This window comes from Hafnia psychrotolerans, assembly GCF_014639435.1.
GTDB lineage: Bacteria > Pseudomonadota > Gammaproteobacteria > Enterobacterales > Enterobacteriaceae > Ewingella > Ewingella psychrotolerans.
In genome coordinates, this window is the sequence record NZ_BMFZ01000013.1 from 97331 (window position 1) to 140519 (window position 43189).

General features: G+C 51.4%; 40 protein-coding genes (1 of these 40 only partly in view). 33 read left to right on the forward strand and 7 right to left on the reverse strand.

Annotated elements, in window-relative coordinates:
• The 10 genes from IEV89_RS19495 to IEV89_RS19540 all read left to right on the forward strand — a co-directional run.
• Positions 1 to 268: the end of a high-affinity branched-chain amino acid ABC transporter permease LivM gene (locus IEV89_RS19495; protein WP_188475176.1), read on the forward strand. It extends 1022 nt beyond the left edge of the window; the window shows 268 of its 1290 coding nt (coding positions 1023-1290); its start codon lies beyond the left edge, outside the window; the stop codon is at positions 266 to 268.
• Positions 265 to 1035, forward strand: a complete 771-nt coding sequence (gene livG, locus IEV89_RS19500) for a high-affinity branched-chain amino acid ABC transporter ATP-binding protein LivG (protein WP_188475177.1) — start codon at positions 265 to 267, stop codon at positions 1033 to 1035. The genes IEV89_RS19495 and livG overlap by 4 nt, the downstream gene beginning before the upstream one ends.
• A 13-nt stretch (positions 1036 to 1048) precedes the next feature.
• Entirely contained in the window at positions 1049 to 1750 is a 702-nt protein-coding gene (livF, locus tag IEV89_RS19505) for a high-affinity branched-chain amino acid ABC transporter ATP-binding protein LivF (protein WP_188475178.1), read from the forward strand.
• Between the two features lie 122 nt (positions 1751 to 1872).
• On the forward strand, positions 1873 to 3060 hold the full coding sequence (locus IEV89_RS19510) for an aminotransferase-like domain-containing protein (RefSeq protein ID WP_188475179.1): 1188 nt from the start codon (positions 1873 to 1875) through the stop codon (positions 3058 to 3060).
• Between the two features lie 204 nt (positions 3061 to 3264).
• On the forward strand, positions 3265 to 4581 hold the full coding sequence (ugpB, locus tag IEV89_RS19515) for a sn-glycerol-3-phosphate ABC transporter substrate-binding protein UgpB (RefSeq protein ID WP_188475180.1): 1317 nt from the start codon (positions 3265 to 3267) through the stop codon (positions 4579 to 4581).
• 226 nt (positions 4582 to 4807) lie between these two features.
• Positions 4808 to 5695, forward strand: coding sequence for a sn-glycerol-3-phosphate ABC transporter permease UgpA (gene ugpA / locus IEV89_RS19520; RefSeq protein WP_188475181.1), 888 nt, complete (start codon positions 4808 to 4810; stop codon positions 5693 to 5695).
• Positions 5692 to 6537 carry a sn-glycerol-3-phosphate ABC transporter permease UgpE gene (ugpE, locus tag IEV89_RS19525; RefSeq protein ID WP_188475182.1) on the forward strand — a complete coding sequence of 282 codons (846 nt, stop codon included), beginning with the start codon at positions 5692 to 5694 and terminating at the stop codon, positions 6535 to 6537. The genes ugpA and ugpE overlap by 4 nt, the downstream gene beginning before the upstream one ends.
• 6 nt (positions 6538 to 6543) lie before the next feature.
• Positions 6544 to 7617, forward strand: a complete 1074-nt coding sequence (locus IEV89_RS19530; RefSeq protein ID WP_188475183.1) for a sn-glycerol-3-phosphate import ATP-binding protein UgpC — start codon at positions 6544 to 6546, stop codon at positions 7615 to 7617.
• A gap of 3 nt (positions 7618 to 7620) precedes the next feature.
• On the forward strand, positions 7621 to 8361 hold the full coding sequence (ugpQ, locus tag IEV89_RS19535) for a glycerophosphodiester phosphodiesterase (protein WP_188475184.1): 741 nt from the start codon (positions 7621 to 7623) through the stop codon (positions 8359 to 8361).
• A gap of 144 nt (positions 8362 to 8505) precedes the next feature.
• A complete protein-coding gene (locus IEV89_RS19540; protein ID WP_188475185.1) occupies positions 8506 to 9504 on the forward strand; it encodes an aldo/keto reductase in 999 nt (332 codons plus the stop codon).
• A gap of 141 nt (positions 9505 to 9645) precedes the next feature.
• Here the strand turns inward: IEV89_RS19540 and IEV89_RS19545 are convergent, their stop codons facing one another.
• Complete coding sequence (locus tag IEV89_RS19545; RefSeq protein WP_188475186.1) at positions 9646 to 10860, reverse strand: MFS transporter; 1215 nt, start codon at positions 10858 to 10860, stop codon at positions 9646 to 9648.
• Between the two features lie 355 nt (positions 10861 to 11215).
• Between IEV89_RS19545 and IEV89_RS19550 the strand changes: the two genes are divergently transcribed.
• The gene (locus IEV89_RS19550) at positions 11216 to 12145 is read left to right on the forward strand and encodes a LysR family transcriptional regulator (protein ID WP_188475187.1); all 930 of its coding nucleotides are present in this window, start codon (positions 11216 to 11218) and stop codon (positions 12143 to 12145) included.
• Between the two features lie 34 nt (positions 12146 to 12179).
• Here the strand turns inward: IEV89_RS19550 and IEV89_RS19555 are convergent, their stop codons facing one another.
• On the reverse strand, positions 12180 to 12494 hold the full coding sequence (locus tag IEV89_RS19555) for a DUF2756 domain-containing protein (RefSeq protein WP_188475188.1): 315 nt from the start codon (positions 12492 to 12494) through the stop codon (positions 12180 to 12182).
• Between the two features lie 199 nt (positions 12495 to 12693).
• Here IEV89_RS19555 and IEV89_RS19560 point away from each other — a divergent pair, with 199 nt between their 5' ends.
• On the forward strand, positions 12694 to 13593 hold the full coding sequence (locus IEV89_RS19560) for a carboxylate/amino acid/amine transporter (protein ID WP_188475222.1): 900 nt from the start codon (positions 12694 to 12696) through the stop codon (positions 13591 to 13593).
• On the opposite strand, the gene metR is transcribed toward IEV89_RS19560, so the two are convergent.
• On the reverse strand, positions 13499 to 14434 hold the full coding sequence (metR, locus tag IEV89_RS19565) for an HTH-type transcriptional regulator MetR (protein WP_188475189.1): 936 nt from the start codon (positions 14432 to 14434) through the stop codon (positions 13499 to 13501). The two genes, IEV89_RS19560 and metR, sit on opposite strands and share 95 nt — an antisense overlap.
• Positions 14435 to 14538: 104 nt before the next feature.
• Here metR and metE point away from each other — a divergent pair, with 104 nt between their 5' ends.
• Together metE and budC are read left to right on the forward strand one after the other, a co-directional pair.
• Positions 14539 to 16815, forward strand: coding sequence for a 5-methyltetrahydropteroyltriglutamate--homocysteine S-methyltransferase (gene metE, locus IEV89_RS19570; protein ID WP_188475190.1), 2277 nt, complete (start codon positions 14539 to 14541; stop codon positions 16813 to 16815).
• A gap of 230 nt (positions 16816 to 17045) precedes the next feature.
• Positions 17046 to 17813, forward strand: a complete 768-nt coding sequence (gene budC, locus IEV89_RS19575) for a meso-2,3-butanediol dehydrogenase (protein WP_188475191.1) — start codon at positions 17046 to 17048, stop codon at positions 17811 to 17813.
• Positions 17814 to 17970: 157 nt separating this feature from the next.
• Here the strand turns inward: budC and IEV89_RS19580 are convergent, their stop codons facing one another.
• Positions 17971 to 18810 carry a dienelactone hydrolase family protein gene (locus tag IEV89_RS19580; protein WP_188475192.1) on the reverse strand — a complete coding sequence of 280 codons (840 nt, stop codon included), beginning with the start codon at positions 18808 to 18810 and terminating at the stop codon, positions 17971 to 17973.
• A gap of 184 nt (positions 18811 to 18994) precedes the next feature.
• Here IEV89_RS19580 and katE point away from each other — a divergent pair, with 184 nt between their 5' ends.
• The 12 genes from katE (at position 18995) to tatD (ending at position 31323) form a co-directional block, all read left to right on the forward strand.
• A complete protein-coding gene (gene katE, locus IEV89_RS19585; RefSeq protein WP_188475193.1) occupies positions 18995 to 21271 on the forward strand; it encodes a catalase HPII in 2277 nt (758 codons plus the stop codon).
• Between the two features lie 267 nt (positions 21272 to 21538).
• A complete protein-coding gene (udp, locus tag IEV89_RS19590; protein WP_188475194.1) occupies positions 21539 to 22294 on the forward strand; it encodes a uridine phosphorylase in 756 nt (251 codons plus the stop codon).
• A gap of 119 nt (positions 22295 to 22413) precedes the next feature.
• Positions 22414 to 23196: a tyrosine-protein phosphatase gene (locus IEV89_RS19595; protein ID WP_188475195.1), complete on the forward strand. Its 783-nt coding sequence runs from the start codon at positions 22414 to 22416 to the stop codon at positions 23194 to 23196.
• Positions 23197 to 23271: 75 nt separating this feature from the next.
• Positions 23272 to 23799, forward strand: coding sequence for a DedA family protein (locus IEV89_RS19600; protein WP_188475196.1), 528 nt, complete (start codon positions 23272 to 23274; stop codon positions 23797 to 23799).
• A gap of 157 nt (positions 23800 to 23956) precedes the next feature.
• Positions 23957 to 25510, forward strand: a complete 1554-nt coding sequence (gene rmuC / locus IEV89_RS19605; protein ID WP_188475197.1) for a DNA recombination protein RmuC — start codon at positions 23957 to 23959, stop codon at positions 25508 to 25510.
• Positions 25511 to 25649: 139 nt separating this feature from the next.
• On the forward strand, positions 25650 to 26405 hold the full coding sequence (gene ubiE, locus IEV89_RS19610; protein ID WP_188475198.1) for a bifunctional demethylmenaquinone methyltransferase/2-methoxy-6-polyprenyl-1,4-benzoquinol methylase UbiE: 756 nt from the start codon (positions 25650 to 25652) through the stop codon (positions 26403 to 26405).
• Positions 26406 to 26418: 13 nt separating this feature from the next.
• Positions 26419 to 27027: a ubiquinone biosynthesis protein UbiJ gene (ubiJ, locus tag IEV89_RS19615; RefSeq protein WP_188475199.1), complete on the forward strand. Its 609-nt coding sequence runs from the start codon at positions 26419 to 26421 to the stop codon at positions 27025 to 27027.
• Complete coding sequence (ubiB, locus tag IEV89_RS19620) at positions 27024 to 28655, forward strand: ubiquinone biosynthesis regulatory protein kinase UbiB (RefSeq protein WP_188475200.1); 1632 nt, start codon at positions 27024 to 27026, stop codon at positions 28653 to 28655. The genes ubiJ and ubiB overlap by 4 nt, the downstream gene beginning before the upstream one ends.
• Before the next feature lie 94 nt (positions 28656 to 28749).
• Positions 28750 to 29025, forward strand: a complete 276-nt coding sequence (gene tatE, locus IEV89_RS19625) for a twin-arginine translocase subunit TatE (RefSeq protein WP_188475201.1) — start codon at positions 28750 to 28752, stop codon at positions 29023 to 29025.
• A gap of 3 nt (positions 29026 to 29028) precedes the next feature.
• Positions 29029 to 29697 carry a Sec-independent protein translocase protein TatB gene (gene tatB / locus IEV89_RS19630; protein ID WP_188475202.1) on the forward strand — a complete coding sequence of 223 codons (669 nt, stop codon included), beginning with the start codon at positions 29029 to 29031 and terminating at the stop codon, positions 29695 to 29697.
• A gap of 3 nt (positions 29698 to 29700) precedes the next feature.
• Positions 29701 to 30471: a Sec-independent protein translocase subunit TatC gene (tatC, locus tag IEV89_RS19635; RefSeq protein WP_188475203.1), complete on the forward strand. Its 771-nt coding sequence runs from the start codon at positions 29701 to 29703 to the stop codon at positions 30469 to 30471.
• A 57-nt stretch (positions 30472 to 30528) separates the two neighbouring features.
• On the forward strand, positions 30529 to 31323 hold the full coding sequence (gene tatD, locus IEV89_RS19640; RefSeq protein WP_188475204.1) for a 3'-5' ssDNA/RNA exonuclease TatD: 795 nt from the start codon (positions 30529 to 30531) through the stop codon (positions 31321 to 31323).
• A 70-nt stretch (positions 31324 to 31393) separates the two neighbouring features.
• Here the strand turns inward: tatD and rfaH are convergent, their stop codons facing one another.
• Positions 31394 to 31882, reverse strand: a complete 489-nt coding sequence (gene rfaH / locus IEV89_RS19645; RefSeq protein WP_188475205.1) for a transcription/translation regulatory transformer protein RfaH — start codon at positions 31880 to 31882, stop codon at positions 31394 to 31396.
• 131 nt (positions 31883 to 32013) lie between these two features.
• Here rfaH and pepE point away from each other — a divergent pair, with 131 nt between their 5' ends.
• The 3 genes from pepE (at position 32014) to fre (ending at position 35184) form a co-directional block, all read left to right on the forward strand.
• Positions 32014 to 32739 carry a dipeptidase PepE gene (gene pepE, locus IEV89_RS19650; protein WP_188475206.1) on the forward strand — a complete coding sequence of 242 codons (726 nt, stop codon included), beginning with the start codon at positions 32014 to 32016 and terminating at the stop codon, positions 32737 to 32739.
• Between the two features lie 159 nt (positions 32740 to 32898).
• Entirely contained in the window at positions 32899 to 34434 is a 1536-nt protein-coding gene (ubiD, locus tag IEV89_RS19655) for a 4-hydroxy-3-polyprenylbenzoate decarboxylase (RefSeq protein WP_229746539.1), read from the forward strand.
• 48 nt (positions 34435 to 34482) lie between these two features.
• Positions 34483 to 35184 carry an NAD(P)H-flavin reductase gene (gene fre, locus IEV89_RS19660; RefSeq protein WP_188475207.1) on the forward strand — a complete coding sequence of 234 codons (702 nt, stop codon included), beginning with the start codon at positions 34483 to 34485 and terminating at the stop codon, positions 35182 to 35184.
• Positions 35185 to 35285: 101 nt separating this feature from the next.
• Here fre and fadA read toward each other — a convergent pair whose 3' ends face one another.
• Positions 35286 to 36449: an acetyl-CoA C-acyltransferase FadA gene (fadA, locus tag IEV89_RS19665; protein ID WP_188475208.1), complete on the reverse strand. Its 1164-nt coding sequence runs from the start codon at positions 36447 to 36449 to the stop codon at positions 35286 to 35288.
• A gap of 11 nt (positions 36450 to 36460) precedes the next feature.
• Positions 36461 to 38650, reverse strand: coding sequence for a fatty acid oxidation complex subunit alpha FadB (gene fadB / locus IEV89_RS19670; RefSeq protein ID WP_188475209.1), 2190 nt, complete (start codon positions 38648 to 38650; stop codon positions 36461 to 36463).
• Between the two features lie 185 nt (positions 38651 to 38835).
• Between fadB and pepQ the strand changes: the two genes are divergently transcribed.
• Genes pepQ through hemG form a run of 4 tightly spaced genes read left to right on the forward strand, consistent with a single transcriptional unit; the run spans position 38836 to position 42841 of the window.
• Positions 38836 to 40167, forward strand: coding sequence for a Xaa-Pro dipeptidase (gene pepQ / locus IEV89_RS19675; protein WP_188475210.1), 1332 nt, complete (start codon positions 38836 to 38838; stop codon positions 40165 to 40167).
• Positions 40167 to 40778, forward strand: a complete 612-nt coding sequence (locus IEV89_RS19680) for an IMPACT family protein (RefSeq protein ID WP_188475211.1) — start codon at positions 40167 to 40169, stop codon at positions 40776 to 40778. The genes pepQ and IEV89_RS19680 overlap by 1 nt, the downstream gene beginning before the upstream one ends.
• Before the next feature lie 40 nt (positions 40779 to 40818).
• Positions 40819 to 42270 carry a Trk system potassium transporter TrkH gene (trkH, locus tag IEV89_RS19685; protein WP_188475212.1) on the forward strand — a complete coding sequence of 484 codons (1452 nt, stop codon included), beginning with the start codon at positions 40819 to 40821 and terminating at the stop codon, positions 42268 to 42270.
• 31 nt (positions 42271 to 42301) lie between these two features.
• Positions 42302 to 42841, forward strand: a complete 540-nt coding sequence (gene hemG / locus IEV89_RS19690) for a menaquinone-dependent protoporphyrinogen IX dehydrogenase (protein ID WP_188475213.1) — start codon at positions 42302 to 42304, stop codon at positions 42839 to 42841.
• The last annotated feature ends 348 nt before the right edge of the window (positions 42842 to 43189 follow it).

Consider the following 43189-nt stretch of genomic DNA (forward strand, 5'->3'; position numbering starts at 1 on the left):
TTTCACCTTCGTTGAATCTGCTTTCGTACTGGCCATTGTGGTGCTCGGTGGGATGGGCTCGCAGTTTGCGGTCATTCTGGCGGCAATTCTGCTGGTGGTTTCCCGCGAGTTAATGCGTGATTTGAATGAATACAGCATGTTATTGCTCGGTGCATTGATGGTGCTGATGATGATCTGGCGTCCGCAAGGTTTGTTGCCGATGAAACGCCCACAATTAAAACTGAAGTTGTCGAAAAAACAGATTGCTGATCAGGGAGAGCAAGCATGAGTACGCAACCTCTGTTGTCAGTCGAAGGTCTGATGATGCGTTTCGGCGGTTTACTGGCAGTGAATAACGTCGCGTTGAATCTCAATCAGAGCGAAATCGTTTCGTTGATCGGCCCGAACGGCGCGGGCAAAACCACGGTGTTCAACTGCCTGACCGGTTTCTACAAACCCAGCAGCGGGACCATAAAACTGCGTGACCAGCATCTGGAAGGGCTGCCCGGGCAGAAAATTGCCCGTATGGGCGTAGTGCGAACCTTCCAGCATGTACGCCTGTTCCGTGAAATGACGGTGATTGAAAACCTGTTAGTGGCGCAACATCAGCATTTGAAAAGCGGCGTGCTGGCTGGCCTGCTAAAAACACCGGGTTTTCGTCGTGCTGAAGCCGATGCCTTGGATAGAGCCGCCGACTGGCTGGAACGTGTCGGTTTACTCGAACTGGCTAACCGCCAGGCCGGGAATCTGGCCTATGGCCAACAGCGACGGCTAGAGATCGTTCGCTGCATGGTGACGCGGCCGGAAATTCTGATGCTCGATGAACCTGCTGCCGGCCTGAACCCACGTGAAACCGAAGAGCTGAACCAGCTGATCGCCGAACTGCGTAACCAACACAACGTGTCGGTGCTGTTAATCGAACATGATATGAAACTGGTGATGGGCATCTCGGACCGTATCTACGTGGTCAATCAGGGCACGCCGCTGGCACAGGGCACGCCAGCAGAAATCCGTAACAATCCTGACGTGATCCGCGCGTATTTAGGCGAAGGGTAAGGGACAGAACACGATGTTGTCATTCAATCAGGTATCCGCCCATTACGGCAAAATTCAGGCGCTGCATGAAGTCAGCCTTAACATCAATAAGGGTGAAATCGTTACGTTGATCGGCGCGAACGGTGCAGGGAAAACCACGCTGCTCGGCAGTTTATGCGGCGAACCCCGAGCCTCTCAGGGTTCGATTATGTTCGAAGGTCAGGATATCACTCAGTGGCCGACGGCAAAAATTATGCGTGGTGATATCGCCATTGTTCCGGAAGGCCGAAGGGTATTTTCGCGCATGACGGTGGAAGAGAATCTGGCGATGGGCGGCTTCTTCGCTACCCGTGATCAGTATCAGTCGCGGCTTGTTAAAGTTTTCGAGCTTTTCCCTCGGCTGAAAGAGCGCCGTGCTCAGCGCTCTGGCACGATGTCCGGCGGCGAACAACAAATGCTGGCGATTGGCCGTGCACTGATGAGCCAGCCACGTCTGTTGCTGCTCGATGAGCCTTCGCTCGGCCTGGCACCGATCATCATTCAGCAAATTTTTGACACCATACAGCAACTGCGTGAAGAGGGCATGACCATCTTCCTGGTAGAGCAAAACGCCAATCAGGCGCTGAAGCTCGCCGATCGTGGTTACGTATTGGAGAATGGCCACGTCGTGCTGGAAGACAGCGGCGCGGCGCTGTTGGCCAACGAAGCGGTGCGGTCGGCCTATCTCGGCGGCTGATTTCGCCAAAATTTACTGTAATATCTCCAAACCGCACGGCTGGCGCTTTGCGGTTTTTATTTTGTGGGTAAATTTACCGCGCTTACATTCTTATCAACTTCGCAAATCATCAGGAACATTTCATGAACACAGAAGGTTTTCTCGCCGCTCGTATGGCCAGGCTCAAAAGTTCAGCCATCCGGGAACTGCTGAAACAAAGCAAAATGGAAGGTGTTATTTCACTGGCCGGTGGCATTCCTTCTTCAGCGTTGTTCGATTTCGACGGCCTGCGTGAAGCAACACAACTGGCGATCACCGAATATCCTGAGCATGCATTCCAGTACGGCCTAACCGAAGGCAGTCACACGCTGCGTGAGCGTATTGCTGAGCTTTGCGAAGGCCGTGGCGTGGTGGCGAGTGCGGACGATATCGTGGTTACCGCCGGTTCCCAACAGGCGCTGGATCTGGTTATGCGTGCGGTCGTGGATCCGGGTGACATTTTCGTGGTGGAACGGCCAACGTATCTGGCCGCGTTGCAGACGCTGGAACTGGCTGAAGCGCAGATCCTGTCCGTCGGTTCAGACAGTGACGGCATGATTGTCGATGAACTGGCTGAATTGCTGAAAACCCGCAAAATCAAAGGGGTATATGTGGTGCCGACGTTCGGCAACCCGAGTGGTGTGACCCTGAGCCGCGCCCGCCGCGAGCAACTGGTGCAACTGGCGGTAAAGCATGAATTTCTGATTTTGGAAGATGATCCGTACGGCGAGTTACGTTTCACCGACGAACGCCAGCCGACGCTTTTCGAATTGTCCCAATCGTTGTTCGGGAACACGGAAAACATCATCTATACCTCGACGTTCTCCAAAATTTTGGCTCCGGGCTTGCGTCTGGGCTGGGTGATCATGCCGCAATGGCTGCTGCACAACGTCGCGATCATCAAACAGGCGGCTGATTTACATGCCAGTGCGCTGTCTCAGTCCGTTGCCGAATGTTATCTCGGCCTGAACCGCATGACGGCACAGGTCGAAAAAATCCGCGCAACCTATAAGAAAAAATGCGCGGTACTGGCACAACTATTGGAAAGTGAACTCGGTGATGTGCTGACGTTTGAATACCCGAAAGGCGGTATGTTCTTGTGGGTGCGTTTCCGCGAACCGCGTAACTGCACCGAGTGGATGAAAAAGGCGCTGGAACAAGGCGTGGTATTTGTTCCCGGTGAGTATTTCTTTGCCGAAAATCCCGATCATTCGACCTTCCGCTTGTCATTCGCCACGGCCACTGAAGAACAAATGCAGGAAGCTGTTGCCCGTCTGAAACGCGCTTTATAATCCCCAAGGCGTATTGCGCCCGCAATACGCCTTATTCTGGCCCCGTAAAAATTGCCATCTCTCCGTCACCTGCACTTCACGTTTTTGTCACATCAATGTCACTTGATGGTTATTTTTCTGTCATTTGTGCATGTCATGTTAGCTGCCGAAGCAGAAGTTCCTTTGCACCACTGACATCACACCAGCCCTCTTCAGGAGACAAGCATGCTTAAGCACGCTGTTACAAAAACGACACTTTGCATCGCACTGGCATTCGCGTTCAGCACCCAGGCGATGGCGGTTACGGACATTTCTTTCTGGCACTCAATGGATGGCGGATTGGGTAAAGAGGTGAATTCCCTGGCCGATCGTTTTAACCAGACTCATCCAGACTTCAAAATTGTGCCTGTTTACAAAGGCAAATATGACGAAAGCCTGGCTGCAGGCATCGCTGCGTATCGTACTGGCAACGCCCCGGATATTTTACAGGTTTACGAAGTGGGTACCGCCACCATGATGGCGAGTAAAGCCATCAAACCCGTTTACGAAGTATTCGCGGATGCGGGCCTCAAGCAAGACGCTTCCCAGTTCGTGCCGACGGTCTCCGGCTACTACTCAGATTCAAAAGGCCGCCTGCTTTCGCAGCCGTTCAACAGTTCCACGCCGGTACTGTACTACAACAAAGATGCCTTCAAAAAAGCTGGCCTGAACCCAGACCAGCCGCCAAGAACCTGGCAGGAGCTGGCAACCGATGCTGCAAAACTGCGTCAATCGGGTGTGACCTGTGGTTACGCCAGCGGATGGCAGGGCTGGATCCAGATTGAGAACTTCAGCGCCTGGAATGGTCTACCAGTTGCGACAAAAAACAACGGTTTTGATGGTACTGACGCCGTTCTGGAATTCAATAAACCAGAGCAAATCAAACACATTCAAATGCTCGAAGATATGAACAAAAAAGGTGACTTCACCTATTTTGGTCGTAAAGACGAGTCCACCGCGAAGTTCTATAACGGCGATTGTGCGATGACCACTGCGTCGTCCGGTTCACTGGCCGATATCCGCCAGTACGCCAAATTCAACTATGGCGTAGGTATGATGCCTTACGACGCTAACGTGAAGGGCGCACCACAAAACGCCATCATCGGCGGTGCCAGTCTGTGGGTGATGAACGGCAAAGACAAAGCCACTTATAAAGGCGTGGCAGAGTTCCTGCAATTCCTGACGACTCCGGCTATCGCGGCCGAGTGGCATCAGAAAACCGGTTATCTGCCAGTGACCACCGCTGCGTATGAACTGACCAAGCAGCAGGGCTTCTACGAGAAGAATCCAGGTTCTGACGTGGCAACCCGCCAGATGCTGAACAAGCCACCGTTACCGTTCACTAAAGGTCTGCGTCTGGGCAACATGCAACAGATTCGCGCCGTCGTGGATGAAGAATTAGAAAGCGTATGGAGCGGTAAGAAAACAGCCAAGGAAGCACTGGATAGCGCAGTACAACGTGGCAATGTCTTACTCCGTCGTTTCGAAGCTTCTACTAAGTAAGTCGGCTGCAGTGCTTTGCCAGACTGGGGTTGGGCAGTACTCGCACAAAGGCTGTAGCCTTTGCACGCCCGTAAGGGCGGCCCGGAGGGGGAGTGAAACGACTATTCCTCCATGGACTTTGCGTCCACTCGGGAGCGGTGTGCTGTCTGCCTCCAGTCTGGCTTCGCTCGCTACGCCTTATTCGGCGTAGCCTGTCTTTAGTCATCGCATCAACGAGTAAATTATCATGAGTTCACACCGTACCGGTTTTGGTTGCAGCTGGTTGCCCTATGCGCTGGTTTTTCCGCAGTTGCTGATCACCGCAATATTCTTCCTGTGGCCAGCGGGCCAGGCGCTGTGGTATTCGGTACAGACGCTCGATCCTTTCGGTTTATCCAGTCAGTTTGTCGGCTTGCTCAATTTTGAGCAGCTGTTTCAGGACCCCTACTATCTCGCGTCTTTCTACACCACGCTGAAATTCAGCTTTTTGGTGGCGTTTATTGGCCTTGCCGTTTCCCTGTTCTTTGCCGCCCTCGTGGACCACGTGGTGCGTGCCAGCCGAATTTACCAGACGCTGATGATTCTTCCTTACGCCGTGGCACCGGCCGTTGCCGCCGTGCTGTGGATGTTCTTGTTTAGCCCCGGTCTGGGCCTTATCACGCACTTCCTTGGCTCGATAGGCTACAACTGGAACCACGCGCAAAACAGCGGCCAGGCGATGTTCCTGGTGGTGCTGGCGTCGGTCTGGAAACAAGTTAGCTATAACTTTTTGTTCTTCCTCGCTGCGCTGCAATCAATTCCTAAATCGCTGGTGGAAGCTGCGGCTATTGACGGTGCAGGGCCGGTGAGACGTTTCTTCAATCTGGTGCTCCCGCTGATTTCACCGGTTAGTTTCTTTCTGTTGGTGGTCAATCTGGTGTATGCCTTCTTTGATACGTTTCCTGTTATCGATGCGGCGACCAGCGGCGGCCCGGTACAGGCCACAACCACACTGATTTATAAAGTTTATCGCGAAGGTTTCGCCGGTCTGGATCTCTCCAGCTCTGCGGCGCAGTCGGTGGTATTGATGGTCCTGGTTTGCGGCCTGACGTTTATTCAGTTCCGTTTCGTCGAGCGTAAGGTGCGTTACCAATGATTGAAAACCGCAGAGGGCTGGATATTTTCAGCCACATCATGCTGATCCTCGGCGTGCTGGTGATTTTATTTCCGCTGTATGTGGCGTTTGTCGCCGCTTCGTTGGACATCCAACAAATTCACCAAGTGCCGATGAGCCTGATCCCGGGCACCCATTTGTGGGAGAACATCCGGACCATCTGGACGCAAGGCGTGGGCGATGGCAGTCCGGCCTTTGGTCGTATGCTGATCAACAGCTTTATCATGGCGATAGTGATCACCATCGGGAAGATTTCGGTGTCGATGCTCTCGGCCTATGCCATCGTCTATTTCCGTTTTCCGCTGCGTAACCTGTTCTTTTGGCTGATTTTCATCACGTTGATGCTGCCTGTCGAAGTGCGTATTTTTCCGACCATTCAGGTGATCGCCAATCTCAATATGCTCAATAGATATACCGGCCTGACGCTGCCATTGATGGCGTCGGCCACGGCCACGTTCCTGTTCCGACAGTTCTTTATGACATTACCGGATGAACTGCTGGAAGCGGCGCGTATCGACGGCGCAGGCGCGATGCGCTTTTTCTGGGACATCGTATTGCCGCTATCGAAAACCAATCTTGCCGCGCTGTTCGTCATCACCTTTATCTACGGCTGGAACCAGTATTTGTGGCCAATCCTGATCACCAGCGACGCGTCCATGGGGACGGCGGTGGCGGGAATCAAAAGTATGATCTCTTCCGGCGACGGTTCTACTCAGTGGAATCAGGTGATGGCAGCGATGATTTTGACTTTATTACCGCCGCTTGCGGTGGTGCTCCTGATGCAGCGCTGGTTTGTGCGCGGTCTGGTAGACAGTGAGAAGTAATACGAAATGGCTAATTTAAAATTACAGGCAGTGACCAAATCCTATGACGGGAAAAACCAGATCATTCAGAGCATCGATCTGGACGTCGCGGATGGCGAGTTTATTGTGATGGTCGGCCCGTCAGGCTGCGGTAAATCCACGCTGTTGCGCATGGTTGCCGGGCTTGAGCGCACCACCAGCGGTGATATTTACATTAACGATCAGCGCGTTACCGAGATGGAGCCGAAAGATCGCGGCATCGCCATGGTCTTTCAAAACTACGCGCTTTATCCGCATATGAGCGTCTTCGACAACATGGCTTACGGTCTGAAAATCCGTGGCTTCGGTAAAGCCCAGATCCTCGCTCGTGTAGAAGAAGCTGCGCGTATTCTGGAGCTCGGCCCGTTGCTGAAACGTAAACCACGTGAGCTTTCCGGTGGCCAGCGTCAACGCGTTGCTATGGGGCGCGCTATCGTACGCGAACCGGCGGTATTCCTGTTTGATGAACCGCTGTCTAACCTCGATGCCAAACTGCGCGTGCAGATGCGCCTCGAACTGCAACAGCTGCATCGCCGCCTGCGCACCACCAGTTTGTACGTGACGCACGATCAGGTTGAAGCCATGACGCTGGCCGAGCGGGTGATCGTGATGAACAAAGGAGTGGCCGAACAGATCGGCACACCGTCTGAAGTTTATCGCCGTCCAGCCACGCTGTTTGTCGCTAGCTTTATCGGCTCTCCGGCCATGAATCTGTTACCGGGCCAACTTGCCAGCGATGGCACATCGCTGGTGATGGAAGGTGGCTTCGAGCTGCCACTCAGCGAACCGCGCCCGGAATGGGGCGGGCGTGAGCTGACTGTCGGAATACGGCCTGAACATATTCAGCTCTCTGACGACCCGCAGACCGGCATTCCGCTTGATCTCACCACGCTTGAGCTGCTGGGTGCCGACAATTTGGCACATGGCAAGTGGGCAGGCAGTGGTGTGGTCGTGCGGCTCAATTACGAAGTCTGCCCACAACCGGGCACACAGTTACGTTTGGTTTTGCCGACGAACGCGCTACACTTTTTCGATTCTCACAATGGCTCACGAATGGAGTAACACATGTCAGTCTGGCCTTATCCACGGATTGTGGCGCATCGCGGCGGCGGTTCGCTGGCACCGGAAAATACCCTTGCCGCCATCGATATAGGCGCGAAATACGGTCATACCATGATTGAATTCGACGCCAAGCTGGCGCAGGACGGCGAAATTTTCCTGCTGCATGACGATACCCTAAACCGGACCAGCAATGGTTGGGGCGTGGCGGGCGAACTGAGCTGGAGCCAGCTGAACGAACTTGACGCTGGCGGATGGTACGGCGCGGCGTTCAAAGGCGAAAAGTTGCCGACGCTGGCACAAGTGGCACAGCGCTGTGCGCAGCACAACATGATGGCGAACATCGAGATTAAACCTACCACCGGCACCGACACGGAAACCGGCACCCAGATAGCGCTGGCGGCTCGTGAGCTGTGGAAAGGTAACGCTGTGCTGCCGTTGCTCTCCTCGTTTGCGTTCGACGCGCTGGTGGCAGCCCAAAAAGCGGCACCTGAGCTGCCGCGTGGACTTTTGATCGACGAATGGCAAGATGATTGGAAAACGTTGACCGACGAATTGGAGTGCGTGTCATTGCACCTCAACCACAACGTGCTGACCGCAGAACGGGTAAAAGCGCTCAAAAATGCCGGTCTGCATATTCTGGTTTACACGGTCAATAAACCCGAGCGCGCGCGCGAGCTGCTAGGCTGGGGCGTGGATTGTATTTGTACGGACAAGATTGATGTGATTGGGCCAGATTTTGTTTGAGTTAATCGCCTGAAAGCACCCGTCGTGAAAAGGGATATCCTCTTTGTGGTATCCCGGTGATACCTTTCTTATATTAATATCTTTGGAATTCTCCCGCTTCTGACCTTGCTTCATACTTATTTCTTATTCTGAGGAGAGATGAAGATGCAAATAAGAACATTAGGTGGCGAGTTGAGCGTATCGGCGATGGGCTTCGGCGCAATGGGGCTGAGTGAGTTCTACGGCGAAGCAAAAGATGCGCATTCCCTTGAGGTATTGAAAACGGTGATCGACACCGGCGTTAACATGATCGATACCGCTAACGTCTACGGTCGTGGACATAACGAACGGCTGATTGGACATTTTCTGGCTACGCTGAAAAGCGCGCAGCGTGACCAAATAAAAATCGCCACAAAATGCGGTATCGACCGCCCGGTCGACGCCACCTACGAACGCACTATCAACAACCAACCTGATTACATTCGCCAATGCTGTCATGAGTCTTTGCAGCGTCTGGGTGTGGAACGAATTGATCTCTACTACCTGCACCGTGTCAATCCTGATGCCTCGATTGAGGAGAGCATGTCTTGCCTGAGTGAATTGGTGAAAGAAGGTAAAATTGCGCATGTGGGGCTGTGTGAGGTGTCGGCGGTAACGCTCGAAAAAGCTCACCGTGTTCATCCGGTCGCCGCGTTGCAAACCGAGTACTCCCTCTGGACGCGTGATATTGAACAGGACATCCTGCCGATGGCTGTCAAATTAGGGATTGGTGTGGTGCCCTATTCACCGCTGGGACGTGGTTTCCTGACGGGGAAATACCTCAATAACAGCCATTTCTCTGAAGGAGATTTCCGTAAGAACAATGCCCGTTTCAGTGATGAGAATATGAAGTACAACACTCGCATCCTGGATGTTATTCAGCCCCTGGCCGAAAAATATCACTGCACATTGGGGCAAATCGCCCTGGCGTGGCTGTTGGCGCAATATGAGCAGATTGTGCCGATCCCAGGCACCAAAAACAGTCAGTATGCGGTAGAAAATGCCGGTGCGGCTGATATTACGTTAAGCCCTGAAGATGTGGCGTTCATTAACGCGCTCAAAAACAGTATTGAAATTAAAGGCGAGCGTTACAGCCTCGAAGGCATGAAAGGCGTCAATGCTTAGCGCTGAAGCTTGACCGTTAAGGTATAAAAAAGGGCTGAATGATCAGCCCTTTCTTTATAGATGAAATAACGTTTCCAACCCGCTCTGGTTATAAACGCTCCATAATCGAACGCCCGTACCCGGTTAAATCATTACCTGATTTCATGCTGCCTCCCCGGAGAGAAGGGTTGTCTGCTCAATTTTTATCGGAATGATGGCGACCAGAAGTAATGACAGGACGATCGCCACGCCTGCAATGCTCATCAGTACGGGAATGCTCAATATAGAGACCACCCAGGCGCCGGCCAGTGCGCCACAGCCAATCGCACCGTTAAAGAAAGAGGCATAGATGGCAGAAGCCGGGAAAGCGTTGTCGCCAGCCAGCCTTAATACCCAGGTCTGGAAACCGACGAAAATACCGGAAACCGCCAGGCCCCAGACCACAATCAGCGCCAGAATTTGACCCGATGCCAGATTGGCACCCCATTGACCAAGGGTGATCAGCGTTGCGGCAATCAGCAGTACGGAGATCGAAACCAAAGGTTTCAACCATTTATCAATCAATATGCCGGTGACAACATTGCCTGCTAAACCGGCGATGCCAAAAATAAACAGCATTACGGGAATCATGCTGGCAGAGACGGAATGAATACTATGCAGCCAGGGTTCGATGAAGGTAAATGCGGCAAAGTGGGCGGTGATCGCCAGCAAGGTGGCTGCATAGATTTTCCACATTGCGCCGGAGCGTAAAACACGCGCCAGTGCATCCAGTCCCAATGTACTGCTGTTTTTGACTTTCGGCACGATCAGAGCAATACCGAAAAAAGCGATCACGCTGAGTAATGACATCAGCCAGAAGGCAGGACGCCAGCCGAGATTAAGACCGATATAGTTTGAAAGCGGTACACCCAATACGCTGGCGGCAGAGACACCACCAAAAACCACCGAAGTGGCTACGCCGATATACCGCGCAGGAACCATCGAAACAGCGGTAGCACCGATCATTGCCCAAAACGCGCCGTGCGCGAGTGCGCCAATGACTCTGGCGGCCAGCAACCATGAATAGCTGTCAACTGATGCACAGAGGCTGTTGGAAACCAAAATAATTAAGGTCAACACCAGCAATAGCATTTTCTTCGGCAGGTTGCCCAGAAACAGCGAAGAGAGCAGCGCGCTGATCGCTCCAACCCAGGCATACAGTGTGACGGTCAGACCAATCATCGATTCAGATTGATGTAAACCCTGTGCCATGGGGGTTAACAGGCCAATTGGCGCTAATTCAGTGGTAACGATGGTAAACGTCGAAAGCGCGAGAATAATCAGCGCCAGCCATGTTTGTAAACTCAGAGACGGATGGTCATGATGTGCGGTATTCATAATATTCCTATTAATGGGGACTTATTATTTTCGATATTTAAGGTGGAGGTTATTTGGCGGAATTAATTCCATAGATTTAAAATGGGTTAAATAAATATTATTTGGCGAATGCTGGGGATCCTGGGTAGATCACGAGTAAGAGACATCACAATATCAATTCACTCTTTTTAGAGAATTGTTACTTTTGTAATATAAATTTGGTATCACACATATTATGGAAAGCGATGGTGGGTTCGGGTAACCTACTTAACAGCACGCTTTCTACCGTAACGGACACCCGGACAGGTTGTTTTTCTGACGTTGACTATTCCTTCTTTCTCTTGGGATCCAGGGAAAATGGCGCGGGAGTTATGTATTGAATTATTTCAGCGAAAAATTACCTACAATCAAACAATTACAATGCTTTGTTGCTGTCGCCCATGAACTGAATTTTCGGCGTGCGGCCGAGCAGATGCGCATGACTCAGCCTCCGCTGACCCGTCAAATTCAGTGCCTTGAAGACGTGTTGGGTTGCCATCTTTTCACCCGTAACACTCATCAGGTTCACTTAACTGAGGAAGGTATGCAGTTACAGGCACAGGCTATGCAACTGATTGAACAACTTTCACAATTGGTCAAAAGTCTTAAAGTAGACAGTGGCGTTGTCAGAATGGGGGTGACCCGAACGTTGGATTTCACGTTAATTCCCACTATTAATGCACATCTGGAAAAACTGACTGATGCTGATGATGTTGCTTCTTATCAGCTGTCGTCCAAGCAGTTGTTACAAATCCTTGCCCGTGGGAATTTGGACATCGTGCTCACCGGGGAAAAGTCTTCCAGTCATGATGACGAATTTGATTTCCGCTGGTTACATCGCGAGCCTCTGATGCTGGCATTGCCTTCATCACATCCGGCAAGTATTAAGGACAGCCTCTCATTACAGGATGTGGCGGATTTGCCACTGTATTGGTTCAGCCGCAGCGCCAATCCCAGCTTTTATGATAAGTGTGAAGGGTTTTTTGAAAAGCTGCCTTTCACCCTCAAACGAAAATCAGAACCCGATGACTCTTTGCTGACGCTGGCGAATGTAGCCCGTGGAAAAGGGATGGCGCTGATGCCTGAATCAATGTGTTTGTCGACGCGTGAAGGATTGTGTTATCGCAAGCTGGAGGCGCGGACAGCCCGACAATTGAATATTGATGTCTATCTGGTGATGCGGAAAAATGAGCAGCGCGAAAAGGTACTCAGCGCCGTGGAGCAGTTGCTATCGCTTTCCCCCAGAGAACAACCTGAACGGGTTTAAACCAAGCAGGGCAGAACCGGATGAAAAGACGCCGTTATGGTGTCTGATTCAATTTCTGATTTAACTGCTGATTGTTCTGGTTGAGCTGTTGGGTTTGCAGGCGCTGCTGATCGTTTTGGATCTGCGAGCGCAGCCTGAGCTGTTCCTGCTGCTGGCTGTTGGTCATCCCTTGCTGCAACTGGCGCTTTTGCAGTTGTGCGTTGTTCTGCTGTTGCTGTTGCATCCGTTGTTGTGACGGATTATTTAACAACTGCTGTGCGCGGTCCGGTGGTGGGATCGTATTGGCTGCGGTGGCTTGTACGGCAAAAATCAGCGGCATTAAGGCCAAGAATCCATAAAAGTGTTTCATCAGAGTACCCTCCATTGAGTCATTCTTTAAGTCTACGCCATAGAACCGTATAACGCGGATGTTCGCAGCAGGTAACGCTTAAAACGTGTGTTTGCTCTCATTAGGTTTATTATTGTACAGACGTAAACCCACTTTCGATGCCGCACCTTTCCAACTTCCGTTACAATCAGCCACCTTCTTCATTTTCGGGCTGAACGCCGTGCCGTTACTTATTATTACCACCATTTTGTGGGCCTTTTCCTTCAGCCTGATTGGCGTTTATCTTGCCGGACAGGTCGACAGCGTCTTTGCCGTGTTAGTCCGTTTAGGGCTGGCGGCGTTGGTGTTTCTGCCGTTTCTGCGCTGGAAAGGGTATCCGGTTAAAACGCTGCTGATGTATATGGGAGTCGGTGCGATGCAGCTTGGCATCATGTATCTCATCAGCTTTGAGGCCTATTTGTACCTCTCGGTGCCCGAATTCCTGCTGTTTACCGTGATGACGCCACTTTACGTGACACTGATTTATGACCTGATTAGTGGGCGTAAAATCCGCATCGGCTATGCGCTGAGCGCACTGCTGGCCGTCGTAGGTGCGGCGATTATCCGTTATGACCATATTAGCGAACATTTCATCATTGGGTTGTTGCTGGTACAGGCGGCGAACCTCTGCTTTGCGCTTGGACAGGTAGGGTACAAACGGCTGATGGAAACGCATCCAATGCCGCAGCATACGGCGTTTTCCTGGTTCTATCTTGGCGCACTGCTCTGCGCGGTGGTGGCGTGGTGCCTGTGGGGTAATCCGCAGAAACTGCCCACCACGGATCTGCAATGGGGCATTCTGGTGTGGCTGGGGATCGGCGCTTCGGGGCTGGGTTACTTCATGTGGAACTACGGTGCGACGCAGGTGGACGCCGGAACGTTGGGGATTATGAACAACTTTCACGTCCCGGCCGGGCTGCTGGTAAATCTGGCGATTTGGCAACAGCAGCCACACTGGCCGAGTTTTATCCTCGGCGCGGCGGTGATCATGTCCTCACTGTGGGTGCACCGGCGTTGGGTCGTGCCGCATCGCGAACAAAAGGCAGATGATCGCACGCGTGCTGGCGCGCAGAACGAATAAAGGCTTCAACGACCGGCTGACGCTGTTCGCCATCGCGCACGGCGGCATAGAGTCGGCTCCATAAGCCATCGCCCAGGGTTTTGGTCACCACTAAACCCTGGCGCTCAAAACTCTCCACCACCCAGTGTGGTAACGCTGCAATCCCCATTCTCGCCGACACCATCTGAATCAATAATAAGGTGTTATCGACACTTTTCAGTGACGGGCTGACGCCTGCCGGTTGCAGGAAATGCCGCCAGATATCCAGACGCTGGCGCTGCACCGGATAAATCATCAGCGTTTCACTGCTGAGATCTTCCGGCGTGATGACAGGTTTGGCGGCCAGAGAGTGATCCGGCGCCAGCACCAGACGAACTTCAAAATCAAACATCGGCGAATAGTGCAAACCGCTGCGCGGCAGGATGTCGGAGGTCAGGACGATGTCCAGCTCGCCCTGTTGCAGCGCCGGCTGCGGGTCAAAGGTGACGCCGGATTTAAAGTCCATCAGGACCTGCGGCCAGTGGATACGAAAGTTATCTAACGCGGGTGTCAGCCACTGAATACAGCTGTGGCATTCAATCGCGATGCGCAGCGACGTCTGATGCGGCTCATTGCATGCCTGCAACGCCTGCTGGATTTGCGGCAGCACCTGTTCCGCCAGATTCAGCATGATCTCGCCCTGAGGTGTAAAGCGCAGTGGCTGGCTTTTGCGCACAAACAGCCTGAAACCCAGACGTTGCTCAAGGTCGCTGAATTGGTGCGAAAGAGCCGATTGGGTTTGGTGCAGCTGTGAAGCTGCGGCGGCCAGCGACCCGGTGTTGCGCAGAGCCTGCAACGTCCTGAGGTGTTTCAATTCGATCATGAGAGTCCTTCACTGTGCCATGAATAATTTGCGCTTGTGCAATATACAGTACCTGCGGATTATAGATGTGTAAACATCTGGACGGCTAAACAGGAATTTAAAAGATGACGATACTGAATCACACTCTGGGTTTTCCACGCGTTGGTCTGCGTCGTGAACTTAAAAAAGCACAAGAAAGCTACTGGGCAGGCAATTCCACACAGGAAGAGCTGCTGGCAACTGGCCGCGAACTACGCGCCCGTCACTGGAAACAACAGGCCGAAGCGGGCGTGGATCTGCTGCCGGTTGGCGATTTCGCCTGGTACGATCACGTACTGACCACCAGCTTGCTGCTGGGTAACGTGCCTGCACGTCACCAGAATGCCGACGGCTCTGTGGATCTCGATACCTTATTCCGTCTTGGCCGTGGCCGCGCACCGACCGGTAAACCGGCTGCGGCTGCGGAAATGACCAAATGGTTCAACACCAACTATCACTACATGGTGCCGGAGTTCGTGAAAGGCCAGCAGTTCAAACTGAGCTGGACGCAATTGCTGGAAGAAGTAGACGAAGCGCTGGCGCTCGGCCACAAAGTGAAACCGGTTCTGCTCGGCCCGCTGACTTACCTGTGGCTTGGCAAAGTGAAAGGCGAGCAGTTCGACCGTCTGACACTGATTAACGACATTCTGCCGGTTTATCAGCAAGTGCTGGCCGAACTGGCAAAACGTGACATTGAGTGGGTGCAGATTGATGAACCTGCGCTGGTGCTGGAACTGCCGCAGGCATGGCTGGATGCCTACAAACCGGCGTACGAGCAACTGCAGGGCAACACCAAACTGTTGCTGACCACCTATTTCGACAGCATTGGCCACAACCTCAACACCCTTCGTCAATTGCCGGTACAAGGCCTGCACATTGATGCAGTCGCCGGTCGCGATGACCTAAAAACCGTGATTAACACACTGCCAAAAGAGTGGCTGATTTCACTGGGCGTGATCAACGGGCGTAACGTCTGGCGTGCGGATTTGAGCACCTGGTTCGACCGCCTGAAACCGCTGGTCGAAGGTCGTAACGTCTGGATCGGCAGTTCCTGTTCACTGCTCCACAGCCCGATCGACTTAAGCGTTGAAAGCCGCCTGGATGAAGAAGTGAAAAGCTGGTTCGCGTTTGCGTTGCAAAAATGCGTCGAGCTATCACTGCTGACATCAGCGCTGAACAATCCGACAGCTGAAGCACAGCAGAAACTGGCCGAATACAGCGCGCCAATCCGCGCCCGCCGTGAATCGACCCGCGTGAATAACGCAGCCGTCGGTAAACGTGTTGCGGCCATTACCGCCGCTGATATCGAGCGTCCAAACGTTTACACCCAACGTGCTATCGCCCAGCGTGCCCGTTTCAACCTGCCAGCCTGGCCGACCACCACCATCGGTTCATTCCCGCAAACCACCGAAATCCGTGGCCTGCGTCTGGACTTCAAACAGGGTCGCCTGGACAACACTAAATATCGCACCGGTATCAGCGAACACATCAAGCAAGCCATCAAAGAACAGGAACGTCTGGGGATCGATGTCCTGGTTCATGGCGAAGCAGAACGTAACGACATGGTCGAATACTTCGGTGAGCATCTGGACGGTTTTGTGTTCACGCAAAACGGCTGGGTACAGAGCTACGGTTCCCGCTGTGTGAAACCGCCAGTCATCATCGGCGACGTCAGCCGTCCGCAAGCCATTACCGTCGAGTGGGCGAAGTACGCACAATCGCTGACTGAAAAACCGGTCAAAGGCATGCTCACCGGCCCGATCACTATTCTTTGCTGGTCCTTCCCGCGTGAAGACGTTAGCCGTGAAACCATCGCCAAGCAAATCGGTCTGGCGCTGCGTGATGAAGTGGAAGATCTGGAAAAAGCCGGCATCGGTATCATCCAGATTGACGAACCCGCACTGCGCGAAGGCCTGCCGCTGCGCCAGTCTGAGTGGAATGCCTATCTGCGCTGGGCCGTCGACGCGTTCAAACTGAACGCCGCGATTGCCAAAGATGACACGCAGATCCACACCCACATGTGTTACTGCGAATTCAACGACATCATGGATTCGATTGCTGCACTGGATGCGGATGTGATCACTATCGAAACCTCTCGCTCTGATATGGATTTGATCGAAACCTTCAAGGAATTCGATTACCCGAATGAAATCGGACCCGGCGTTTACGACATTCACTCACCTAATGTGCCAAGCGTTGAGTGGATCGAAAACCTGTTGCGTAAAGCGGCCGACAGTATCCCGGCAGAGCGCCTGTGGGTTAACCCGGACTGCGGCCTGAAAACTCGCGGCTGGCCAGAAACCCGCGAATCACTGGAAAACATGGTCAAAGCGGCTAAACGTCTGCGGGCTGAGAAAATCTAGTTGATAAGCTTATTGTTGTGATGAAACTCAGGGGCGCTTCGGCGCTCCTTTTTCTATAAGGGCAAAGCTCATTCGTATTTTGTAACGACTTTCTTCCTGCCATTGATCCCCCATTATCGCGCCAGTTTCAGGCGGTTAACGACCTTTGCCGTCAAGCCGTTTTACCCGTCACCCACTTTTCTCTTCTAGGCTTAAAGCAGGTTTAACTGATTTTAATGAAGGAGAAAACGATGAATCGATTCACAGACAACGTCGTGGTAGTGACGGGCGCTGGCTCGGGAATGGGGGCTGCAACGGCTCGGCGTTTCTCCAAAGAGGGCGCAATTGTCGTGCTGGTCGGACGGACCGAAGAGACGCTAGAGAAAGTCGCGCAGTCACTGAGCAGCACGCAGTACTACATTCATATTGCTGATGTCTCTAAGGCGCAGGATGTTGAACGGATGGCGGCAGTAATTAATGACAAATTTGGTCGTGTCGATGTGCTGGTTAATGGTGCGGGTATTGCGGTGCAGGGAAAAGTCACCGAAGCCAGTCTGGAAGATTGGCATAAAGTCATCGAAATCGATCTCAGCGGCGTGTTCTATTGCACACGTTTCTTCATGCCTGCGCTGATTAAAAGCAAAGGGAATATCGTCAATATTTCGTCGGTATCCGGCATGGGAGGCGATTGGGGCATGAGCTTCTACAATGCTGCCAAAGGGGGTGTCAGCAATTTCACCCGCTCAATTGCGCTGGATCACGCTAAAGACGGCGTGCGTGTCAATGCGGTATGCCCATCGCTGACCTTCACGGAAATGGCCGCTAATATCAAAACAAACCAGCCTTTGCTGGATAAGTTCTCCGAACGTATTCCGATGGGGCGCGGCGCAGAGCCGGAAGAGATCGCTGATGTGATCGCGTTTTTGGCCAGTCATGACGCGCGTTTCGTGACGGGAGTTAATCTGCCGGTAGATGGTGGGTTGATGGCTTCAAACGGTCAGCCACCGCTGGCGGGTTAAGACATCATAACGCGAGTTGTCGCGGTCGTTATACCGTGAGTGTCGTTATTAAGTGAGTTTAGCCCCGCAAAGCGCATTGCTTACGGGGCTTGTCTGCCGATTATGATCGCATATAAACGCAACATTCCTTGTCTCGTTCGCTATTCGTCGCTTTTCATCACTTCACGCCGTATTGCTCAAACCATCCCAGCATACGTTGCCAGCCATCGGCAGCCGCTTCAGGGTCATAGCTTGCACGGTAATCCGCGTTAAACGCATGCCCGGCTTGCGGATACACCACAATTTCAGCGGTGGCATTAGCTGCGCGAATCGCCTGACGCATGGTTTCCACGCTCTCCAGGGAAATACCCGAATCTTTACCCCCATACAGGCCCAACACTGGCGATGTCAGGTCTACTGCTTCATCAACCGGGTGAGTCGGCGTGGTCAATGTTTTATCTCCCACCAATTTCCCGTACCAGGCTACACCGGCTTTCAATTGCGGGTTGTGTGCTGCATAAAGCCAGGTTATCCGTCCACCCCAGCAAAAACCGGTGATGGCCAGTTTAGAAGAATCTCCACCATGTTGTGACGCCCAGTGCGCGGTGTGGTCAAGATCGGACAACACCTGCTGATCGGGGACTTTGCCGACCACTTTACTGAGGATGTCGCTAATTTCGGTGTAATCTCGCGGATCTCCCTGGCGGAAGTAGAGCTCAGGCGCGATGGCCATATAGCCCTGTTTGGCCAGACGACGACACAGATCCTGGATGTGCTCATGCACACCGAAAATTTCCTGCACCACCAGTACCACCGGCAATTTCCCGGTGTAGTTTTCAGGGCGGGCCAGATAGGCCGGCATGTCCTCACCTTGAGATGGAATGTTGGTCTGACCGGCATGCAGCCCATCGGTATCAGTGTGTACCGTGGTGTTGGCGACAGGCGTCACTGCCGGTGCGAAGTGGGTCGGAGCCTGTTTCACTTGCGGTGCAGGTACAGGTAAATCGTCATTGTTCATTTTGGTCACCCTATTTTTTAGGCAATGAGTCGCATTGTCGTTTTTAAACTATAGGCATAAAGCCCGCGCAGCAATATAGAAGGTATGTCCTATAGTTAAGCGCTGAGGATAAAAAGTCTCAAGGCTGAAACTCTGAAAAAACGAACCTTTACGATCAACATCGTAGCGATAGGAGTGATGATCAATGTCGAAATCAACCCCGAAAAAGAAAAGTGAGCAGAAACCGGTTAGTCGCGCCCCCGCCACGGGCATCGAGTCATCTCGACCTGGATTGGGAAGTCTGGCACCTGCGAACGGTTCTCATAAAGTGTCGGCAAAACCGACGCCTCCAGGCAAAGAGCCGACGGCGTCCGGGAGTACCAAAAGCCCGGAAAACACCAACGCTAAACTGATGGCACTGGAGATCCACCGTAAAAAAGGTGAAAAGCACGCCCTGACCACGGATCAAGGCACCAAAATATCCGATGATCAAAATTCATTAACGGCAGGTCGTCGCGGCCCGACGCTGCTCGAAGACTTTATTCTGCGCGAAAAAATCACTCACTTTGACCATGAACGCATACCTGAGCGCATTGTCCATGCCCGCGGAGCCGCCGCTCATGGTTACTTCCAGCCATACCGCAGCCTGTCAGATGTGACTAAGGCTGATTTTCTTGCCGATCCAAAAAAGAAGACGCCTGTCTTTGTGCGTTTCTCTACGGTTCAGGGATCTCGAGGTTCGGCAGATTCAGTGCGCGATATTCGCGGTTGGGCGACCAAGTTTTATACCGAGGAAGGCGTTTACGATTTAGTCGGCAACAATACCCCGGTATTCTTTATCCAGGATGCGCATAAATTCCCAGATTTTGTCCATGCAGTGAAACCCGAGCCACATAATGAGATCCCACAGGGCGCGAGTGCACATGACAGTTTTTGGGATTACGTATCGCTGCAACCTGAAACCTTGCATAACGTCTTTTGGGCCATGTCCGATCGTGGCATTCCGCGCAGCTACCGGACAATGGAAGGCTTTGGCATCCACACTTTTCGTTTTGTGAATGCCAAAGGGAAATCAACCTTCGTCCGTTTTCATTGGAAACCGCTGGCCGGAAAGGCCTCCCTACTGTGGGATGAGGCGCAGAAACTGGCCGGGAAAGATGCCGATTTCCACCGCCGTGATCTGTGGGAAGCCATCGAAAGCGGAGATTATCCGGAGTATGAACTCGGTGTGCAGTTGATTCCCGAAGAGGACGAGTTCAAATTTGACTTCGACCTGCTCGATGCCACCAAACTGATTCCTGAGAAGCTGGTGCCGGTAGAAATCATCGGCAAGATGGTGCTTAACCGCAACCCTGATAACTATTTTGCTGAAACCGAACAAGTTGCCTTCCATCCGGGGCATGTTGTGCCTGGCATTGACTTCAGTAATGACCCGCTATTGCAGGGCCGTCTCTTCTCTTATACCGACACACAAATCAGTCGATTAGGTGGGCCAAATTTCCATGAGATCCCGATCAATCGACCTACCTGCCCTTATCATAATTTCCAGCGTGATGGCATGCATCGGCAGGATATTGATACCAACCCGGCTAACTATGAGCCGAATTCGCTCAACGATAACTGGCCGCGTGAAACCCCCTCGGCGGCAAAAGGTGGGGGTTTTGAGAGTTACCATGAGCACATTGATGGCGATAAAATCCGCCAGCGGAGTGAGTCATTTGCTGAGTTTTACTCTCAGCCAAGGCTGTTCTGGTTAAGTCAGACGCCGGTTGAGCAGGACCACATTGTTGCGGCGTTCTCTTTCGAACTCTCTAAAGTCGCACGTGCCTATATCCGTGAACGGGTAGTGGATTTGTTGACGCACATTGATGTGCCGTTAGCGGAGCAAGTGGCGAACAACCTGGGGATTAAACTCAGTGATGATGCCCTGAAAACTCAGCCACCGAAACCGGTCAATGGTCTGGATAAAGATGATTCTCTGAGTCTGTATGCCAGCGGTAAAGGTGTTATTAAAGGGCGACAGGTGGCGATTTTGCTCAGCGATGGTGTCAATGCTGCGGACGTGCTCAATACTTTGCAGGCATTACAGGTGGCCGGCGTGCATCCAAAACTACTCGCCAGTCACTTAGGGGAAGTGGTCGCTGATGATGGTTCAACCTTACCGGTTGACGCCACGTTTGCTGGCTCTCCTTCCATTACCGTGGATGCATTACTGGTGCCTCACGGTCATATTGATGCGTTGCTGATGAGTGGCGACGCTCGGCATTACGTGCTGGAAGCTTATAAGCATCTCAAAGTGATAGGACTGAGCGGCGATGCTCGTCGTTTCAAATCCATGCTGGGCCTGGAGGATGGAGTGGCTGAGGAAGGGGTAGTCGAAGGTGAGAAAGCCGAAGGTGCGCTACTGGAGACTTTCCTTGCTGATATGCTTAAACACCGCATCTGGTCACGGAGTGCAAAAGCGGATGGCGTCCCTGCCTAGATAGCTAAACTCACGACGGGCTTTAAAACAGGCATTGGCAAGCAACAGGCAATGCCTTTGTTTTTTAAAACGTGTATAGGAAGGTCCTAACAGGATGAATAATCACCAAATTGACCCTAATTTGTGATGCTTATCACACTTTAAATGTATGTACTGATTTTGTTGTTACATCGTAGTGATCTTCATCACTAAATAACGGCACAATGATCAGTAGAGTAGCCGGGTGTCCTCCTGCGAAATATGACCTTAAATAAAGAGGAGTTTGTTATGTCTGACGTTTTCCACCTTGGCCTGACCAAAAAAGATTTAAACGGCGCGACGCTGGCTATCGTTCCCGGTGATCCTGAGCGCGTCGAGAAGATCGCCAATCTGATGGAGAATCCAGTCCGTCTGGCTTCTCATCGTGAATTTACCTCATGGCGTGCTGAACTTGATGGTAAATCCATCATCGTCTGTTCTACCGGTATCGGCGGTCCATCGACCTCTATTGCAGTAGAAGAGTTGGCTCAATTGGGCATCCGCACATTCCTGCGCGTTGGGACAACCGGTGCGATTCAGCCACACATTAATGTGGGTGATGTCCTGGTGACCACCGCGGCTGTCCGCCTGGATGGCGCAAGTCTGCACTTCGCGCCGATGGAATTCCCGGCAGTCGCCGATTTTACCTGCACCACCGCGCTGGTTGCTGCGGCGAAGGCCGTTGGCGCAGAAACGCACATCGGTGTGACTGCGTCTTCTGACACTTTCTATCCTGGCCAGGAGCGCTATGACACATACTCTGGCCGTGTAGTTCGTCGGTTTAAAGAGTCGATGAAAGAGTGGCAGGAAATGGGCGTAATGAACTATGAAATGGAATCTGCAACGCTGCTGACCATGTGTGCAAGCCAGGGCCTGCGCGCCGGTATGGTCGCGGGCGTCATCGTCAACCGTACCCAGCAAGAAATCCCGAATGCCGAGACGATGAAAAAAACCGAAAGTCATGCGGTGAAAATTGTCGTAGAGGCCGCACGCCGCCTGATCTAAAGGCCGCTGCTTTGCTTTTGCTTACGAATAACGGGCTGCTTCGGTAGCCCGTTTTTTTTATCTCAACATGTGAATCTGTTAAGGTTTGGGGAACGATAATTCACGAAAAAGGACTTCTTATGACAGCAACCATCTTACTTCATCCTTCGCTGGCTCCCCTTGACGGTGGTATTAACTTCCGTGACTTAGGCGGCAACAGAGCCGCAGATGGATGCCGTATTAAACGTGGTTGGTTGTACCGCTCCGGCTCGCTTGATGCGCTGACCGCGAAAGATTGCGATTTCCTAAGTAAAGTCCCGGTCACGCATATCCTGGATTATCGTGATGCCGATGAAGTTGCCGCAAAACCTGATTTACTCTGGCATGGTGCTCAGTATTGTCACGTACCCGCCAACCTGTTGAGCAATGAGGTGAATGCCAACCTCGAAAAATTGACCGCGCACACCATCAATGCTTTTGACCCTGAAGCCTTTATGCTTGAGCTTTATCGCCGATTACCCTTCAATAATGCGGCTTACCAGCAGCTAGCAACCTTGCTGATGCAACCGGATGGCGGTGCAATTGTCCAGCACTGCGCGGTGGGTAAAGACCGCACGGGAATAGGTTCTGCGCTGGTCCTTTTTGCGCTAGGTGCTGACCGTAACACGGTGCTGGAAGACTACTTGCTCACTGACACTACGCTGGCACCTTTTCGCGAACAAATGCTCAATCAAATGTCCATCAAACTCAGCGAAAAAGCACTGGCTAAATTTGCCTACGTACTTTCTGTGCGCGAAGCGTTTATTGAGACTGCGCTAAAGTCTATTGATGATTTGTACGGCTCCACCGATCTGTGGCTGGAAAAAGAGTATGGGCTGACAACGGTGCAGCGTGAGAATCTGCGTGACCGTTATCTTGAGTAGCTCCTGATATCAAATTCCACTCCCTTTGGTTAGCTTAAACGACGGGTTTTGAAGTACGTATGACGAGGAAGATCTTTGACCGTTAGCGACATTATTCACCTTACCACGGAGTTTGTTCGTGCGCATGAGGGCTGGGCAGTGCCGATTGTTTTTTTCCTGGCATTCGGTGAATCCTTGGCATTTCTTTCCCTGCTGCTTCCCGCCACGGTGATTTTGCTGGGACTTGGGGCATTGATAGGTGAAAGCGGCATTCCTTTCTGGCCGATCTGGGCGGCGGCGGCGGCGGGTGCCTTCGTCGGTGACTGGCTTTCTTACTGGATCGGCGCACATTTTCAAGATCGAGTCGGTAGTTTTTGGCCGTTTTCAAAACACCCACAGATGCTAGAACGTGGACATGCCTTCTTTGATAAATGGGGAATGGCCGGTGCTTTTATTGGTCGCTTCTTTGGGCCACTTCGTGCCGTTGTACCTCTGGTTGCGGGCATTTGCGGCATGCCGCAGCGCTATTTCCAAATCGCTAACTTTTCCTCTGCCTTGATATGGGCATTTGGAGTTCTGGCACCCGGCGCTTTTGGCATTCAATGGCTCAGCCGCTGGTTTTAATCCTGGAGGGATAAAAAGTTTTGCACAAGAGAGCGATAAGTGAAAAATCTCGTCGTGCGAGACGTCTCGCAAAGTGCCAAGTCGCCTCAAAATAGGCTGGACATCCATACAGCATCACTTTAACGTGACCACAATAATTGACTGAAATGGAGAGGCTGTGGACCTTAGCATCCTATACCTGTTGGGCGGCGGTTTGGCTGGCTTATTGTTGGGTTGGCTGGTTGCCAGCCTACGCCAGCAGCGACATCAGAACGAGCATGAAACACAGTACCGACTGTTACAGCAGGCGCTAGAGCAGCAGAAAGCGGAAAATGGCGAACTGAAAGCCGAACGCCAGCAGGCGCAGCAGCAGATCCGTCAGGCTGAGCTGGATCTGCGCAATTTACACAGTGAGTTGGCTGGCAACCGTGAAAAGTTACAGAGTCTGACGCATTGGCAGAGTGAATGTGAACAGTTGAATCAGGAATTGCGTGCCCAGCGTGAAATCAACAGTGCGCAGGAAGCTGAACTGCGCGAAGTCGCGACTCGTTTAGATGAAACCCGGATGGCGACAGAAGACAAACAACGGCTGCTGATCAACAGTGAACAGCGGTTGACCAGTCAGTTTGAAAATCTGGCTAACCGGATTTTCGAGCACAACGGGCGCAAGGCCGATGAGCAAAACAAACAAAGCCTGGATAAGTTGTTGTTGCCACTGCGTGAACAGTTGGATGGCTTCCGTCGTCAGGTACAGGATAGCTTTGGGCAGGAAGCGCGTGAGCGGCATACACTGTCACATGAAATTCGTAATCTGCAACAACTGAACGAACAGATGGCGCGTGAAGCGATCAATCTCACCAAAGCGCTTAAAGGCGATAATAAAACGCAAGGGAACTGGGGTGAGGTCGTATTGAGCAGGGTTCTCGAAGCCTCTGGCCTGCGTGATGGATACGAATATCAAACCCAAGTCAGTGTACAGGTTGATACCAATAGCCGCATGCAGCCTGATGTGGTGGTAAGACTGCCGCAAAAGAAAGACGTCGTAATCGATGCCAAAATGACGCTGGTGGCTTACGAACGCTATTTTAACAGTCAAGATGATACTGAGCGTGAAATCGCGTTGAACGAACATATTGCGTCTGTTCGTGGCCATATTCGGCTGTTGGGGCGCAAAGATTATCAGCAGTTACCGGGACTCCGCAGTCTTGACTATGTGCTGATGTTCATTCCGGTTGAACCTGCTTTTATGCTGGCCATCGATCGCGAGCCGGAATTGATAAGTGAAGCGCTTAAGCACAATATTATGCTGGTCAGTCCGACGACCTTACTCGTGGCATTAAGAACCATCAGTAACCTGTGGCGATATGAGCATCAAAGTCAAAACGCTCAGCGTATCGCTGACCGGGCCGCCCGGCTCTACGATAAGCTGCGTTTGTTCGTTGATGATATGGTGTCGATGGGGCAGAGTCTTGAAAAAGCGCAGGGCAGCTATCATCTGGCCATGAACAAACTGACGCAGGGGCGAGGCAACGTGATCGGCCAGGTTGAAAGTTTTCGTACTCTGGGTGTTGAAGTTAAACGTCCTATCAGCCCTTCTTTGGCCGAGCAGGCAAAAGCGGAAGACCAGCCGGAAAGCGCCACTTCGTTTGAAGATACCTTGCCGCAAGGGGATCATGGCAGGGTGCAGGAAAACAGTGATAGTGATGCTGACCCGTTCCGCGAAAGGGAATAGTCAGGTCTTATCTCCGTCGTTTCTCAGTGATTCTTCATGGGAATGTCTTTGACGGTTGAATCAGTATCTGTGATGGGGCTTTCACCGGGGTTCTGGTACACTTTATCCAATAGTTTGACTGAATAAGTAGGCATAAATAATGGAAAAGAAAACGCCGGAAACCACTCATTTCGGTTTTCGTACAGTAGCCAAAGATGAAAAAGCAGAAATGGTGGCAGAAGTTTTCCACTCTGTCGCGGCCAAGTATGACCTAATGAATGATCTAATGTCCTTCGGTATTCATCGTATCTGGAAGCGTTTTACCATCGACAACAGCGGCGTTCGTCGTGGCCAGCGCGTTCTCGATTTAGCGGGTGGTACCGGCGATCTTACTGCCAAGTTCTCCCGTCTGGTCGGTGAAACAGGCGAGGTGGTGCTAGCTGATATTAATGATTCAATGCTGAAAATGGGGCGCGAAAAGCTACGTAATCTGGGCATTGTCGGCAATGTCAGTTATGTGCAGGCAAACGCTGAAGCGTTACCGTTCCCAGATAACTATTTTGATTGCATCACTATTTCATTCGGTTTGCGGAATGTGACCGAAAAAGAAAAAGCGCTACGTTCGATGTTCCGCGTGCTAAAACCGGGCGGCCGTTTACTGGTGCTGGAGTTCTCCAAACCACTGCTGAAGCCATTGAGAAAAGCGTACGACACTTATTCCTTCCACATTTTGCCACGTATTGGTGAACTGGTTGCGAAAGATGCGGGAAGCTATCGCTATCTGGCGGAGTCCATTCGTATGCATCCTGATCAGGAAACGCTCAAAGGTATGATGGCAGATGCGGGTTTCGAAAATGTAACCTATAGCAACCTGACCGGCGGAATTGTCGCACTGCACCGTGGTTTTAAGTTCTGAGATGAGTATGCCGATGTTGTTGACACCGTTACTGACTGCCGCGATTGAAACATCGCTGAATTATCTGCTGTTCAGAGACCGAAGTCTGAAAGCTGCGCGAATCCGATTAGCGGGGAAAGTTTTGCGGGTGGAATTGCAAGAGCTGAGTTCTCCGCTAACGTTCATCTTCAGTGAGCAGAAAATCGATGTGCTGGGGCAGTGGGTCGGGGCGACGGATTGTACTGTGACGTCAAAACTATCGGTGCTGCAAAAATTACGCGATCGGCAGCAACTCTCTCCTCTGATGCGCAGCGGCGAGCTCATTGTCGAAGGCGATATTTCCGTCGTCCAGCAGTTAGTTGTGCTGTTGGATCTTGCTGAGTGGGATCCCGCTGAGATACTCGCCCCTTACATCGGCGATATTGCCGCTCAGGGCTTTACCCAGGCCTTAGCGAGCGGTTTTAGTCTGGTACAAAATGGCTTGAAACGTCAGCAAAGTTATGTGGCGCAAACGCTAACTGAAGAGTGGAAACTGGCGCCGGGAATGCTCGAAGTGGTGTGGTTCAACGATGAAGTTTCTGCCATGGCCCGAGAGCTTGATGCACTGGATAAGCGTTTCAATACGCTGGAGAATACGCCATGACTCCAGGTGAAATGCGACGCCTGTACCTGATTATTCGCATGTTTTTGACCTACGGTCTTGACGAGCTGATTCCTAATATCCGTTTAACGTTGCCATTGCGGCTGGGTCGATATCTATTTTTCTGGTTGCCGCATCGCCACAAAGATAAACCCCTTGGTACTCGCTTGCGTTTAGCTCTGGAGCAACTAGGCCCAGTGTGGATCAAGTTCGGTCAGATGCTGTCTACGCGTCGTGATCTTTTTCCGCCACACATAGCCGACCAGTTGGCGTTGTTGCAAGATCAAGTCGCCCCTTTCGACGGCGCACTGGCCCGCAAACAAATTGAACAAGCATTAGGTGGCCCGCTGGAAACCTGGTTTGATGAATTTGATCAGACTCCCTTAGCTTCTGCCTCGATTGCACAGGTCCATACTGCCGTTCTGAAAGAGAACGGGAAGCCTGTTGTACTCAAAGTGATTCGTCCTGATATTTTGCCGATCATTAAAGCGGATATCCGGCTGATGTCGCGTCTGGCTGGCTGGGTGCCAATACTGCTTCCGGATGGTCGCCGCCTTAAACCCCGCGAAGTGGTTAGAGAATATGAAAAAACGCTACTTGATGAACTGAATCTTCTGCGTGAATCTGCCAATGCAATCCAGCTGCGTCGCAATTTCATGGGTAGCCCGATGTTATATATTCCGGAAGTTTACCCGGATTATTGCAGCGAGCGACTGATGGTGATGGAGCGTATTTACGGTATTCCTGTTTCTGATGTGAAAGCGTTGGAAAAGCAGGGTACCAACATGAAATTACTGGCTGAACGCGGTGTCCAGGTGTTCTTTACTCAGGTCTTTCGTGACAGTTTCTTCCATGCGGATATGCACCCAGGCAACATTTTCGTCAGTTATGAAACCCCTGAAGACCCTTGCTACATCGGTATTGATTGCGGCATAGTCGGTTCACTGAATAAAGAGGATAAACGTTATCTGGCGGAGAACTTCATCGCTTTCTTCAACCGCGATTACCGCAAAGTGGCTGAATTACATGTCGATTCAGGTTGGGTTCCCCGTGATACCAATGTTGAAGAGTTTGAGTTCGCTATCCGTACTGTCTGCGAGCCTATATTTGAAAAACCGTTAGCAGAAATCTCCTTTGGTAACGTGCTGTTAAATCTGTTTAACACTGCTCGTCGCTTTAACATGGAAGTGCAGCCTCAGCTGGTTTTACTGCAAAAAACACTGTTATATGTTGAGGGGTTGGGACGTCAGCTTTATCCTCAGCTTGATCTCTGGACTACGGCAAAACCTTTCCTTGAAAGTTGGGTTAAGGATCAGGTCGGCTTACCGGCGATGCTGCGGGCGTTTAAAGAGAAGGCACCTTTCTGGATTGAGAAGATGCCTGAGATTCCTGATTTGATTTACCAGAGCCTGCATCAGCATAAGCTTTTGCAATACAATATAGAGAAACTCTCTTCGCAGATGCGGCATCAGAGTGTACGTCAGGCGCAGTCTCGATATCTTTTCGGTATTGGTGCAACGCTTCTGCTCAGCGGTACAATCTTGTTGATCGGACAGATTGACGTTTATCCGGCTTGGCTGATGGCCGCCGGCGTGATTTCCTGGCTTATTGGCTGGAGGCGCGGCAGTTGATCACTACAGCTTTTAGAACGATTTAAAGTATTTAAAATTGAGTGCTGCTTTTGGCGGCAATGGACGTAGTCTCTTTCATATTGAGGTGAAGATAATGGGTGGTATTAGCATTACACAACTTCTGATCATTGCGGTGATCGTGGTCTTGCTCTTCGGTACCAAAAAACTCCGTAGTTTAGGTTCCGATTTGGGTTCTTCAATCAAGGGTTTCAAAAAAGCCATGGGTGATGAAGACACTGCCAGTAAAGTAAAGAAAGACGGCGACACTGAGGACGTTGACGCTGATTTCACGACTAAACCTCTTGAGGTTAAACCAGACGTTAAAGCGGAAGAAACCAAAAGCCAAAACAAAGACAAAGAGCAGGTATAAACCGTGTTCGACATTGGATTTAGTGAACTGTTGCTGGTATTGGTGATTGGCTTGGTTGTACTTGGGCCTGAGCGTTTACCTGTGGCGGTCAGAACAGTTGCAGGCTGGATCCGTGCGCTACGTGCAATGGCGGCTTCGGTACAAAATGAGTTATCGCAAGAGTTAAAACTTCAGGAGTTGCAGGATAGCCTCAAGAAAGCTGAGGAATCTGGTCTTAAGAATTTTACACCAGAAATCAAAGCCTCTATGGACGAGTTGAAAGAGGCCGCTGAATCAATGAAGCGATCTTTTACCGCCGAGCCTGATGCGCCAGCTAAAGCGGTTGAAACCGCGTCTTCTGAAGGCAATACCATTCATAATCCTGTGGTGCAGGACGCTGAAGCCATGCATGACGAAGGTATTTCGCCAGCCACCGCCAGTCATGTCGCTTCTTCACCAGCGAAAGCGCCACAAAACGCGGTGGAGGCAGCGATTGCTTCGAGCAAACCTGCTCAGGCTGAAGCGACTGTCGAAGGCCATGTTGCCTCTGCGCCTCTCAATGAATCAGTGCAGGGCAATGAGCAGCAGACAACTGACTGTGAAGCTAACCGTACTGACACGTCAGCTCCGACGGATGAAACATTGTCAGCGGTAAAACCGACCCCATCGACTCATTCTACAGGCGAACGTTAAAATATGGCTGTTGAAGATACCCAACCGCTTATCAGCCATCTGATAGAACTGCGTAAGCGTCTACTCAACTCCATCATCTGTATTGTGGTGGTGTTCCTGGCATTAGCCTATTTTTCCAATGATATTTACTATCTGGTCTCTGCTCCGTTAATCAAGCAAATGCCGCTTGGGGCAAGCATGATTGCCACCGACGTCGCGTCACCATTTTTTACCCCAATCAAGTTGACGATGATTGTTTCGGTGTTCGTTTCCGCACCGTTTATTCTTTATCAAGTGTGGGGCTTTGTCGCTCCCGCGCTCTATAAGCATGAACGTCGTTTGATGATGCCGTTACTTTTCTCCAGCTCACTGTTGTTTTATCTGGGCATGGCGTTTGCCTATTTTATTGTGTTTCCGCTGGCCTTTGCCTTCTTTGCTAAAACGGCTCCTGTCGGTGTGCAAATTGCGACGGATATTAATAACTATCTCGATTTCGTCATGGCGCTGTTTATGGCGTTCGGTGTGTCGTTTGAAGTGCCGATCGCCATTGTATTGTTGTGCTGGAGCGGTGTGACGACACCGGAAGATCTGAAGAAAAAACGCCCTTATGTTTTGGTCGGTGCGTTCGTCGTCGGCATGTTGTTGACGCCACCTGATGTTTTCTCGCAGACATTATTAGCTATTCCGATGTACTTTCTTTTTGAAATTGGTGTGTTCTGTGCCCGTTTCTATGTCGGTAAGCGACGTCGTTCCGATGTTGATGCTGAAGATGATGAGCAGGATCAGGCTTCCTGATGATGTGATTGAAGTGAAAAACCGCCCCGTTGGGCGGTTTCTTTTTTAGGACCAGGTATGTTTGAAATCGGCGTAAATCTTACGAGTAATCAGTTTGATAAAGATCGTCAGCAGGTCGTGGAACGCGCCCGGGCTGCCGGGCTGTCTGGCATGTTGATCACCGGAACATCTGCGAGTGAAAGTATTGAAGCCTCGCGACTTGCTGCGGAGTATCCGCAGTTCTGCTGGTCTACGGCGGGTGTACATCCCCACCAGGCAAGTAGCTGGGATAACGAGACCGAGCAGTGCATCAGAGCGCTGGCTGCGAGCCCCCAGGTTGTGGCAATCGGCGAGTGTGGGCTGGATTTTAACCGTAATTTCTCGCCGTCTGATAAGCAGGAAGCGGCTTTCAGTGCACAACTTGCATTGGCAGTGGAACTCGAACTGCCTGTATTCCTCCATTGTCGTGATGCTCATCGGCGTTTTACCGATCTGCTGATGCCATGGCTGAATGAGCTTCCGGGTGCAGTAGTTCATTGTTTTACCGGTAATGAGCGGGAGCTTGAATGGTATCTGTCGCTGGGGCTATCTATCGGTATAACAGGATGGGTGTGCGATGAGCGCCGGGGACTGGAGTTGCGCGGGATGCTCAGACATATACCGGCAGACCGGTTGCTGCTCGAAACTGACTCCCCCTACCTGCTCCCTCGGGATATGGCGGAAAAGCCCAAAAACCGTCGTAACGAACCGGCTTTTTTACCGCACATTATCAATCAGGTGGCGCTTTGGCGCGGAGAGGATCCGGTATGGCTGGCGAAAAAAACCGAAGATAACGCACGTGCGCTGTTTGGTTTACCGAGAAGGATACAATAAAGGCACCTCAATGGGTGCCTTAGCTTTATACGCCAACTCAACGCATCAGAAGAAAATGAGGCATTGGTAATCAAATTTTCTGGAAATGTGTGTTATCGAGGCTTTGTTTAACCCTTTGATTGATAAGATTGAGCAACAACAATGAGCGGGCTTCGCCATCAGGTTCAGTATAAATTGCTTCGAACCCTTCAAAGATACCCTGCGTAATGACTACCATGTCGCCATTGTACGGCGTTTGCGGATCGCGCACTTCTGGCATGGGTTGAGTCATCAGTTGTTGGATGACATCTGGCTGCACTGTGGCCAGATGCGGGCCAAAGCGGACAAAATGACTGACACCACGCGTTGCGCTGATAGTCGTTGTGTGGATTCGTTCGGGATCAAACTGAATAAACAGATAGTTTGGGAACAAGGGTTCACTAACCGGAGTCCGGCGACCACGCATCATTTTTTCCAGTGTGATCATCGGCGTTAAACAGTTAACCTGTTGACGCTCTAAATGTTCTTTAGCGCGAAGAAGCTGTCCGCGTTTGCAATATAATAAGTACCAGGATTCCATAGTCTCACACACCTTCAAGCCTAGCAGTGAAGCATACCAAAAGTGGTAGGTGATAGACAGGTGGGAGGATGAGTGCAAAAAGTTATCAGGCACTTTACAGATTAATCTAACAATAAGACGGAGAGGCGTTTATGGAGTTGTTCTTGCTAAGTAACGGAAAGCTACCTGATGAGCCAGCGCTTTTAGGTTATGCTAATGAACATATTCAGGCAATGTTTAAAACCTTTAATATTCACTCCGCTGTTTTAATTCCTTATGCCTTGATCCGTAGTGACTACGATGCCCGTGCGCAAGACTTGGAAGACGCACTTGGGATAAAAGTAAGCAGTATTCATCATGCAGAGGCACCTTCCGAAGTCATAGAGCAGGCACAATGTATTCTGATCAGTGGTGGGAATACCTGGATGCTGAATCAGCGGTTGCATGAGAATGGGTTGATCGTCCCTATCCAGCGCGCCGTGCGTGAACGCAATGTGCCCTATATCGGCTGGAGTGCAGGTTGTAATGTCGCCACGCCAAGTATTCGCACGACCAATGATATGCCAGTGAGTAATTCAGTGGTGCTGCCTTCCCTTGGGCTATTCCCAGTGCAAATCAACCCACATTATATTGATGCACACCTAAGTGGGCACATGGGCGAAACTCGCGACGAACGCATTGCCGAGTTTTGCGCCGTTAATCCGAGTGAGTCGGTTATTGCGTTGCGTGAAGGCAGTCTACTACACGTCTCAGGTAATAATCTGAGCTACTTCAGTGCCAAAGGGCAGGGCTTTAAAGTCTTCCGCCACGGTCAGGAAACTCTGGAATATCAGGATACTCGGGCATTGAGCTCTCTGCTTCCGTTTAACTGCCAATAGTAATAAGTTTACCTTTCGCATCGTCAGTCCAATCGGAAATCGAGCTGACGGTTATACTGCCTTTCCAGTATCGGGATTAACTGACTGGTCGCGAAAAGGCAGCAACAACTCTGGAGAGCCCCTATAATGCTCTCCACCAATTTGGCGATAAAAATCAGCATGAAATACCGTGATTTACGTGACTTCCTCTCATTACTTGAAAAGAGAGGCGAACTGAAACGCATTACTCAGCCTGTCGATACCTATTTGGAAATGACCGAGATTGCTGACCGTACTCTGCGTGCTGGTGGCCCTGCATTATTGTTTGAAAATCCTAAGGGTTACGATATGCCGGTATTGTGCAATTTGTTCGGTACGCCTGAGCGTGTTGCCCTGGGGATGGGCCAGGAAGATGTGAGTGCTTTGCGCGAAGTCGGTGAGTTACTGGCATTTCTAAAAGAGCCTGAGCCACCACGTGGGTTCCGTGATTTTTACGACAAAATGCCGAAGTTCAAGCAAGTGATGAATATGCCGACCAAAGTTCTGCATTCTGCGCCTTGCCAGGAGCTGGTTTGGGAAGGTGATGATGTCGATCTGTCGCGCATTCCTGTGATGCACTGTTGGCCGGAAGATGCTGCGCCACTGATCACTTGGGGGCTGACCGTCACGCGTGGCCCGCACAAGCAGCGTCAGAATTTGGGGATTTACCGCCAGCAGGTGCTTGGACGGAACAAAGTCATCATGCGTTGGTTGTCCCATCGAGGCGGTGCACTGGATTTCCAGGAGTGGTGCCAGCATAATCCCGGCAAACCGTTCCCTGTCTCTGTGGCGCTTGGCGCTGATCCGGCGACCATCCTCGGTGCAGTGACGCCAGTACCGGATACGTTATCGGAATATGCTTTTGCCGGTCTATTGCGCGGCAATAAAACTGAAGTCGTGAAGTGTATTTCCAACGATCTTGAAGTCCCTGCCAGCGCTGAAATTGTACTCGAAGGTTATATTGATCCGGCAGAACGGGCACCTGAAGGCCCTTACGGCGATCACACTGGCTACTATAATGAAGTAGACAGTTTCCCGGTATTTACCATCACCCATATTACTCAGCGTAAAAACGCCATTTATCATTCCACCTACACAGGGCGTCCGCCTGATGAACCGGCCGTGCTGGGCGTTGCGCTAAATGAAGTTTTTGTACCGATTTTGAAGAAACAATTCCCGGAAATTGTGGATTTTTATCTTCCGCCTGAGGGTTGCTCCTACCGGTTGGCAGTCGTTACCATGAAGAAGCAGTATGCTGGTCATGCCAAGCGCGTAATGATGGGAGTTTGGTCATTCCTGCGGCAGTTTATGTACACTAAGTTTGTGATTGTCTGTGATGACGATATTAATGCCCGTGACTGGAATGACGTGATCTGGGCAATAACGACTCGCATGGATCCAGCGCGCGACACGGTGTTAGTTGAAAATACCCCAATTGATTACCTCGACTTTGCCTCACCCGTTTCCGGTTTGGGCTCGAAGATGGGTTTAGACGCCACCAATAAATGGCCGGGTGAAACGCAGCGCGAATGGGGTCGTCCTATTGTGAAGGATCCCGCTGTGACTGCGCGTGTCGATGCCATCTGGGATGAACTGGCTATCTTTGCCGGTGATAAATACGCCAGTAAAGCGCCAAACTATAATAAAAGTGCAAACAGCGGTAGCGCGAAGAAGTAACCGTATCGCTGTTTTCAGCTTTGCTTTGATGACCCTCAGAGGGAACGCATGACAACATTGAGCTGTAAAGTGACCTCGGTTGAGGCCATTACCGATACGGTGTATCGGGTTAGGTTATTGCCGGAAGCCCCTTTTTCTTTCCGACCAGGTCAGTATTTGATGGTCGTGATGGACGAGCGCGACAAGCGCCCATTTTCACTCGCTTCTACACCTGCTGAAAGCGAAATGATTGAGCTGCATATTGGCGCTTCAGAATTGAATTTGTACGCGATGGCGGTGATGGATCGTATCCTGAAAGGGCACAACATCACCGTAGATATTCCGCATGGTGACGCCTGGTTGCGTGTCGATGGTGATCGCCCGCTGGTGTTGATCGCAGGCGGCACCGGTTTCTCTTATGCACGTTCAATTCTGGTGGCGGCACTTGAGCAGCAACCGGATCGCGATATTTCCATTTATTGGGGCGGTCGTGAACTCAAACATCTTTATGATTTGGGCGAACTGGAAGCGCTGAGCGTGAACCATCCTAATTTGAAGGTGATCCCGGTGGTTGAACAGCCGGAAGAGGGCTGGCAGGGGCGAAGTGGTACCGTTCTAAGTGCTGTGCTGCAGGACTTTTCATCACTGGCAGGCCACGATATCTATATTGCAGGGCGTTTTGAGATGGCTAAAATTGCGCGCGAGCGATTTGTGGCAGAACGTGGTGCGTTAGAAGACCGTATGTATGGTGATGCGTTTTCCTTCATTTAATACTGACAATAAAAAATCGCCCTGACGGGCGATAAAACAGTAAAAAACGCAGTAATAAGAAGTCGATTGAAGCGGGCATAAACCCGCTTTTCACTTTATTATCAGACTCTTTCGAAAACTGTCGCAATCCCCTGACCGAGTCCTATACACATTGTGGCTACGCCAAACTGTACGTCACGGCGTTCCATCAGGTTAAGCAAGGTGGTGGAGATGCGTGAGCCGGAACAGCCGAGCGGATGACCTAAGGCAATGGCGCCGCCGTTGAGATTAATGCGCTCCTCCATGGTTTCCAGCAGCCCCAGATCCTTTGCGCAAGGCAGAGTCTGTGCGGCAAAAGCCTCGTTCAGTTCAAACAGACCAATATCTTGCACACTCAGTCCGGCGCGTTTCAATGCCTGTTGGGTCGCCGGTACCGGGCCATATCCCATGATGGATGGGTCGCAGCCGACGACTGCCATGGATTTAATTCGGGCGCGGGCTTTGAACCCCAATGATTTAGCTTTCGACTCGCTCATGATCAGCATGGCAGAAGCACCGTCAGAAAGAGCCGACGAGCTACCGGCGGTTACCGTGCCGTTGACTGGGTCGAATGCGGGACGTAAAGCGGACAGGGTAGCGACGGTGGTTTCGGGCCGGATCACTTCGTCATAGTTGTAATTTGTCAGCACGCCATCGGCGTTATGGCCATCCGTGGGGATAATTTCATTGGCGAAGTGTCCGGCGAGGGTTGCTGCGTGAGCCCGCTGATGTGAACGTGCGGCAAACTCGTCCTGCATTTCGCGGCTGATCTGATGCATCTTCGCCAGCATTTCTGCCGTTAGGCCCATCATACCCGCGGCTCTTGCCACGGTACGGCTGAGGCCCGGATGGAAATCCACGCCGTGACTCATGGGCACGTGGCCCATATGTTCCACGCCACCAATCAAGCCGATGTGTGCATCGCCAACCATAATGGCGCGGGCAGCATCATGTAGCGCCTGCATCGAAGAACCGCACAGGCGATTCACCGTAGTGGCCGGTACGCTATGCGGAATTTCCGCTAGCAGGGCGGCATTGCGGGCAATATTAAAACCTTGCTCAAGGGTTTGCTGAACGCAGCCCCAGTAAATGTCGTCAATTTCTTTTGGATCCAGCCCTGGATTACGGGTCAGAATTGCGCGCATCAGATGAGCGGATAAATCTTCAGCACGCACATTACGGAATGCCCCGCCTTTTGAACGGCCCATCGGTGTGCGTACGGCGTCAACAATGACTACATTTTCCATGATTTCGCTCCTTATGCCTCTGTGCCGATGTTGAGATCTTCCAGCGGTGCAGCGACTGGGTAATAGGTGTCATTGGTTTTGGCTTTTGTGCACAACCCCTTAGGTGCATGATATAGCGGACCAAGTTGCGCATACTGCTCAGTCAGTTTCAGGTAAGCCGCCGTGCCCAGCGTATCCAGGTATCGGAACGCGCCGCCGTGGAACGGTGGGAAACCAATACCATAAACCAGCGCCATATCAGCCTCCGCCGGACTGGCGACAATGCCCTCTTCCAGACAACGGATAACTTCGTTAATCATCGGGATCATCATGCGGGCAATGATATCTTCTGACGTGAATTCGGTCTTTTTAGCATCCTTGCCAGCCAGCAGTTTATCGACCTGATCGTCATTCTCTTTACGTGGTTTACCTTTACTGTCTTCGCTGTAACGGTAGAAGCCGAGTTGGTTCTTCTGACCAAAGCGCTGGCTGTCAAACAAAACGTCAATGGCATCGCGGTACTCTTTCGCCATGCGATCCGGGAAACCGGCTGCCATAACGGCCTGTGCATGATGTGCGGTATCGATACCCACGACGTCGAGCAAATAAGCGGGCCCCATTGGCCAGCCAAACTGTTTTTCCATCACTTTATCGATCTGGCGGAAATCCGCACCGTCGCGCAGCAACAGGCTGAATCCGGCGAAGTAAGGGAATAACACGCGGTTAACGAAAAATCCCGGGCAGTCGTTGACCACAATCGGCGTTTTACCCATGGTGAGTGCATAGGAGACGATTCGCGACAGCGTTCCTTCCGAAGTTTTGGCGCCCCGAACGATTTCGACTAGTGGCATACGGTGGACCGGGTTGAAGAAGTGCATGCCGCAGAAATTTTCAGGACGCTTTAGTGCAGCGGCTAATTGATCGATTGGAATGGTTGAGGTATTTGAGGCCAGCACGATGTTGCTGTCCAACAGCGCTTCCGCTTCCGCCAGCACGGCCGATTTTATTTTTGGATTCTCAACCACCGCTTCGATAACAATCTTAGCGCGCTCAATACCGTTGTAATTCAACGTCGGTTGAATAGTGGACAGTACTTTTGCCATTTTCAGGCCATCCAGCTTGCCGCGCTCAAGTTGCTTGTTCAGTAGTTTAGCCGCTTCGTTCATGCCCAATGTCAGTGATTGATCATTGATGTCTTTCATAATGACCGGCACACCTTTCAGTGCCGATTGATAGGCGATGCCACCGCCCATGATCCCCGCACCGAGAACGGCGACCTGCGCAGTTTTCTCACGGTCACCCGCCAGTTTTTTGGCTTTACCTTTGACAAACTGATCATTAAGAAAAATTCCGACCAGTGCGCGGGCTTCTTTAGATTGTGCGAGAGGAACAAAGCTGGCGGTTTCCAGTTTCAAAGCTTCATCACGACCCAGCTTCGCGGCAGCCTCAATGGTTTTCACGGCGGTCATCGGTGCGGGGTAATGTTTTCCTGCCGTTTGCAGCACCATACTCTTGGCCACGCTGAAGCACATTGTGGCTTCGACGCTGCTGAGTTTCAGTGGCTGAAGTTTGGGTGCACGGCGCGCCTGCCAGTCCAGTTTACGTTCAATCGCCTGCTGCAACATGTTCAACCCCGCGTCGCGGAGTTTGTCCACAGACACTACCGCATCCACCAGACCGACTTTCAGCGCCTCTTTGCCACTGATATCTTTACCTGCCGCAATAATCTCTAGTGCGCTGTCGGCGCCGAGCAGACGGGGTAAACGTACTGAGCCGCCGAAACCCGGCATAATCCCCAGACGAGTTTCCGGCAGGCCGATGCGGGCATCTGGCGTGGCAATACGGAAATCTGTCGCCAGCACACATTCACAGCCACCACCCAACGCATATCCTGCAATCGCGGAAAGGGTCGGCACCGGTAAATCTTCCAGGCGATTAAAGATGCTGTTGGCAAAATTCAGCCACTGATGCAGCTTCTCTGCGGGCGCATTAAACAGTGAAAGGAATTCGGTAATGTCAGCACCCACGATAAACGCCGGTTTTGCCGAACTTAACAGCAGAGCTTTGAGGTCGGATTGTTTTTCCAGCACGCCGATGGCTTCGCCAAGACTGGCGACAGTACGGGTGTCGAGCTTGTTAACAGAGCCGGGTGCATCAAATACCAGCTCAGCAATGCCGTCATGTAGCCAGTGCAGGTGAAGTGTGTCGCCTTGGTAGAGCATGTGTCTCTCCTGAATCATCTCGGATGATCTGGTATGACCAGATGAATGGAGTGTGGTTTTTATGTTAACAATTTGCAAATGAGATGAGTGTAATTTGCAGGCAAGATCACAAACCTTCCGGGGCTACGACCCATGCGTGGCTGTGATAAGATGCGGCATCGTTGTGCAGAAAAAAGGACTGTTTGATGGAATCGCTCTCTACGCTTTACAAAGAACACATCACTACGCTACAAGCGCGTGCGCGGGAAGTACTGCAACACAACCAGCTCGATGCGTTATTGATTCACTCCGGCGAATTGATAACCACTTTCCTTGATGACCACAGCTATCCATTTAAAGTGAACCCCCAATTCAAAGCCTGGGTGCCCGTCACCAAGGTGCCGAATTGCTGGTTATGGGTCGATGGAGTTAACGCGCCCAAACTCTGGTTCTATTCCCCCGTGGATTACTGGCACAGTGTTGAACCGCTGCCGAATTCTTTCTGGACTGATGACGTGGCGCTGTCGCCGCTGACGAAAGCTGATGACATCAGAAACCAGTTGCCAGCGGATTTAAAACGCGTGGCCTACTTAGGTTCAAGTCAGGATCGCGCCCTGCAAATGGGGTTGCTGGCTGGCAACATTAATCCTCAGGGTGTGCTGGATTACCTCCACTACCATCGCGCCTATAAAACAGGCTATGAATTAGCTTGTATGCGGGAGGCGCAAAAGGTTGCCGTCAGTGGGCATCGCTCGGCACAAGAGGCATTCCTATCCGGTATGAGTGAGTTCGATATCAACCTCGCTTACCTGACGGCTACTGGCCACCGTGATACCGATGTGCCTTATGACAACATTGTGGCATTGAACGAACACGCTTCAGTGCTGCATTACACCAAGCTTGACCACCAACCGCCATCTGAGATGCGTAGCTTTTTGATGGATGCCGGTGCTGAATATAACGGCTATGCTGCCGACATAACGCGGACTTACGTGGGTCACTCTGACAGCGATTTTGCTGCGTTGGTGAAGGATTTAAACCAAGAAGAGCTTGCGCTGATTGACTCCATGAAAGCCGGTGTGAGCTATACCGACTATCATGTCCAGATGCATCATCGCATTGCCAAATTGCTCAAAGCGCACAAGCTGGTGGTGGATATCAGCGAAGAAGCCATGGTCGAGAAAAACCTGACCGGACCTTTCCTGCCGCATGGTCTTGGCCATCCGCTGGGACTACAGGTTCATGATGTGGCTGGCTTTATGCAGGATGCGAAGGGCACGCATCTGGCGGCACCGGCGCAGTATCCTTTCCTGCGTTGTACCCGCGTTATCCAGCCGGGAATGGTGTTAACCATCGAGCCGGGCCTGTATTTCATCGAATCTCTTCTGGCACCATGGCGCGATGGCGAGTTCAGTAAGCATTTTGCGTGGGATCGTATCGAGGCGATGAAACCGTACGGTGGGATTCGTATCGAAGACAATATTGTCATTCACGATAATCATATTGAAAATATGACGCGTGATTTGAAACTGGCCTGATGCAACCTTATCCTGTTCCCGCTGAAGCTAGCAGTTTCAGTGAGGAAATAAAGAAAAGCCGCTTTATTACGCTTTTGGCACCGACTGAAGGTGTAGAAGCGGCGAAAGCTTTTATACAGGATGTAAGACATCAGCATCCGGCGGCAAGGCATCACTGTTGGGCGTTTGTCGCCGGAGCGCCTGCGGATTCTCAACAGTTTGGTTTTTCTGATGATGGTGAACCAGCGGGAACGGCGGGAAAACCGATCCTTGGGCATTTGATGGGAAGTGGCATTGGTGAGATAACCGCCGTGGTTGTGCGTTATTATGGCGGCATTATGTTGGGCACTGGCGGCTTGGTGAGAGCCTATGGCGGTGGTATTCAACAGGCGTTGAAACGACTTATCGTCCATCAAAAAGTCCCATTCAAAGAATATAAGCTGTACTGCGATTATTCCCAGCTCTCGATGGTGGAAAGCCTGATGCAGCAGGTTGGCGGTCAAATGCTGCATAGTGATTATGGTGCAGCAGTCAAATTGCGTCTGGCGTTACCAGCCTTCGAGGCGGCGGCAATTGTCATCCGTTTATATGATCTCAGTCGCGGCACGCTTCAATTAGAGCCGGTTTCATAAATTTTTATTCATTGGTTAATTCGCTGAGGAACGCGCCAGCATGCATTTTCGTGCCATAACACGCATCGTGGGGGTGCTCGTCATCCTGTTTTCTGGAACGATGATTATTCCCGGATTGGTTGCGCTGATTTATCGTGATGGCGCAGGGCGCGCATTCAGTCAGACATTCTTTGTCGCACTGGCCATCGGTCTTTTCCTGTGGTTGCCAAACCGAAAACAGAAAAGCGAGCTTAAACCGCGCGAAGGTTTTCTGATTGTGGTGCTGTTCTGGACGGTATTGGGAAGCGTGGGTGCACTACCTTTTCTCTTCTCTGAGCGGCCAAACCTGTCACTGACTGACGCCTTTTTTGAATCTTTCTCAGGCTTAACCACTACCGGTGCGACCACGCTGGTCGGTTTGGATTCATTGCCGAAAGCCATCCTGTTTTATCGCCAGATGCTGCAATGGTTTGGGGGAATGGGGATAATTGTGCTGGCTGTCGCTATCCTGCCGATTTTGGGCGTCGGGGGCATGCAGCTGTACCGCGCTGAAATGCCGGGGCCGCTAAAAGATAACAAGATGCGACCACGTATCGCTGAAACGGCGAAAACACTTTGGTTGATCTATGTTTTGCTGACCATTGCCTGTGCGCTTTCGCTCTGGGGCGCAGGTATGTCGGTATTTGACGCAATATCCCACAGCTTTTCAACGATTGCGATTGGCGGGTTCTCTACACATGATGCCAGTATTGGCTATTTCCATAGCGGTACGATTAACACCATTATCGCCGTTTTCCTGCTGATATCTGGTTGTAACTACGGCTTGCACTTTGCCGTGCTAAGTGGACGCAATCTGAAGGTGTATTGGCGCGATCCGGAATTTCGCATGTTTATTGGTGTGCAGCTAACGTTAGTGGTGGTCTGCACGTCAGTGCTCTGGATGCATGATGTTTACAGTTCTGGACTGGAAACGCTCAATCAGGCGTTCTTCCAGGTCGTGTCAATGGCTACCACCGCAGGTTATACCACCGACAGTATTTCCAAATGGCCGCTGTTCCTGCCTATCCTGCTGTTATGTTCGGCATTTATCGGCGGTTGCGCAGGGTCTACCGGGGGCGGGCTGAAGGTGATTCGCATCCTGTTGCTTTATTTACAGGGAACACGTGAGTTAAAACGGTTGGTCCACCCGAACGCCGTCTATACCATAAAGCTTGGTCATCGTGCGTTACCTGAACGTATTATTGAAGCGGTATGGGGTTTCTTCTCTGCTTATGCGTTGGTATTTATCGTGAGTATGCTAGCTATTGTGGCGACGGGCGTGGATGATTTCTCAGCCTTTGCGGCCGTAACAGCGACGTTAAATAACCTCGGGCCGGGCCTGGGTGTCGTGGCTGACAACTTTGCGTCGATGAACTCGGCGGCGAAATGGATCCTCATTGTCACTATGCTGTTTGGCCGACTTGAAGTGTTTACGTTATTGGTTCTGTTTACGCCGACCTTCTGGCGTGAGTAATTAAGAACCTCATAAAGAAAGGAACCTTGCTATGAAAGCATTGATGCTCTATTCAACACGTGATGGGCAAACACATGCCATTGCGTCTTATATAGCGAATTGCATGAAAGAGAAGTACGAGTGTGATGTGATTGACCTGGTGCACGCGGAGCATGTCACGCTTTCTCAATACGATAAGGTGCTGGTGGGAGCGTCAATTCGCTACGGACACTTTAACGCCGTACTTGATAAATTCGTTAGGCAGAATGTTGAACAGCTTAATACTATGCCATCGGCGTTCTTTGCGGTGAACCTTACTGCACGTAAACCTGAAAAGCGCACGCCACAGACTAACTCGTATGTACGCAAGTTTCTGCTGGCGACACCATGGAAGCCCGTGATGTGTGGCGTATTCGCCGGAGCACTTCGTTACCCGCGCTATCGGTGGATAGATAAAGTGATGATTCAACTTATCATGCGCATGACCGGTGGTGAAACTGATACCAGTAAAGAAGTGGAATACACCGATTGGGAGCAAGTTAAGAAGTTTGCCGAGGATTTTGGCAAGTTATCGTACAAAAAACCGCTCTAATGCTGGATCTCTGGGCGCATCGCCCAAAAAAAAAGCAGTTGAAAAGTTTTTTGAAATTAAGGGTTGCGGCCTTCTGAGAACTCCCTATAATGCGCCTCCACTGACCGGGAACAACGACTCCTCTAACGAGAACCAAGTCGCTCAGTCAGGAAGTTTCAACCCGGTGAAAACACCGTGTCTCGCAAGAGAAAAAGGTTGACTATTCAGGGAGGAAGCGTATTATATGCCTCCCGCGTTACCGAGATTTATCCGGCAACGCACACAAGACGATATCAGCCACCTCGGTGGCAAAAAATATCAAGTCTTAAAGAGTGACCAAGCAGTAATTCATTTAGTTGAATTATTACG

Excerpts from the sequence above, each read along its gene's own strand:
- livG (WP_188475177.1), top strand. The coding sequence starts at position 265 with ATGAGTACGCAACCTCTGTTGTCAGTCGAAGGTCTGATGATGCGTTTC.
- livF (WP_188475178.1), top strand. The coding sequence starts at position 1,049 with ATGTTGTCATTCAATCAGGTATCCGCCCATTACGGCAAAATTCAGGCG.
- IEV89_RS19510 (WP_188475179.1), top strand. The coding sequence starts at position 1,873 with ATGAACACAGAAGGTTTTCTCGCCGCTCGTATGGCCAGGCTCAAAAGT.
- ugpB (WP_188475180.1), top strand. The coding sequence starts at position 3,265 with ATGCTTAAGCACGCTGTTACAAAAACGACACTTTGCATCGCACTGGCA.
- ugpA (WP_188475181.1), top strand. The coding sequence starts at position 4,808 with ATGAGTTCACACCGTACCGGTTTTGGTTGCAGCTGGTTGCCCTATGCG.
- ugpE (WP_188475182.1), top strand. The coding sequence starts at position 5,692 with ATGATTGAAAACCGCAGAGGGCTGGATATTTTCAGCCACATCATGCTG.
- IEV89_RS19530 (WP_188475183.1), top strand. The coding sequence starts at position 6,544 with ATGGCTAATTTAAAATTACAGGCAGTGACCAAATCCTATGACGGGAAA.
- ugpQ (WP_188475184.1), top strand. The coding sequence starts at position 7,621 with ATGTCAGTCTGGCCTTATCCACGGATTGTGGCGCATCGCGGCGGCGGT.
- IEV89_RS19540 (WP_188475185.1), top strand. The coding sequence starts at position 8,506 with ATGCAAATAAGAACATTAGGTGGCGAGTTGAGCGTATCGGCGATGGGC.
- IEV89_RS19545 (WP_188475186.1), bottom strand. The coding sequence starts at position 10,860 with ATGAATACCGCACATCATGACCATCCGTCTCTGAGTTTACAAACATGG.
- IEV89_RS19555 (WP_188475188.1), bottom strand. The coding sequence starts at position 12,494 with ATGAAACACTTTTATGGATTCTTGGCCTTAATGCCGCTGATTTTTGCC.
- metR (WP_188475189.1), bottom strand. The coding sequence starts at position 14,434 with ATGATCGAATTGAAACACCTCAGGACGTTGCAGGCTCTGCGCAACACC.
- metE (WP_188475190.1), top strand. The coding sequence starts at position 14,539 with ATGACGATACTGAATCACACTCTGGGTTTTCCACGCGTTGGTCTGCGT.
- budC (WP_188475191.1), top strand. The coding sequence starts at position 17,046 with ATGAATCGATTCACAGACAACGTCGTGGTAGTGACGGGCGCTGGCTCG.
- IEV89_RS19580 (WP_188475192.1), bottom strand. The coding sequence starts at position 18,810 with ATGAACAATGACGATTTACCTGTACCTGCACCGCAAGTGAAACAGGCT.
- katE (WP_188475193.1), top strand. The coding sequence starts at position 18,995 with ATGTCGAAATCAACCCCGAAAAAGAAAAGTGAGCAGAAACCGGTTAGT.
- udp (WP_188475194.1), top strand. The coding sequence starts at position 21,539 with ATGTCTGACGTTTTCCACCTTGGCCTGACCAAAAAAGATTTAAACGGC.
- IEV89_RS19595 (WP_188475195.1), top strand. The coding sequence starts at position 22,414 with ATGACAGCAACCATCTTACTTCATCCTTCGCTGGCTCCCCTTGACGGT.
- ubiE (WP_188475198.1), top strand. The coding sequence starts at position 25,650 with ATGGAAAAGAAAACGCCGGAAACCACTCATTTCGGTTTTCGTACAGTA.
- ubiJ (WP_188475199.1), top strand. The coding sequence starts at position 26,419 with ATGTTGTTGACACCGTTACTGACTGCCGCGATTGAAACATCGCTGAAT.
- ubiB (WP_188475200.1), top strand. The coding sequence starts at position 27,024 with ATGACTCCAGGTGAAATGCGACGCCTGTACCTGATTATTCGCATGTTT.
- tatE (WP_188475201.1), top strand. The coding sequence starts at position 28,750 with ATGGGTGGTATTAGCATTACACAACTTCTGATCATTGCGGTGATCGTG.
- tatC (WP_188475203.1), top strand. The coding sequence starts at position 29,701 with ATGGCTGTTGAAGATACCCAACCGCTTATCAGCCATCTGATAGAACTG.
- tatD (WP_188475204.1), top strand. The coding sequence starts at position 30,529 with ATGTTTGAAATCGGCGTAAATCTTACGAGTAATCAGTTTGATAAAGAT.
- rfaH (WP_188475205.1), bottom strand. The coding sequence starts at position 31,882 with ATGGAATCCTGGTACTTATTATATTGCAAACGCGGACAGCTTCTTCGC.
- pepE (WP_188475206.1), top strand. The coding sequence starts at position 32,014 with ATGGAGTTGTTCTTGCTAAGTAACGGAAAGCTACCTGATGAGCCAGCG.
- ubiD (WP_229746539.1), top strand. The coding sequence starts at position 32,899 with ATGAAATACCGTGATTTACGTGACTTCCTCTCATTACTTGAAAAGAGA.
- fre (WP_188475207.1), top strand. The coding sequence starts at position 34,483 with ATGACAACATTGAGCTGTAAAGTGACCTCGGTTGAGGCCATTACCGAT.
- fadA (WP_188475208.1), bottom strand. The coding sequence starts at position 36,449 with ATGGAAAATGTAGTCATTGTTGACGCCGTACGCACACCGATGGGCCGT.
- fadB (WP_188475209.1), bottom strand. The coding sequence starts at position 38,650 with ATGCTCTACCAAGGCGACACACTTCACCTGCACTGGCTACATGACGGC.
- pepQ (WP_188475210.1), top strand. The coding sequence starts at position 38,836 with ATGGAATCGCTCTCTACGCTTTACAAAGAACACATCACTACGCTACAA.
- IEV89_RS19680 (WP_188475211.1), top strand. The coding sequence starts at position 40,167 with ATGCAACCTTATCCTGTTCCCGCTGAAGCTAGCAGTTTCAGTGAGGAA.
- trkH (WP_188475212.1), top strand. The coding sequence starts at position 40,819 with ATGCATTTTCGTGCCATAACACGCATCGTGGGGGTGCTCGTCATCCTG.
- hemG (WP_188475213.1), top strand. The coding sequence starts at position 42,302 with ATGAAAGCATTGATGCTCTATTCAACACGTGATGGGCAAACACATGCC.